The organism is Serratia sp. AS12 (genome assembly GCF_000214195.1).
Lineage (GTDB): Bacteria > Pseudomonadota > Gammaproteobacteria > Enterobacterales > Enterobacteriaceae > Serratia > Serratia plymuthica.
The window spans coordinates 1,323,764-1,381,434 of record NC_015566.1 but is presented as its reverse complement, the minus strand read 5'-3'; the positions used below and the strand labels follow the sequence as shown (position 1 = coordinate 1,381,434).

Annotated in this window: 51 protein-coding genes, 5 tRNA genes, 4 other RNA genes and 1 pseudogene (1 of these 61 cut by a window edge); 15 read left to right on the top strand and 46 right to left on the bottom strand. The window is 56.3% G+C overall.

All coding sequences use genetic code 11. The annotated features are described in order from the left end of the window. Positions 1–88: 88 nt before the first annotated feature. From SERAS12_RS06395 to zitB, 3 genes are read left to right on the top strand one after another with little or no spacing between them, the layout of a single operon-like run. Complete coding sequence (locus SERAS12_RS06395; protein WP_013811937.1) at positions 89–694, top strand: response regulator transcription factor; 606 nt, start codon at positions 89–91, stop codon at positions 692–694. After that, entirely contained in the window at positions 691–3,906 is a 3,216-nt protein-coding gene (locus tag SERAS12_RS06390) for an ATP-binding protein (RefSeq protein ID WP_013811936.1), read from the top strand. The genes SERAS12_RS06395 and SERAS12_RS06390 overlap by 4 nt, the downstream gene beginning before the upstream one ends. After that, positions 3,906–4,868, top strand: a complete 963-nt coding sequence (gene zitB / locus SERAS12_RS06385; protein ID WP_013811935.1) for a CDF family zinc transporter ZitB — start codon at positions 3,906–3,908, stop codon at positions 4,866–4,868. The genes SERAS12_RS06390 and zitB overlap by 1 nt, the downstream gene beginning before the upstream one ends. 37 nt (positions 4,869–4,905) lie before the next feature. Here zitB and pnuC read toward each other — a convergent pair whose 3' ends face one another. The 22 genes from pnuC to cydA all read right to left on the bottom strand — a co-directional run bounded on the left by pnuC (position 4,906) and on the right by cydA (position 17,326). Then, on the bottom strand, positions 4,906–5,631 hold the full coding sequence (pnuC, locus tag SERAS12_RS06380; RefSeq protein WP_013811934.1) for a nicotinamide riboside transporter PnuC: 726 nt from the start codon (positions 5,629–5,631) through the stop codon (positions 4,906–4,908). 26 nt (positions 5,632–5,657) lie between these two features. Then, a complete protein-coding gene (gene nadA / locus SERAS12_RS06375; protein ID WP_013811933.1) occupies positions 5,658–6,719 on the bottom strand; it encodes a quinolinate synthase NadA in 1,062 nt (353 codons plus the stop codon). 246 nt (positions 6,720–6,965) lie between these two features. Continuing rightward, a non-coding RNA gene (locus SERAS12_RS25405) (RtT sRNA) lies at positions 6,966–7,095 on the bottom strand. A 43-nt stretch (positions 7,096–7,138) separates the two neighbouring features. Further along, positions 7,139–7,268: non-coding RNA, RtT sRNA (locus tag SERAS12_RS25400), on the bottom strand. Positions 7,269–7,311: 43 nt separating this feature from the next. Beyond that, positions 7,312–7,387 (bottom strand) — tRNA-Lys (locus tag SERAS12_RS06370). A 58-nt stretch (positions 7,388–7,445) separates the two neighbouring features. Continuing rightward, positions 7,446–7,567: non-coding RNA, RtT sRNA (locus SERAS12_RS25395), on the bottom strand. A 13-nt stretch (positions 7,568–7,580) separates the two neighbouring features. After that, positions 7,581–7,656: transfer RNA gene (locus SERAS12_RS06365), tRNA-Lys, on the bottom strand. Between the two features lie 71 nt (positions 7,657–7,727). Continuing rightward, positions 7,728–7,849: non-coding RNA, RtT sRNA (locus tag SERAS12_RS25390), on the bottom strand. A gap of 14 nt (positions 7,850–7,863) precedes the next feature. Continuing rightward, positions 7,864–7,939 (bottom strand) — tRNA-Lys (locus SERAS12_RS06360). Positions 7,940–7,946: 7 nt separating this feature from the next. Then, positions 7,947–8,022 (bottom strand) — tRNA-Val (locus SERAS12_RS06355). Between the two features lie 32 nt (positions 8,023–8,054). Further along, a tRNA-Lys gene (locus tag SERAS12_RS06350) sits at positions 8,055–8,130 on the bottom strand. A 178-nt stretch (positions 8,131–8,308) separates the two neighbouring features. Beyond that, complete coding sequence (gene cpoB, locus SERAS12_RS06345; RefSeq protein WP_013811932.1) at positions 8,309–9,106, bottom strand: cell division protein CpoB; 798 nt, start codon at positions 9,104–9,106, stop codon at positions 8,309–8,311. 9 nt (positions 9,107–9,115) lie between these two features. Further along, the gene (gene pal / locus SERAS12_RS06340; RefSeq protein ID WP_013811931.1) at positions 9,116–9,631 is read right to left on the bottom strand and encodes a peptidoglycan-associated lipoprotein Pal; all 516 of its coding nucleotides are present in this window, start codon (positions 9,629–9,631) and stop codon (positions 9,116–9,118) included. Positions 9,632–9,675: 44 nt separating this feature from the next. Then, positions 9,676–10,968 carry a Tol-Pal system beta propeller repeat protein TolB gene (gene tolB, locus SERAS12_RS06335; RefSeq protein ID WP_004949773.1) on the bottom strand — a complete coding sequence of 431 codons (1,293 nt, stop codon included), beginning with the start codon at positions 10,966–10,968 and terminating at the stop codon, positions 9,676–9,678. 133 nt (positions 10,969–11,101) lie between these two features. Further along, positions 11,102–12,439 carry a cell envelope integrity protein TolA gene (tolA, locus tag SERAS12_RS06330; protein WP_013811930.1) on the bottom strand — a complete coding sequence of 446 codons (1,338 nt, stop codon included), beginning with the start codon at positions 12,437–12,439 and terminating at the stop codon, positions 11,102–11,104. 81 nt (positions 12,440–12,520) lie between these two features. Then, positions 12,521–12,949 carry a colicin uptake protein TolR gene (gene tolR, locus SERAS12_RS06325; RefSeq protein WP_013811929.1) on the bottom strand — a complete coding sequence of 143 codons (429 nt, stop codon included), beginning with the start codon at positions 12,947–12,949 and terminating at the stop codon, positions 12,521–12,523. Between the two features lie 12 nt (positions 12,950–12,961). After that, positions 12,962–13,645 carry a Tol-Pal system protein TolQ gene (gene tolQ, locus SERAS12_RS06320; protein WP_006324117.1) on the bottom strand — a complete coding sequence of 228 codons (684 nt, stop codon included), beginning with the start codon at positions 13,643–13,645 and terminating at the stop codon, positions 12,962–12,964. Further along, a complete protein-coding gene (gene ybgC / locus SERAS12_RS06315; RefSeq protein ID WP_013811928.1) occupies positions 13,642–14,046 on the bottom strand; it encodes a tol-pal system-associated acyl-CoA thioesterase in 405 nt (134 codons plus the stop codon). The genes tolQ and ybgC overlap by 4 nt, the downstream gene beginning before the upstream one ends. Positions 14,047–14,176: 130 nt before the next feature. Then, positions 14,177–14,473: a cyd operon protein YbgE gene (gene ybgE / locus SERAS12_RS06310; RefSeq protein WP_013811927.1), complete on the bottom strand. Its 297-nt coding sequence runs from the start codon at positions 14,471–14,473 to the stop codon at positions 14,177–14,179. Beyond that, positions 14,473–14,586 (bottom strand): cytochrome bd-I oxidase subunit CydX, encoded by a 114-nt coding sequence (gene cydX, locus SERAS12_RS25385; RefSeq protein WP_004949761.1) that lies wholly within the window; start codon positions 14,584–14,586, stop codon positions 14,473–14,475. Before cydX ends, ybgE begins: the two co-directional genes overlap by 1 nt. Positions 14,587–14,603: 17 nt before the next feature. Then, on the bottom strand, positions 14,604–15,743 hold the full coding sequence (gene cydB / locus SERAS12_RS06305) for a cytochrome d ubiquinol oxidase subunit II (protein WP_013811926.1): 1,140 nt from the start codon (positions 15,741–15,743) through the stop codon (positions 14,604–14,606). Positions 15,744–15,757: 14 nt separating this feature from the next. After that, positions 15,758–17,326 (bottom strand): cytochrome ubiquinol oxidase subunit I, encoded by a 1,569-nt coding sequence (gene cydA, locus SERAS12_RS06300; protein WP_013811925.1) that lies wholly within the window; start codon positions 17,324–17,326, stop codon positions 15,758–15,760. Positions 17,327–18,009: 683 nt separating this feature from the next. Here cydA and SERAS12_RS06295 point away from each other — a divergent pair. Further along, entirely contained in the window at positions 18,010–19,908 is a 1,899-nt protein-coding gene (locus SERAS12_RS06295) for a bifunctional UDP-sugar hydrolase/5'-nucleotidase (protein ID WP_013811924.1), read from the top strand. Positions 19,909–19,973: 65 nt separating this feature from the next. On the opposite strand, the gene sucD is transcribed toward SERAS12_RS06295, so the two are convergent. The 8 genes from sucD to sdhC form a co-directional block, all read right to left on the bottom strand. Next, the gene (sucD, locus tag SERAS12_RS06290; protein WP_004949757.1) at positions 19,974–20,846 is read right to left on the bottom strand and encodes a succinate--CoA ligase subunit alpha; all 873 of its coding nucleotides are present in this window, start codon (positions 20,844–20,846) and stop codon (positions 19,974–19,976) included. After that, on the bottom strand, positions 20,846–22,012 hold the full coding sequence (gene sucC / locus SERAS12_RS06285) for an ADP-forming succinate--CoA ligase subunit beta (protein ID WP_004949756.1): 1,167 nt from the start codon (positions 22,010–22,012) through the stop codon (positions 20,846–20,848). Before sucC ends, sucD begins: the two co-directional genes overlap by 1 nt. Positions 22,013–22,129: 117 nt before the next feature. After that, on the bottom strand, positions 22,130–23,350 hold the full coding sequence (gene odhB / locus SERAS12_RS06280) for a 2-oxoglutarate dehydrogenase complex dihydrolipoyllysine-residue succinyltransferase (protein ID WP_013811923.1): 1,221 nt from the start codon (positions 23,348–23,350) through the stop codon (positions 22,130–22,132). A gap of 18 nt (positions 23,351–23,368) precedes the next feature. After that, positions 23,369–26,176: a 2-oxoglutarate dehydrogenase E1 component gene (gene sucA / locus SERAS12_RS06275; RefSeq protein ID WP_013811922.1), complete on the bottom strand. Its 2,808-nt coding sequence runs from the start codon at positions 26,174–26,176 to the stop codon at positions 23,369–23,371. A gap of 396 nt (positions 26,177–26,572) precedes the next feature. Continuing rightward, a complete protein-coding gene (locus SERAS12_RS06270) occupies positions 26,573–27,289 on the bottom strand; it encodes a succinate dehydrogenase iron-sulfur subunit (RefSeq protein ID WP_013811921.1) in 717 nt (238 codons plus the stop codon). A 16-nt stretch (positions 27,290–27,305) separates the two neighbouring features. Beyond that, positions 27,306–29,072 carry a succinate dehydrogenase flavoprotein subunit gene (gene sdhA, locus SERAS12_RS06265; protein WP_041415963.1) on the bottom strand — a complete coding sequence of 589 codons (1,767 nt, stop codon included), beginning with the start codon at positions 29,070–29,072 and terminating at the stop codon, positions 27,306–27,308. Beyond that, the gene (sdhD, locus tag SERAS12_RS06260; RefSeq protein WP_004949748.1) at positions 29,073–29,420 is read right to left on the bottom strand and encodes a succinate dehydrogenase membrane anchor subunit; all 348 of its coding nucleotides are present in this window, start codon (positions 29,418–29,420) and stop codon (positions 29,073–29,075) included. Then, positions 29,414–29,803, bottom strand: coding sequence for a succinate dehydrogenase cytochrome b556 subunit (gene sdhC, locus SERAS12_RS06255; protein ID WP_004949747.1), 390 nt, complete (start codon positions 29,801–29,803; stop codon positions 29,414–29,416). The genes sdhD and sdhC overlap by 7 nt, the downstream gene beginning before the upstream one ends. Positions 29,804–30,538: 735 nt before the next feature. Between sdhC and SERAS12_RS06250 the strand changes: the two genes are divergently transcribed. Then, positions 30,539–31,831 (top strand): citrate synthase, encoded by a 1,293-nt coding sequence (locus SERAS12_RS06250; RefSeq protein WP_013811919.1) that lies wholly within the window; start codon positions 30,539–30,541, stop codon positions 31,829–31,831. 60 nt (positions 31,832–31,891) lie between these two features. Here SERAS12_RS06250 and nei read toward each other — a convergent pair whose 3' ends face one another. The 11 genes and pseudogenes from nei to SERAS12_RS06200 form a co-directional block, all read right to left on the bottom strand. After that, positions 31,892–32,683 carry an endonuclease VIII gene (nei, locus tag SERAS12_RS06245; RefSeq protein WP_013811918.1) on the bottom strand — a complete coding sequence of 264 codons (792 nt, stop codon included), beginning with the start codon at positions 32,681–32,683 and terminating at the stop codon, positions 31,892–31,894. A gap of 64 nt (positions 32,684–32,747) precedes the next feature. After that, complete coding sequence (gene pcp / locus SERAS12_RS06240) at positions 32,748–33,392, bottom strand: pyroglutamyl-peptidase I (RefSeq protein ID WP_013811917.1); 645 nt, start codon at positions 33,390–33,392, stop codon at positions 32,748–32,750. An 8-nt stretch (positions 33,393–33,400) separates the two neighbouring features. Continuing rightward, a pseudogene (locus SERAS12_RS25380) lies at positions 33,401–33,686 on the bottom strand (5-oxoproline transporter, DUF979 family subunit); the annotation flags it as partial. A 59-nt stretch (positions 33,687–33,745) separates the two neighbouring features. Beyond that, a complete protein-coding gene (pxpA, locus tag SERAS12_RS06235; protein WP_013811916.1) occupies positions 33,746–34,483 on the bottom strand; it encodes a 5-oxoprolinase subunit PxpA in 738 nt (245 codons plus the stop codon). Then, positions 34,473–35,405 (bottom strand): 5-oxoprolinase subunit PxpC, encoded by a 933-nt coding sequence (pxpC, locus tag SERAS12_RS06230; protein WP_013811915.1) that lies wholly within the window; start codon positions 35,403–35,405, stop codon positions 34,473–34,475. Before pxpC ends, pxpA begins: the two co-directional genes overlap by 11 nt. Beyond that, positions 35,399–36,061 (bottom strand): 5-oxoprolinase subunit PxpB, encoded by a 663-nt coding sequence (gene pxpB, locus SERAS12_RS06225; protein WP_013811914.1) that lies wholly within the window; start codon positions 36,059–36,061, stop codon positions 35,399–35,401. The genes pxpC and pxpB overlap by 7 nt, the downstream gene beginning before the upstream one ends. Positions 36,062–36,214: 153 nt before the next feature. Then, on the bottom strand, positions 36,215–36,958 hold the full coding sequence (locus SERAS12_RS06220) for a type 2 GTP cyclohydrolase I (protein ID WP_013811913.1): 744 nt from the start codon (positions 36,956–36,958) through the stop codon (positions 36,215–36,217). A gap of 17 nt (positions 36,959–36,975) precedes the next feature. After that, complete coding sequence (locus tag SERAS12_RS06215) at positions 36,976–37,956, bottom strand: MBL fold metallo-hydrolase (RefSeq protein ID WP_041415960.1); 981 nt, start codon at positions 37,954–37,956, stop codon at positions 36,976–36,978. 22 nt (positions 37,957–37,978) lie between these two features. Continuing rightward, complete coding sequence (phrB, locus tag SERAS12_RS06210; RefSeq protein WP_013811911.1) at positions 37,979–39,409, bottom strand: deoxyribodipyrimidine photo-lyase; 1,431 nt, start codon at positions 39,407–39,409, stop codon at positions 37,979–37,981. A 15-nt stretch (positions 39,410–39,424) separates the two neighbouring features. After that, positions 39,425–40,381, bottom strand: coding sequence for a DUF523 and DUF1722 domain-containing protein (locus SERAS12_RS06205; protein ID WP_013811910.1), 957 nt, complete (start codon positions 40,379–40,381; stop codon positions 39,425–39,427). Between the two features lie 142 nt (positions 40,382–40,523). Then, on the bottom strand, positions 40,524–40,730 hold the full coding sequence (locus tag SERAS12_RS06200) for a YbfA family protein (RefSeq protein ID WP_006319981.1): 207 nt from the start codon (positions 40,728–40,730) through the stop codon (positions 40,524–40,526). 443 nt (positions 40,731–41,173) lie between these two features. On the opposite strand from SERAS12_RS06200, the gene SERAS12_RS06195 reads away from it, so the two are divergent. From SERAS12_RS06195 to kdpE, 6 genes are all read left to right on the top strand, one after another. Further along, positions 41,174–41,263, top strand: a complete 90-nt coding sequence (locus SERAS12_RS06195; RefSeq protein ID WP_004949718.1) for a K(+)-transporting ATPase subunit F — start codon at positions 41,174–41,176, stop codon at positions 41,261–41,263. Next, on the top strand, positions 41,263–42,951 hold the full coding sequence (gene kdpA, locus SERAS12_RS06190; RefSeq protein ID WP_013811909.1) for a potassium-transporting ATPase subunit KdpA: 1,689 nt from the start codon (positions 41,263–41,265) through the stop codon (positions 42,949–42,951). The genes SERAS12_RS06195 and kdpA overlap by 1 nt, the downstream gene beginning before the upstream one ends. A gap of 27 nt (positions 42,952–42,978) precedes the next feature. Further along, positions 42,979–45,048, top strand: a complete 2,070-nt coding sequence (kdpB, locus tag SERAS12_RS06185; protein ID WP_013811908.1) for a potassium-transporting ATPase subunit KdpB — start codon at positions 42,979–42,981, stop codon at positions 45,046–45,048. 19 nt (positions 45,049–45,067) lie between these two features. Beyond that, positions 45,068–45,637: a potassium-transporting ATPase subunit KdpC gene (gene kdpC / locus SERAS12_RS06180; RefSeq protein WP_013811907.1), complete on the top strand. Its 570-nt coding sequence runs from the start codon at positions 45,068–45,070 to the stop codon at positions 45,635–45,637. Between the two features lie 224 nt (positions 45,638–45,861). Further along, positions 45,862–48,555, top strand: a complete 2,694-nt coding sequence (gene kdpD / locus SERAS12_RS06175; protein ID WP_013811906.1) for a two-component system sensor histidine kinase KdpD — start codon at positions 45,862–45,864, stop codon at positions 48,553–48,555. A gap of 18 nt (positions 48,556–48,573) precedes the next feature. Next, entirely contained in the window at positions 48,574–49,263 is a 690-nt protein-coding gene (gene kdpE, locus SERAS12_RS06170) for a two-component system response regulator KdpE (protein WP_004949708.1), read from the top strand. Between the two features lie 26 nt (positions 49,264–49,289). Here kdpE and SERAS12_RS06165 read toward each other — a convergent pair whose 3' ends face one another. The 4 genes from SERAS12_RS06165 to seqA form a co-directional block, all read right to left on the bottom strand. After that, positions 49,290–49,589 carry a DUF3861 domain-containing protein gene (locus SERAS12_RS06165; RefSeq protein WP_013811905.1) on the bottom strand — a complete coding sequence of 100 codons (300 nt, stop codon included), beginning with the start codon at positions 49,587–49,589 and terminating at the stop codon, positions 49,290–49,292. Continuing rightward, positions 49,589–50,239 (bottom strand): PadR family transcriptional regulator, encoded by a 651-nt coding sequence (locus tag SERAS12_RS06160; protein ID WP_004949702.1) that lies wholly within the window; start codon positions 50,237–50,239, stop codon positions 49,589–49,591. The genes SERAS12_RS06165 and SERAS12_RS06160 overlap by 1 nt, the downstream gene beginning before the upstream one ends. Before the next feature lie 186 nt (positions 50,240–50,425). Continuing rightward, on the bottom strand, positions 50,426–52,069 hold the full coding sequence (gene pgm / locus SERAS12_RS06155) for a phosphoglucomutase (alpha-D-glucose-1,6-bisphosphate-dependent) (RefSeq protein WP_006319960.1): 1,644 nt from the start codon (positions 52,067–52,069) through the stop codon (positions 50,426–50,428). A gap of 77 nt (positions 52,070–52,146) precedes the next feature. Then, a complete protein-coding gene (seqA, locus tag SERAS12_RS06150; RefSeq protein ID WP_013811904.1) occupies positions 52,147–52,686 on the bottom strand; it encodes a replication initiation negative regulator SeqA in 540 nt (179 codons plus the stop codon). Positions 52,687–52,970: 284 nt separating this feature from the next. Between seqA and ybfF the strand changes: the two genes are divergently transcribed. From ybfF to fur, 4 genes are all read left to right on the top strand, one after another. Continuing rightward, positions 52,971–53,744 (top strand): esterase, encoded by a 774-nt coding sequence (gene ybfF, locus SERAS12_RS06145; protein WP_013811902.1) that lies wholly within the window; start codon positions 52,971–52,973, stop codon positions 53,742–53,744. Positions 53,745–54,000: 256 nt separating this feature from the next. Beyond that, a complete protein-coding gene (gene ybfE / locus SERAS12_RS06140) occupies positions 54,001–54,288 on the top strand; it encodes a LexA regulated protein (protein ID WP_004949692.1) in 288 nt (95 codons plus the stop codon). A 229-nt stretch (positions 54,289–54,517) separates the two neighbouring features. Beyond that, positions 54,518–55,057 (top strand): flavodoxin FldA, encoded by a 540-nt coding sequence (gene fldA / locus SERAS12_RS06135; RefSeq protein ID WP_013811901.1) that lies wholly within the window; start codon positions 54,518–54,520, stop codon positions 55,055–55,057. A gap of 322 nt (positions 55,058–55,379) precedes the next feature. Further along, complete coding sequence (gene fur / locus SERAS12_RS06130; RefSeq protein ID WP_013811900.1) at positions 55,380–55,826, top strand: ferric iron uptake transcriptional regulator; 447 nt, start codon at positions 55,380–55,382, stop codon at positions 55,824–55,826. A 206-nt stretch (positions 55,827–56,032) separates the two neighbouring features. Here fur and SERAS12_RS06125 read toward each other — a convergent pair whose 3' ends face one another. Then, positions 56,033–57,671: the 3' portion of a glycosyltransferase gene (locus SERAS12_RS06125; RefSeq protein ID WP_013811899.1), read on the bottom strand. The gene runs 323 nt beyond the window's last position; 1,639 of the gene's 1,962 nt are visible here — the last part of the coding sequence; the start codon falls outside the window, past its right edge — the gene reads right to left on this strand; the stop codon is at positions 56,033–56,035.

Sequence of the window (57,671 nt, the reverse complement as noted above, 5' to 3'; positions counted from 1 at the left end):
TCAGTAGATTGTGCTGTTTCATCGGGAGAGCGCAGTGGCTCCTTTTTCGCTATGCTAGCGATCAGGATACCGTTACTTGAGCCAAACCATGCCTTCTCTGTTATTAGTTGATGACCACCCGGTGGTTCATGTCGCACTGGAAGCGGCGCTAATGAAGTCTTCCCGCCCTTATAGCCTGCAGGCGGTTCAGAATGATGTTCAGGCGTTGGCCCACTTGGCCGCAGCCGATTTTTCGCTGGTCATTCTGGATATCGGCCTGCCGCAGGTAGACGGCTTGCAACTGCTGAAAAAAATCCGCCGCCACTACCCGCAGCAACCGATCCTGATCTACACCGCGCAGGAAGAAGAGATCTACGCCCGCATGGCCTGGGCGGCCGGCGCTAACGGGTTTGTGCATAAAGGCAGCCGGCTTGAACAACTGGTGCAGGCAATTGAAACCGTGCTGGCCGGGGAGCCGAGTTTTCCCGCCGCCGCGATGGCGGAAGAAACGCAGCCGGCAGAGGGAGTGCTGCTGACGCCCAAAGAGCTGCAGATCCTCGGCCTGCTCAGCAAGGGGCTGTCCAATCTGCAAATTGCCGAGATGCTGAACATCAGCAACAAAACCGTCAGCACCCACAAGAAGAATATTCTGCGCAAAACCGGCGCCAGCAATCTGTTGGAACTGGTGGCGGTATTTAGAGAGCTGGCGCCATGATGCGTGGCGTTCTGTTGCTGCTGGCGATGTTGTTCAACCTCGGCAACGTCGCGTACGCGGCGCAACCGGTGTCTTATCAGTTGGTCAGTAACCTGAATATTCCGGCGGACATGCTGATCGCCAGCGAGAAAAATCCCTGGCGCGACGCAACGCTGCGCGTAGGGATCATCAGCGAGAATGCCAGCCCCTATAACATTATTGTGGATGACGATCTGTACGGGTTGAACGCCGACTACCTCGGTTATGTCCAGCAGGTCACCGGCATTCGCTTTCAGATCTACGGTTTCGCCGATCTGGCGCAGCTCGAGCAAGCGCTGCACAACGGCGCTATCGATCTGCTGTACGGCATTCCGCAGAACGAGGCGCTGGAGGATCTGAAAATCTCCCAGCCTTACTATGTCAGCAACCTGCGCGTGCTGCGCGATCGGAGCAATGACCGCCGGGTGATGCTTAACTCCGCCGATGCACGGGTGGCAATCAGTACCCTGACCGATATGCAGGCCGGCAACGCGCTGAAGGCGGTGTCTTCCCACGTTCAGCGTTATGACAACAACCTGCAGGCGGTGTACGCCTTGCTGAACGGCAGCAGCGATTACTTTATTGCCGACGAAGCCAGTGCCAGCTTTATTATTGACCAGTTGCAGCTCGGCCAGCTTTATCAGATCGAAAGCACGGTCAATCTCGGTAACCTGTCTTTCGTCTTCGCCGCCGACAACCCGGCACTGATCGACACCCTCAACGTCGCTATCGCCGATGCGCCGATGGAGTTGATGAACGCCATTCAAAGCCGCTGGAGCAAAAAGATCCCCAGCTATCTCGATACCGGCAACGCCGATCTGACGCAGATGGAAAAAAGCTGGGTAGAAAAGCACCGCACCGTTTATTACGCCGCCATAGAGAATAACTTCCCGTTCGCCTATCGCGGTTCCGACGGCCAGCCGCGCGGCTACGCGATCGACATACTCAAGATCATTGCGCAAAACACCGGGCTGCGTTTTGCTCCGCTATGGGCGCGCAACGCCGAACAGGCAGACCAGTTGGTGCTATCCGGCCAGGCCAGTTTCCGCACCGCTCTGCCGCTGGCGCGTGGCGTTAAGGCGCGTTACAGCGCCAGCATGCCGATTCACCGTTCACTGTGGGGGGTTTACGTCGGTCAGTACGCCAACGGGATTTCTACCTGGAGCGATCTGGCCGGCAAACGCATCGGCGTCTTGCAGGGCGATCTGGCGCAAGGGCTGGTGCCGCCGAACGAAGAGCTAATTCATTTTGCCGACAGCAAGGCGATGTATGACGCTCTGGCCAACGGCCAACTGGATGCGCTGGTGGATAACGTGATCTCGGCAAACTTTATCGCTCTGTCACGTTATGCCGGGGCAATAAAATTGGCGTTCGCCGCCAATAATATCGCCTATCCGGTGGCGTTCGGCGTGCGCCAAGATCAGCCGCTTCTGCTGGCTATCCTCGATAAAAACCTGATGCAGATCCCCTCGGAAACGCTGCAATCGCTGCGCGATGAGTGGATTGTCGATCGCAGCAACCTGATTGATGCGGTGAACGACAACCGCATGCAACCGCAAACTACCTGGCTGCTGGCGCTACTGGCGGCAGCGATCCTGCTGTTGCTGGCGCTGACTCTGCGCCGCTTTGTTTTGCAGCGGCGGGAAAAACGTGAGCGTGAAGTGATCGAACAAGCACGCCGCCATGCCGAAGCCGAGAACCGGATGAAAAGCAAGTTTCTGGCCACCATCAGCCATGAACTGCGCACGCCCATGCACGCCATCCTCGGCCTGCTGGAACTGGAGCTGAAACGCCAGCCGATGCCGGAGGGGCTGCCGGTCATTTACAGTTCGGCGTCATCCTTGCTCAATTTGCTCAATGACCTACAAGATTACGCCCGGCTGGAAACCGGATCGCTGACGCTGGTGCCAAAAGCCATGGCGCTGCAACCCTGGATAGCCCACATCAGCGCGCTGTATCAGCCGCTGATCGGCGAACGCCCGGTAACCTTGAGCGTTACCGCCAGCCACCAGCTTCCTGCCGCCGTTGTTATTGATGGTGAGCGTTTACTTCAGGTGGCTAACAACCTGATAAATAATGCCATTAAATTCACTCCCCGCGGCAGCATTCAGGTCAATATCGGCTGGCGCGAACAGGATAAACAACAGGGCGAACTGCTGTTGACGGTGACCGATAGCGGCTGTGGCATCGCCGCCGATGAGATAGGCAAGCTGTTCCAACCCTTCTACCGCGCACGCGGCGCACAACGCGTCTCGGTTCAGGGAACCGGGCTGGGGCTGTCTATCTGCAAGGAAATTATCGAGCAAATGGACGGCCAGATTGAGCTGCATTCACAGCCCGGCATCGGTACGCAAGTCAAGGTTTCAGTCCCGGTAACCCAGGCCGCCCCAGATGCCGCCCCCCCACGCCAGAACGACCAACCGCTCAGCCTGCCCCCTCCTACGCTGCGCGTGGCGCTGATTGACGATCACCCCACCAACCTGTTGCTGATGGAGCGGCAACTGCGTCACTTCGGCCTGCAGCCCGCGCTGTTCGAGCACGGTTACGCATTGCTGAAAGCGCACCGCAGGCAACCATTCGACCTGTTATTTATCGATTACAACATGCCGCGCCCGGACGGCCTGACATTGGCGAGACTACTACGACGCGATGAACAGCGATATCAGCGGCCGGCCTGCCAGATTATTCTCTGTTCGGCAGACGTGCAGGAATTTACCCGCATTCCACAAGGACAGGTGGCTATCGATCGCTTTTTGACCAAACCGATTTCACTGGCCGCCATTGCTCAGGCGTTACCGCAGCAACCGCAGGCGCAGGAAGGGCAGTTAGCCCTTACTGACATGCAACGGATGCTGGCCGATATGGCCGGTAACGATCGGCAGATGGCGCAACGCCTGGCGACCACGCTGCTCTCCACACTGCGACAAGACCGGCAACGGCTTGACAAAGCGGCAGAGGGCGAAGACTGGCCGAGCCTTGGGCAGTCCGCACACCGCATCAAGGGCAGCCTGCTGATGTTGCAACAGCCAGAGGCCGCAAGCCTGTGCCAATTGCTGGTGGAAAGCGGCCGTGATGGGATGTTGGCCCAGGCCGCCTATACTGAATTGAGTGCGTTAGTAGAACAGATACTGATAGAACTGGACGGTCTGGTCAGCACTGACGCGCTGTATTTCGCCCTACATAAGGATAAATAATGACGGACTCCTCACAGGCACACCTGCCAAAAGACAGTAATAGTAAACGCCTACTGACCGCTTTTTTAGTCACTGCGGTATTTATGATCGCCGAAGTGGCCGGCGGGTTGATTTCCGGTTCGCTGGCGCTGCTGGCCGACGCCGGCCATATGCTCACCGACGCTGCGGCGTTGCTGGTGGCGCTGATGGCCGTACACTTTTCGCAGCGGAAACCCAACGCGCGCCATACCTTCGGCTATTTGCGCCTGACCACGCTGGCAGCGTTCCTCAATGCCGCCGCCCTGCTGGTGATCGTGGTATTCATCCTGTGGGAGGCGATAAGGCGTTTCTTCGAGCCACAGCCGGTAATGGGTACACCGATGCTGATCATCGCCATAGCGGGGCTTCTGGCTAACCTGTTCGCCTTCTGGCTGCTGCACCGCGGTACGGAAGAGAAGAATATCAACGTGCGGGCCGCTGCATTGCACGTGTTGGGGGATTTGCTGGGCTCGGTGGGGGCGATCGTAGCCGCCATTGTGATCCTGAGCACCGGCTGGACGCCGATTGACCCGATATTGTCGGTGCTGGTGTCCTGTCTGGTGCTACGCAGCGCCTGGCGGCTGTTGAAAGAAAGCTTTCACGAGTTGCTGGAAGGCACACCGCAGGAAGTGGATATCAACAAACTGCAAAAAGACCTGTGCCTGAATATTCCTGAGGTACGCAATATTCATCACGTTCACGTCTGGCAGATTGGCGAACAGAAACTGATGACGCTGCATGCGCAAGTGATACCGCCAAATGACCACGATGGCCTGCTGCGCCGCATTCAGGCTTATCTGCTGGAACACTACCGTATCGGCCATGTCACCATTCAGATGGAATATCAGCACTGTGATACGCCGGACTGCGGGATTAACCGGGCCCCCGAGCCGAGTGACCACTCACATTCCGGCTCGCATTCACATCTGGGTCATCACCACTAAAATCACGAGGGCGCCAGTTTGGCGCCCTCTGCGTTTGTTATTGCGAGGAAGATAACGGCAGGGAATGGTTGCGACCTGCACTTTTGATCCACAACCAGGAACCGTTCAGCGCAATCAGCGTCAGGATCACGTATTCCAGCGCCATGGCGTACACGCCCTGGTAGGTGAAAATCGCCACGCTGATCACGTCAATCACCACCCACAACAGCCAGTTTTCCACGTATTTGCGCGTCATCAGGATCATCGCCACGATCGACAGCACCATCATCGCCGAATCCCAGAACGGGAAAGCATCCGGCTGCAGCTGCGGCATTTGCACGCTGAAGCCCATTCCCTGCATTACTGTCACAGCAAGCTGCGTCAGCCAGGCAAAGACGCTGTCGATATTGAAGGTCATCAGGGCAATGCCGATAACGCACACCGCTGCCCAGGCCAGCGCTTTCGGCAACGGCAGCCATCGGATTTTCAGTTCGGCCTGATTGTCCTGGGTTTGGCGGCTCCAGGCATACCAACCGTAGATATTGGCGACAAAAAAGAACAGTTGCAGCAACAGGCTGGCGTAAAGCTGGATCTGAAAGAAAATCACCGCAAACAGCGTGACGTTAATCAGACCGAACAGATAGTTGATGATTTTCTCTTTGCTGGCGTACCAGATGCACAGCAGGCCGAACAAGGTACCTATGGCTTCAATCCATGACAGATCGTAACCGCCCGCCCCCAGCGGAATGTGCACCAATATATTGCTGGTACTGAAAAAACTCATCTGTTCTTCCTTATCAAATGGTTAACTTAAGCGTTCCCTTTGACCTGCATTTTCAACTGCGCGGCAAAGTCCAGCATCCGGTTAAGCGGGATCAGCGCCTTTTCGCGCAGCGCGGCATCCACGTGGATTTCATGCAGGGCGCCGCCCTGCTCTAACCCGTCGGCAATCGCCTTAAGACCGTTCATCGCCATCCACGGGCAGTGCGCGCAACTGCGGCAGGTGGCACCTTCACCGGCGGTTGGCGCCTCGAACAGCTCTTTGTCCGGGCAGGCCTGCTGCATCTTATAAAAAATGCCGCGATCGGTGGCAACAATCAGCTGCGGGTTGGGCAGCGTTTTGGCCGCCTGAATCAGTTGGCTGGTTGAGCCGACCGCATCGGCCAGATCGACCACCGCCTGTGGGGACTCTGGATGCACCAGTATCGCCGCTTCCGGGTACAGGGCTTTCATACGCATCAGCGCCTGGGTTTTAAACTCGTCATGGACGATACAGGCCCCTTGCCAGCACAGTACGTCAGCGCCCGTCTGCTTTTGTACATAGTTGCCCAGATGGCGGTCTGGCGCCCAGATGATTTTTTCGCCCAGGCTGTCGAGGTGTTCTATCAACTCTACGGCGATGCTGGATGTTACCACCCAATCCGCACGCGCCTTTACCGCCGCCGAGGTATTAGCGTAGACCACCACGGTGCGATCCGGGTGGCTGTCGCAAAATGCATGAAACTCTTCTTCCGGGCAGCCGAGATCCAGCGAACACTCGGCGTTCAGCGTCGGCATAAGCACCTGTTTTTCCGGGCTGAGGATCTTGGCGGTTTCCCCCATAAAGCGCACGCCGGCGACCAGCAGAGTCGAGGCCGGATGATTGCTGCCAAAGCGCGCCATCTCCAGCGAATCCGCCACGCAGCCGCCGGTTTCTTCCGCCAGCGCCTGAATTTCCGGATCGGTGTAGTAATGAGCCACCATCACCGCATTGCGCTGCTTGAGCAGGGTTTTAATCTTCTCGCGATAAAACGCCTTTTCCGCTACATCCAGCGGCACCGGTTTGGGCGGGAACGGATACACCGCCGCATTGACATCAAACATTTCACTCATCGCTACAATCGTCTCTGTGCTAGGCTGGGTGTCTGCTGCCCGGGTATGCCCCTTCGCAACCGCCACTCGTTTTATATACTAAACAAAATACCTAAAAACACGCCAAAAGTCCGCTGATATTTTCATTTTTGCGATGATAATGTTTAATGGATTGAATTATGACAAAAGAAAGGCGATTTCAGTAGGTGCGGTTTATCAGGAAGTGAAAAGTGCGTGTTTATAGAAGTGGTGCACGGACTGAAAGAATGGTGGGTCGTGCGGGATTGATTCGGCCTTTGGCCTCGCCCTTCGGGCCAGCGCAAGCGCTGTCCAAAATTGACGGAGCAATTTTGTCGAACCTGAACGCAGGCTCTCACCCACACGAATCGTGCGATATATGATATTTAAGTTTGGGAGTAGTACTGGTGTATCGGAAAGAATGGTGGGTCGTGCGGGATTGATTCGGCCTTTGGCCTCGCCCTTCAGGCCAGCGCAAGCGCTGTCCAAAATTGACGGAGCAATTTTGTCGAACCTGAACGCAGGCTCTCACCCACACGAATCGTGCGATATATGATATTTAAGTTTGGGAGTAATACTGGTGTATCGGAAAGAATGGTGGGTCGTGCGGGATTCGAACCTGCGACCAATTGATTAAAAGTCAACTGCTCTACCAACTGAGCTAACGACCCACTGATGTGGTTTACTGCTGAAACGCGTAAGCAGGAGAGAGACTCGCTGCAATATTAATGGTGGGTCGTGCGGGATTATTCGGCTTTTAGCCTCACCCTTCGGGCCATCACTTCATGATGTTGTCTCGCCTGGCGAGACTCGAACCTTTACGGTTCTCACCCTTACGATTCCACGTCGTAATCACGTCTAAAATGGTGGGTCGTGCGGGATTCGAACCTGCGACCAATTGATTAAAAGTCAACTGCTCTACCAACTGAGCTAACGACCCACTGACGTGGTTTACTGCTGAACTACGAATACAAAACCGAGGATTTGTATTGCGGAAAAACAACTCTGAAATGGTGGGTCGTGCGGGATTATTCGGCTTTTAGCCTCACCCTTCAGGCCATCACTTCGTGATGTTGTCTCGCTTTGCGAGACTCGAACCTTTACGGTTCTCACCCTTACGATTCCACATCGTAATCACATCTAAAAATGGTGGGTCGTGCGGGATTCGAACCTGCGACCAATTGATTAAAAGTCAACTGCTCTACCAACTGAGCTAACGACCCACAGCAGTGGTGGGTGATGACGGGCTCGAACCGCCGACCCCCTCCGTGTAAAGGAGATGCTCTACCAACTGAGCTAATCACCCACTAGTGTGGTTACTGCTACTACTTCAGGAATTGGTGGGTCGTGCGGGATTCGAACCTGCGACCAATTGATTAAAAGTCAACTGCTCTACCAACTGAGCTAACGACCCAATTTCCTAGCTGCTTTAACATCTTGCAAGTTGTCTTGGCAACGGCGGCATATATTACTAATTTATCTTGGCAGCGCAACTTAAATTTTAAAACAAGTGGTTCAACTGCTTGTTCTTCACACGAATGAGCCCAGAAAGCGGTCAGATAGACTAATTTCTGGGCTCATTTTTTTGCTGACTAACCGGCAACGCGACTTTTCGCCTGTTTGGCCGCAGCACTGGTTGGGTATTGTTTAATCACCTGCTGGAACACGGCTTTGGCTTTATCGGCCTGCCCTTTTTCCTGCATGATGATACCCACCTTGTACATTGCGTCCGGCGCCTTAGGTGATTTTGCATAATTCTTCACCACGACGGCAAAATAGTAGGCCGCATCGTCTTTCTTACCCTTGTTGTAGAACAACTGCCCCAGCCAATAATTGGCGTTGGGCTGATAAGTAGACTTTGGGTACTGTTTTACGAAGGTCTGAAAAGCGGAGATCGCCTGATCATACTGTTTTTTTTCCAGCGCCAATGAAACAGCGGCGTTGTAGTCGCTGTTTTCATCACCCGTACTGGCCGGTGCTGCTGAGGCGCCCGCAGGCGCGCTGTCAGCGCCGTCGGTGGAGGCAGCCGCTGCTGCCCCACCTGCGGCACCCGCAGCGGCTGCGGAGCTCTGAGCGCCGCCCTGGCTGATGCTATCCATCTGTTGATAGATCTGCTTTTGGCGTTCAACAACCTGATTCAGTTGATATTGGCTTTCCTGGATTTGCCCGCGGAGAGAGTCAATATCGCGCTGGTTGTCAGAGAGTTGTTGCTGGAGTTGGTTTAAAAGCTGGCCCTGAGCATTGGAGATACGCTCAAGTGAAGTGACACGGTCTTCGACCGAGCCGGAGCCGACATTACTGATTGGCGCTTGGGCAGTAGCGGCCCATGGGACCGCTACGCCAACCAGTAACGACAGACTCAACAAGTGACGTCTGAAGTTACTGTTCATGCGATTCTCTTAGTAAACCAGAACTGCGCGACGGTTTTTAGCATAAGCTGCTTCGTCGTGGCCCAGTACTGCTGGTTTTTCTTTACCGTAAGAAACGATAGAGATCTGGTCAGCTGAAACGCCTTTGCCTTGCAGGTACATTTTAACTGCGTTAGCACGACGCTCGCCCAGAGCGATGTTGTATTCCGGCGTGCCGCGTTCGTCCGCGTGGCCTTCAACGGTCACTTTGTAAGACGGGTTGTTACGCAGGAATGCAGAGTGTGCGTCCAGCATCTGAGCGAACTCGGAGCTCACGTCATACTTGTCCAGGCCGAAGTAAACAATGTTGTTCTTCTGCAGTTCTTGCATCTGCAGACGAGCTTGTTCTTCAGAAGACAGGTTGCTGCTGCCGTTTTCTGTACCAGTGCCAGCGCCAGCGCCCAGACCAGATTGGTCGTTGTTTGCGCTTTTGTTAGAACTACAAGCCGCTACAGCCAGAACTGGCAGTGCCAGCAGAAGCCCTTTCAGCACTTTGTTCAGTTGCATTTCTTTGATCCTTTTATAGTTTGCCATACATATTTACACATGCATCACAGATACGGCGACCAGGCAGGGAATTTGACCTGTCCATCAGTTGCCGGAAGACGCGCTTTGAAACGCCCATCAGTCGATACCAGTTGCAGCACGGAGCCCATACCTTGCGTGGAGCTATAGATCACCATGGTGCCATTTGGCGCAATACTAGGCGTTTCGTCCAGGAACGTGCCGGTTAAAACTTGAACGGCTCCCGATCCAAGATCTTGTTTGGCGATATGCTGAGCGCCGCTATTGGAGCTCACCATCACCAGGAATTTACCATCAGAGCTGACTTCAGAATCCTGATTCTGAGAGCCTTCCCATGTCAGACGCTGTGACGCACCGCCACTGGCACTGACTTTATAAATCTGCGGTCGGCCGCCCTGATCGGAGGTATATGCCAGAGACTGGCCATCCGGGAACCAGGTCGGTTCGGTATTGTTGCTGCGCCCGTCGGTGATTTGCGTGATCTGGCCAGAGCCGAGATTCATCACGTACAGGTTCAGGCTGCCGCTTTTAGACAGCGCGAAGGCCAGACGGCTGCCGTCCGGTGAGAACGCCGGTGCACCGTTGTGACGCGGGAACGAAGCGATCTGACGGATAGCGCCATTAGCCAGGGTCTGTACGACCAGCGCAGAACGGCCGCTTTCAAAGGTCACGTACGCCAGTTTGCTGCCATCCGGCGACCAGGCCGGGGACATCAACGGCTCCGGTGAACGGTGCACCACAAACTGGTTGTAACCGTCGTAATCCGCTACGCGCAGCTCGTACGGGAATTTCCCGCCGTTGGTCTGCACTACGTAAGCGATGCGAGTACGGAACGCGCCCTTGATACCGGTCAGCTTCTCGAACACTTCATCACTGGCGGTGTGTGCAGAATAACGTAACCATTGTTTGGTCACTTTATACTGGTTTTGCGCCAATACGGTGCCCGGTGAACCTGAAGTGTCCACCAGCTGATAGGAGATCAGGTAGCCGCCGTCTGCACCAGGTTGCACCTGGCCGACCACGACCGCGTCAATGCCCAATGCAGTCCAGGCCGCCGGCGTCACTTCAGACGCAGAGGTCGGTTGCTGCGGCATGCGCGCCACGTCAATAGGGTTGAATTTGCCGCTATTGCGCAAATCCGCGCCGACAATCTTGCCAATGTCTTCCGGAGGCGTGCCTGGGCCTGCCCATTTAAACGGTACCACACCAATCGGACGAGCAGAGTCGACCCCTTGGGTGATTTCGATGCGAACTTCCGCATGAAGAACGGACGCCCACAGTATTAAAAAACCTAACGCTACTCGAAATGCCTGCTTCATCTCATCTCCCTTATCCAGGCGGGATGCCTGCGATAAATTAGCAGAATTTTAACAAACCAACGCAAACAAAACTACATAATCCCTGTTGGTTACCTTAGTACATCCCTGCGATATGACTCAGCTCAAACAACCATTACTGTGGTTTAAATTCAAGGATAGAACTCTTAAATTGCTGATAAACGGCATCGCTCGGCGGTTTAGGAATATTTGCCGATTTTGCTGCTGCTACCGCTGCCTGACATAAGGCAGGATCGCCGCCCGCAGCCTGAACGCTAATCAATAAACCATCAGGAGCCAAGCGGATACGCAGATCGCAGGTTTTCCCACTGTAATCCGAAGCACCGTAGAACTTGCTCTTTATAGCTGCCTGAATTTGGCTCTTATAACCGTTAATATCGGCCCCACTGGCCCCTGCGGTCTTGGCATTGCCCTGACCGGCAGGTTTACCGTCGCCCTTCGACTTAGCGCCGCCAGACTTGGCGCCGCCGCCTTTCGGCGCGTTTTTACCGTCTGCCAAACCGCCAAAGAGATCGTCAACCTCTGAGGACTGAGCTGCAGCTTCGGCAGCAGCTTTCTTCTTGGCATCCGCTGCGGCTTTCTTGGCTGCGGCCTTCTCGGCAGCAGCCGCTTTTTTCTCAGCCTCTGCGGCCGCTTTCTTCTCGGCGTCAGCAGCTGCCTTTTTCTCGGCTTTCTCGGCTTCTGCTGCAGCTTTCTTCTCAGCTTCCGCTGCGGCTTTCTTCTCGGCGTCGGCAGCCGCTTTTTTCTCTGCGGCTTCAGTCGCTTTTTGCTCAGCGGCAGCCGCTTTCTTCGCTTCTTCCGCCTGTTTCTTGGCGGCAGCGGCGGCGGCGGCTTCTTTCTTGGCTTCAGTTTCCGCTTTCTTCTGCGCGTCCGCTTGTGCCTTGGCAACTTTATCCGCTTCGGCCTTGGCCTTGGCGGCGGCCGCTTCCGCTACCTTCTGTTGTTCTTTGGCTTTCTCCGCAGCCTTCTCGACCACTTTTTGCTGTTCAGCGGCCTGCTTTTCTTGCTCGGCGGCCTGTTTCTGCTGTTCTGCCGCTTGCTTTTGCTGCTCTGCGGCCTGCTTTTGCTGTTCAGCCTGTTCTTTCGCGTCCTGCGCCGCTTTTTCTTGCGCGGTCAAACGCTCTTTCTCCAGCTCTTTCAGGCGCTGTTGTTCCGCCGCCTGCTTCTGCTGAAGTTCTTCGGCCTGTTGCTCCGCTTTTTTCTGGCGCTGCTTTTCAGCACGCTGCGCGTCGTTACTCTGCTGTTGCTGGCGGTTGTACTGCTCCACCACTGCCCCAGGATCGACCATCACTGCACCGACAACCGAACCCTCGCCGCCACCGCCGGCGCTGTCCATGTTGACGTTTTCTTGCAGCGATCCCCAAATCAGCAGGGCAATCAATATGAAGTGCAGAACGACCGAAACAATAACGGCGCGGTTCAGCTTATCGTTTTGCTCAGTTGCCTTTACCAAAATAGATTCCCAAAAACTGGTGTTGCTTATACGGGGTTCCTGCGCCTGAGCACAGGAACCGGGTTGCCTCTAACCTCAGGGTCAGATTGGCTGGGTCATCAGCCCCACGGAAGCGACGCCCGCCTGATGGAGAATATTCAATGCCTTGATAATCTCATCGTAGGGTACTTCCTTCGCCCCGCCGATCAAAAAGACCGTCTTCGGGTTAGCCGCTAAACGCGACTTGGCTTCGGCTGCAACCTGCTCCGGCGGCAACAACTCCATGCGGTTGTGATCCACCACCAGCGTATATTGACCGACACCGGAAACCTCGAGGATCACCGGCGGATTATCGTCACTGGACACCGCCTTGGAATCGGTGGCGTCCGGCAGGGAGACCTCAACGCTCTGGGTGATGATCGGCGCGGTTGCCATAAAGATCAGCAACAGCACCAGCAACACGTCGAGCAACGGCACTATGTTAATTTCGGACTTCAGCTCGCGCCGATTGCGTCCACGAACTCTCGCCATGCTACCTCCTACTTATTTGCTGTCGCTGGAGAAGGCCTGACGATGCAGAATAGCGGTGAACTCTTCCATAAAGTTGTCGTAATTCTGCTCAAGCTTGTTGACGCGCTGGTTGAGGCGGTTATAGGCCATAACGGCCGGGATAGCGGCGAACAAACCGATGGCGGTTGCGATCAGTGCTTCGGCGATACCCGGTGCTACCATTTGCAGCGTGGCCTGTTTCACCGCACCCAGTGCGATAAAGGCGTGCATAATCCCCCACACGGTGCCGAACAAACCGATATACGGACTGATCGACCCCACGGTGCCGAGGAAAGGAATGTGGTTTTCCAGCGTTTCCAGCTCGCGGTTCATCGAGATGCGCATAGCACGTGACGCGCCTTCGATCACCGATTCCGGCGCATGGTTGTTAGCGCGGTGCAAGCGAGCAAATTCTTTGAAACCAGAATGGAAAATTTGTTCGGAGCCGGTCAGGCTATCGCGACGTGCCTGGCTTTCCTGATACAGACGGGAAAGTTCAATACCGGACCAGAATTTGTCTTCAAAGGCCTCGGCGTCACGCGTGGCCGCATTAAGGATGCGGGTGCGCTGAATGATGATCGCCCAGGAGGCCACTGAGAAGCATATCAAAATCAACATGATAAGCTTAACCAGCAGGCTTGCCTTCAAGAATAAATCTAGGATGTTCATCTCATTCACTGCTTAAACTCCGCGACAATAGACTTAGGAAGCGCTATCGGCTTCATTTGGTGTGGATCAATGCATGCAATCAACACATCGGCCTGACTCAAAAGAGTTCCGTCAGAATTGACAATACGTTGAGCAAACGTGAGAGAAGCCCCGCGCATTGAGGTGATTTCACTCTGTACTTCCAGCTGTTCGTCGAGACGAGCCGGAACCAGATAATCCACCGTCATGCGCCGGACTACGAAAGCGATATGTTCACTGAGCAGCTGCTGTTGATGAAAGTTGTGGTGACGCAGCATCTCGGTGCGCGCTCTTTCAAAAAAGGCGACATAGCGGGCGTGATAGACCACACCACTGGCATCGGTATCCTCGTAGTAAACGCGAACCGGCCATCGAAACAACGTATTACTCACTCTACTTCCCAGCAATGCAATTTAACGGTGCTACTATACGCAAGACGGATCGGGTTGGGAATGGGTTACAAGAAGGGAACGAAAATAATTATGGGCCGGAACGGCCCATAACACGGGGATATAACAGAGATTATAAAGAAACGTAAAGTAATCCTGCGGCCAAGATCACAATTGCCGGAAGTGGCGCAAAAAAAGCGCGCCATAACGAACGCTGTGGCCGAAACCCAACGCCGTGAATCATGCCGGTGCACACCGCCCAAATAAGCAGCAGGCCTTCCCAAATCTCCAGCGAGCTGGTCTTCGCCGCAAAGCGGGTCGGATCCCAGAAAATACAGCCCGCCAAAATCAACGCCAATGCCAGTGAAAGGGCCCGAACCGGGCCCTTGTCAGTCACGGCGTACAGCTTGTCGGTTAATGACGAACTCATCACTTACCGTCTTGCTGTGCTTTTGAATCTTCGTGATGCTCAAGCGCCAGCGCCGTGATGATGCCGAAGGCGCAGGCAAGAAGCGTTCCGAGAATCCAGGCAAAATACCACATGGTTTAGCTCCTTATCCTTAATACAGCGAATGCTTGTTGTTCTCGATGAAGTTCTTGTCGAGACGGCCAAACATTTTGTAGTACGACCAACTGGTGTACGCCAGAACGATAGGCACGAAGATCGCCGCAACAACGGTCATCACTTCTAGCGTAAACAGGCTGGACGTCGCGTCCCACATGGTCAGGCTAACGTTAGGCACGGTGCTCGATGGCATCACGAACGGGAACATGGTTACCCCGGCAGTCAGGATCACACAGGCAATGGTCAGTGATGAAGACACGAAGGCCAACGCGTCTTTCTGCAAGCGCGAGAACAGCGCGGTGAACAACGGCAGCACTACGCCCAACGCAGGCAGCGCCCACAGCGCCGGGTACTTGTTGAAGTTAATCAACCAGGCACCCGCCTGATGCGCCACTTCTTTACGCATCGGATTAGACTCCGCCATAGTATTCAGCGCCGAGGTAATCACATACCCATCGATGCCTTTCACCAGCCATACCCCCCCCAACAGGAAGAATACCGCCATCACCAGCGTGGAGATCTGCGCCGCAGCGCGTGCGCGCAGGTGGATTTCGCCGGAGGTACGCATCTGCAGATACGTTGCCCCTTGCGTCACCAACATGGTCAGACTGACCACACCCGCCAACAAGCCAAACGGGTTCAGCAGTTGGAAGAAGTTGCCGGTGTAGAACAGACGCATGTATTCGTCCATGTGGAACGGCACGCCCTGCAACAGGTTGCCGAACGCTACGCCGAACACCACGGCCGGCACGAAGCTGCCGATGAAAATGCCCCAGTCCCACATGTTGCGCCAGCGGCTATTTTCCAGCTTCGAACGGTAGTCAAAACCGACTGGGCGGAAGAACAAGGCTGACAGCACCAGGATCATCGCGACATAGAAACCGGAGAACGCCGCCGCGTAGACCATCGGCCAGGCAGCGAACAGCGCGCCACCTGCGGTGATCAGCCACACCTGGTTACCGTCCCAGTGCGGAGCGATAGAGTTGATCATCACCCGACGCTCGGTATCGGTTTTGCCGATAATGCGCAGCAGGATGCCAACGCCCATGTCGAAACCGTCGGTGACGGCGAAACCGATCAGCAGTACGCCAATCAGAGCCCACCAGATAAATCGCAGTACTTCATAGTCAAACATACGTGGACTCCTGTTTAGCGCGCTTCCTGCACGGCGGCAGTCGGTTGTTCAAAGTGGTAGCGGCCAGTTTTCAGGCTGCTTGGACCCAGACGCGCAAATTTGAACATCAGGTACATCTCAGCCACCAGGAACAGGGTGTACAAGCCGCAAATCAGCCCCATCGAGAACAGAATGTCGCCCGCAGTCAGTGAAGAGTTGGCGACAGCCGTCGGCAGCACCTCACCGATCGCCCAAGGTTGACGACCGTATTCAGCCACAAACCAGCCGGCTTCAATCGCAATCCAGGGCAGCGGCAAGCCATACAGCGCCGCACGATGCAGCCATTTTCTCTGACCGATGCGCCCGCGAATCACGCTCCAGAACGACAGACCGATGATAAACAGCATCAGCACGCCACAGGCCACCATGATGCGGAAGGCGAAGTACAGCGGCGCCACGCGTGGGATGGAGTCTTTGGTCGCTTGCTGGATCTGCGCTTCCGTCGCGTCGGTGACGTTCGGGGTATAACGTTTCAGCAACAGACCGTAGCCCAGATCCTGTTTGGCTTTATTGAATTCGGCACGCACGGCCGGATCGGTATTGCCGCCACGCAACTCTTCGAGCAGTTGGTAGGCTTTCATGCCGTTGCGGATACGCACTTCATGCTGCGCCATCAGATCTTTCAGGCCGGTGACCTGGGTGTCCGTTGAGCGAGTCGCAATCAGCCCGAGCGCGTAAGGGATTTGAATCGCGTAGGAGTTTTCCATTTTATCCTGATTCGGGATCCCGAACAGGGTAAAGGCGGCCGGTGCCGGTTGGGTTTCCCACTCGGCTTCGATAGCGGCCAGCTTGGTTTTCTGCACGTCGCCCATTTCGTAACCGGATTCATCACCCAGCACGATAACGGACAATACGGCAGCCATACCGAAACTGGCGGCAATGGCGAAGGAGCGCTTGGCAAAGGCGACATCGCGGCCTTTCAACAGGTAGTAAGAGCTGATACCCAGAACGAACATCGCACCACAGGTGTAGCCGGCAGCCACGGTGTGCACAAACTTCACCTGAGCAACCGGGTTGAGCACCAACTCGGAGAAGCTGAGCATCTCCATGCGCATGGTTTCGAAGTTGAAGTCAGAGGCGATCGGGTTCTGCATCCAGCCGTTGGCAACCAGGATCCACAGTGCGGAGAAGTTCGAGCCCAGCGCTACAAACCAGGTTACCGCCATGTGCTGCACTTTGCTCAGACGATCCCAGCCGAAGAAGAACAGCCCGACCAGCGTCGATTCCAGGAAGAACGCCATCAGACCTTCGATGGCCAGCGGGGCCCCGAAAATATCACCGACGTAATGGGAGAAATATGACCAGTTGGTCCCGAACTGGAACTCCATGGTCAAACCGGTGGCCACACCCAGAGCAAAGTTAATTGCAAATAACTTGCCCCAGAATTTGGTCATATCTTTATAGATCTGTTTGCCAGACAGCACATATACCGTTTCCATAATTGCCAGCAAAAACGCCATGCCTAGCGTTAATGGGACAAATAAGAAATGGTACATCGCCGTTAAAGCAAACTGTAAGCGCGACAGTTCGACAATATCAAACATCTTGACTCCTTGCTCCTCGCAGGAAGACTCCGACATGCGGTTATCGGTAATACTTCTTTCGAAGACACCGGCAACGCCCCGCAGTGAATGCCCTTAAAAACAACAAATTTGATCCAGCTTCTCCGCTTTCAACCGCACACTCACCGCAAAGCCACGCGGGCCAACGTCAAGCACACCACTGAAAACTGACAACGGGTAACAAATGCAACAAGATCAACCATCCATAATCACAACATGGATGATACTCGCCCAATCCCACACAATAAATAGGTTTTTGCGTGATGTGGGTTAGACTTTTGGTTACAGGTCAAATCCTGGCCAAAAGAGGGACTTCAGGCTAATTTGATCCAAAACAATTTAAGCCTATCTCAGTATTATTTCCATATTCATCAGCACATTTCTCATAATTTTCTTAGGGTCATGTTGCGTAATGGTTTAATTGTTTTTTAATGATATTTTTGTGTTAAATAAATGTAATTTAAAAGCGGTGCCATTGTATTGTTACGCGCTTATTATGCGACATAATTAACTTTTTATTTCCAATAATCGAACACAGTGATTTCAGTCACAAAAGTAAAAAACTCTCTCCAATATTAGTCTATTTTTAGCTATTTGATCGTAAAGGTTGCATTTTTGTAGCAAAATAGAATCTTGTATAAAAAATCTTTGGCCTACAATAACTTATGAAAAAAATTCTTTTTGCCTCTGTTCTTGGACTCTCAGGGAGCGCCATCGCCGCGGAAACGGTGAATATTACGTTGCTGGGCACCTCTGACCTGCACGGTACCTTCGTGCCCTGGGACTACGCCAGCGATACCGAAAACCTGGCAGGCAGCCTGAGCCAGATCGCCACTCAGATTAAAAAGCTGCGCGCCGAGCAGCCCAACCTGATCCTGGTTGACGCTGGCGACACCATTCAGGGCAACTTTGTCGAAACCTTCAAACATGAGGCCATCAGCCCAATGATGCTGGGCTTCAACGCACTCAAGTACGACGTCTGGGTGATGGGCAACCACGAGTTTGATTTCGGTCTGCCAGTGCTGGCGACGCCACTCAAACAGTTTGAAGGCACCGCGCTGGCGGGCAATATATTCTGGGATAACGGCAAGCCGTTCCTGCCGGCGTACAAAATTATCGAACGCCAGGGCGTTAAAATCGGCATTATCGGCATGGATACGCCCATGACCGCAGAGTTTGCCAAAGGCACCGATCGCACCAAAGGGCTGAACTTTACCGACCCTGTGCAAGCGGTGAAGAACGTAATCAGCGAGATTGACGGCCAGGTCGACGCCATCGTTCTGGTGGCGCATATGGGTATCGATAACGAAAACCAGCGGCCAGGCACCGGCGTGGCCGACATTGCCAACGCCAACCCGCAGCTGGCCGCGATCGTTGCCGGGCATATGCATGTAAAAATCGACAAGGCGGTGGTCAACGGCGTCATTATTACCGAGCCGGATAAATATGGCCGCGCACTATCGCGCATCGATCTGCAGTTCGAACGGCGCGACGGCAAGTTCGCCCTGATCAATAAAGACAGTTTTACCTACCTGATTAAGGGCATCACGCCCGACAGCGGCATGCTGGCCCTCTACCAGCCGTATCACGATATCCTGCGCACCAATGCCAATCGGGTGGTAGCGACGCTGACCGGCAGCGATCTGGTGCCTATCGACGAGATCAAGGGTATTCCGCAAGTGCATATTCAGGATACCGGTATCAGCGCCCTGTTCCAGCAAGCCGCCCGTTATTACGCGCCGCAGGCGCAGGTGATCGCGCTGCAAATCGATAATGACTCCGCCAAACTCGATGTCGGTGAAATCAAGGCCAAGGACATTGCGTTTAACTATCAATACGCCGGCGGTGAAATCACCGTTTATCAGCTCAACGGCAAAGCGTTAAAACAGTATATGGAATGGTCCGCCGGTTACTTTAACCAGCTTAAGCCCGGTGATGTTACCTACAGCTTTAACCCGGCGCGTCGCTCCTCCAAATACTCCACCAACGACTTTTTCGACGGCGTCACCTACAGCATCGATCTGCGCCAACCCGCCGGTTCGCGCATTACCGATTTACGCCTGACCGATGGCACCCCGGTTACCGACAAGATGCCGATTCGTCTGGGCATGAACAGTTATCGCATGGGGCATCTGACGCAAAAAGGCGGCGCGCTGGAGGGGCAATCCTTCCCGGTTCTGTCCGACAGCAAGGCGCAATACGGCGAAGAGGAAGGCACCATCCGCAATCTCACCCTGCGTTATCTGACGGAAGTGAAAAAAGGACAATATCAAGGGCTGCCGCAACAACGCTGGAAACTGGTAGGCATGGAAGGCTATGAACCCCAACGGGCGATCGTCAAAAGTCTGTTAAATCAAGGTATCATCCGCGTCCCTACCACCGATGACGGCCGTTATACCAACGTGGCATCAATCAACGTCAAAGACGCATTATTCAGTGACGCCGCCGGCTATAACGCCGCCCTCTCCTCGCTCGAAAAGCAACGGGGAAACAGCAACGACGCAATGCAAAAACAACGTCTGCAGGATCGCATCGCGCTGATCAAGGCGCTCAACAGCTTCTGACCCCCCTTTCCATAAAAAAGGCCACCCAAAAGGGTGGCCAATCATGTCGAGAGACTATTGCCGTATCAGCGGTTCAATACCGCTTTTACCGCTTCACCGATGTCAGCCAGGCTGCGTACGGTTTTAACCCCGGCCGCTTCCAGCGCTGCGAATTTTTCATCCGCAGTGCCTTTGCCGCCGGCGATGATGGCGCCTGCGTGGCCCATACGTTTGCCTTTCGGCGCAGTAACGCCGGCAATGTAGCCAACAACCGGCTTGGTGACGTGTTCTTTGATGTAAGCTGCAGCTTCTTCTTCCGCGCTACCGCCGATCTCGCCGATCATCACAATCGCTTCAGTCTGCGGATCTTCCTGGAACATTTTCAGGATATCGATGAAGTTGGAGCCTGGGATCGGGTCGCCGCCGATGCCCACACAGGTAGACTGGCCCAGACCGGTATCGGTGGTTTGCTTAACCGCTTCATAGGTCAGGGTGCCAGAGCGGGAAACGATGCCCACTTTGCCCGGCAGGTGGATGTGGCCTGGCATGATGCCGATTTTGCACTCGCCCGGAGTGATAACGCCTGGGCAGTTCGGGCCAATCATGCGCACGCCGGCTTCATCCAGCTTCACTTTCACGGTCAGCATATCCAGCGTAGGGATGCCTTCGGTGATGGTGATGATCAGTTTGATGCCTGCATCGATAGCTTCCAGAATGGAGTCTTTGCAGAACGGCGCAGGTACGTAGATCACGGACGCAGTAGCGCCGGTAGCTTCGACCGCTTCACGCACGGTGTTGAACACCGGCAGACCCAGGTGTTGAGTGCCGCCTTTGCCCGGCGTAACGCCACCGACCATTTTAGTGCCGTAAGCGATAGCCTGCTCGGAGTGGAAGGTCCCCTGGCTACCGGTGAAGCCCTGGCAAATTACTTTGGTGTTCTTATCGATTAAAATGGACATTATTTACCCTCCACTGCCGCAACAACTTGCTGAGCCGCATCAGTCAGGCTGGTCGCAGCAATGATATTCAGACCGCTGTCCGCCAGTTTCTTGGCGCCCAGTTCGGCATTGTTCCCTTCCAGACGCACGACCACAGGGACGTTAACGCCCACTTCGGCGACTGCGCCAATGATGCCGTCGGCGATCAGATCGCAGCGTACGATACCACCGAAAATGTTAACCAGAACCGCTTTCACCTTGTCGTCAGACAGGATGATTTTGAACGCTTCAGTCACGCGCTCTTTGGTCGCGCCGCCGCCTACGTCGAGGAAGTTGGCCGGTTCGCCGCCGTGCAGTTTAACGATGTCCATGGTACCCATCGCCAGACCTGCGCCGTTAACCATGCAACCGATGTTGCCGTCGAGAGCAACGTAGTTCAGCTCCCACTGTGCAGCGCGGGATTCACGCTCATCTTCCTGAGAAGGGTCACGCATTTCACGCAGTTCAGACTGGCGGAACAGTGCGTTGCCGTCGGCACCCAGTTTGCCGTCCAGGCAGATCAGATCGCCCTGCTTGGTGACTACCAGCGGGTTGATCTCAACCATCGCCAGGTCGCGCTCCAGGAACAAGGTCGCCAAACCCATGAAGATCTTGGCGAACTGACCGACTTGCTTGCCGGTCAGACCCAGTTTGAAGGCCAACTCACGGCCCTGGTAAGGCTGTGGGCCTGCCAGTGGGTCGATGGTCATTTTGTGGATCAGTTCCGGGGTTTCTTCCGCAACTTTTTCAATCTCAACGCCACCTTCGGTGGATGCCATAAACACCACGCGACGGCTTGCACGGTCAACTACCGCACCCAGATACAGTTCTTTATCGATGTCGGTCGCCGCTTCTACCAGGATCTGGTGGACCGGTTGGCCCAGCGCGTCAGTCTGGTAGGTCACCAGACGCTTGCCCAGCCAGGCTTCAGCGAAAGCACGGATGTCTTCTTTGCTGTTAACCACTTTAACGCCGCCAGCTTTACCGCGACCGCCAGCATGAACCTGACATTTTACCACCCACGGGCCGGAGCCGATTTTGGATGCGGCTTCTTCTGCTTCACGCGGTGTGGTACAGGCGTAACCGGTTGGTGCCGGCATGCCATACCGAGCAAACAGCTGTTTTGCCTGATATTCGTGTAAATTCATGATGTTCTATCCATTCAGTTCTGAAGGTTTTAGCCGAGCCATTTTGGCGGAAAACCGCATGACTTTTGTCGGCCACATAGCACAGAGTGTGGGCGCGGCGTACCGCGCCCATCAGGGTTATACGTCCAGCAGCAGACGAGCCGGATCTTCCAGCATCTCTTTCACCGTCACCAGGTAACCAACGGACTCTTTGCCGTCGATCAAGCGGTGATCGTAAGAAAGTGCCAGATACATCATTGGCTGGATCACAACCTGGCCATTCACCGCCATTGGGCGATCTTTAATGGCGTGCATGCCCAGGATCGCGCTCTGCGGTGGGTTGATGATCGGGGTAGACATCAGTGAACCGAATACGCCGCCGTTGGTAATGGTGAAGTTACCGCCGGTCAGTTCTTCCACGGTCAATTTGCCGTCACGGCCTTTGACCGCCAGCTCTTTGATTTTCTTCTCGATGTCCGCCATGCTCATGCTGTCTACATCGCGCAGTACCGGGGTCACCAGGCCGCGTGGGGTAGATACCGCAATGCTGATATCGAAATAGTTGTGGTAGACCACATCAGTACCATCAATGGAAGCGTTCACTTCCGGGAAGCGTTTCAGCGCTTCAACCACCGCCTTGATGTAGAAGGACATGAAGCCCAGACGTACACCGTGGCGTTTTTCGAAAGCTTCACCGTACTGCTTGCGCAGGTCCATGATCGGCTGCATGTTGATTTCATTGAAGGTAGTCAGCATCGCAGTGCTGTTCTTCGCTTCCAACAAACGCTCTGCCACGCGCTTGCGCAGACGGGTCATCGGCACGCGTTTTTCGCTGCGGTTGCTCAGGGCAGGCTGCGGTGCGGCTTCAACTGCAGCTGCGGCCGGCTTGTCGGCTTTCTTGCCGTTAGCCAGATGCGCTTCCACGTCTTCGCGAGTGATGCGGCCACCCACGCCGCTGCCTTTGATGGCTGCAGCATCGAGATCGTGTTCGGCAATCAGACGGCGGATCGCCGGGCTGAGTGCATCGTTGCTCTCTTCTTCCAGGCTGGCGGTTGCGCGCTGTGCCGGAGTGGCTTCTTTAGCCTGGCTTTTCTCTTCGGTCGGCTTGCCAGAGCTATCGCCCGGGCGAATACGGCCGAGGATCTGGCGAGAAAGCACGGTTGCGCCCTCTTCTTCCACGATCGCATCAAGAATACCTGCTTCGCTGGCCGGCACTTCCAACACAACTTTGTCAGTTTCGATTTCAACCAGAACTTCGTCACGCTGGACGCTGTCGCCTGGTTTCTTGTGCCAGGTGGCTACGGTCGCATCGGCAACCGATTCAGGAAGGTCAGGAACCAGAATATCTACGCTACTCATTTAGCTTTCCCTTAATCTTTATTCAATATTCAGCGCGTCATTAACCAGAGCCTGTTGCTGCTTCTGGTGTACGGACATATAACCGACCGCCGGAGAGGCGGAGGCTGGACGTCCGGCGTAACGTAAAGAAGCCCCGAACGGCACGACTTCACGGAAATTGTGTTGGCTGCAGTACCAGGCGCCCTGGTTCAGCGGCTCTTCCTGACACCAGACGAAATCATGCACGTGAGCATACTTCTCCAGCACGGCCTGAACGGCCTGGTGCGGGAACGGATACAGCTGCTCGATACGTACGATAGCCACGTCTTTCTGGTCATTCTTGCGGCGCTGTTCCAGCAAGTCGTAATAGACCTTACCGGAACACATCACCACGCGTTTGACCGCTTTCGGATCCAGCTCGTCGATCTCGCCGATAGCCGGCAGGAAGGTGCCGTTAGCCAGTTCTTCCAGAGAAGAAATCGCCAACGGGTGGCGCAGCAGGGATTTCGGTGACATCACCACCAACGGACGGCGCATACCGCGCAGCGCCTGACGACGCAGCATATGGTAAACCTGTGCCGGGGTGGACGGGATGCACACCTGCATATTCTGTTCTGCACACAGCTGCAGGTAACGCTCCAGACGCGCGGAGGAGTGCTCCGGACCCTGGCCTTCGTAACCGTGCGGCAGCAGCATCACCAGGCCACACATACGGCCCCATTTCTGCTCGCCGGAGCTGATGAACTGGTCGATCACGACCTGAGCGCCGTTGGCGAAGTCACCGAACTGCGCTTCCCAGATGGTCAGGGTGCGCGGTTCCGCAGTGGCGTAGCCGTATTCGAACGCCAGCACCGCTTCTTCAGACAGCACGGAGTCCCAGACTTTAAACTCGCCCTGCCCACTGTGCACATTCGCCAGCGGAACGTAGACCGAACCGTTTTTCTGGTTATGCACCACAGCATGACGGTGGAAGAAGGTCCCGCGCCCGGCATCTTCACCGGAAATGCGAATCGGGATGCCTTCATCGACCATAGTGGCGTAGGCCAGCGTTTCAGCCGCACCCCAGTCGAACGCTTTGTTGCCTGCGGCCATCTCTGCACGGTCACCGTAGATTTTCGCTACGCGCGACTGCATTTCGATCGCTTCCGGTACGGTGCTGATGCGACGAGCCAGTTCCTGCAGACGCTTCATCTCAACCTTGCTTGGGTACTCTTCGTCCCACTCATGGTTCAGGTACGGCGACCAGGTAAAGGAATGCAGATTCATCGGACGCCATTCTTCAACCACGCAATCGCCACGATCGAGCGCATCGCGATACAGGTTGACCATTTCCGTGGCATCTTCCAGGCTCGCGACTTTCTGTTCGGTAAGAACGTCAGCATAAAGCTTGCGCGGCGTCGGGTGTTTTTTGATCTTCTGATACATCACCGGCTGGGTTGCACTTGGCTCGTCGGCCTCGTTATGCCCATGACGACGGTAGCAGACCAGATCGATCATCACATCGCGTTTGAAGGTGTTGCGGAAATCCAACGCCAGACGGGTAACAAACGCCACCGCTTCCGGATCGTCAGCATTGACGTGGAAGATCGGTGACTGCACCATTTTGGCGATATCGGTACAGTATTGGGTCGAGCGTGCATCCAGCGGGTTGGAGGTGGTGAAACCAACCTGGTTGTTGATGACGATACGCACCGTGCCGCCCACTTCGTAACCGCGAGCCTGCGACATGTTCAGGGTTTCCTGAACCACGCCCTGGCCGGTAATGGCGGCGTCACCGTGGATGGTGATTGGCAGCACCATGTTGCTGCGCGCTTCGTCCAGACGATCGCGGCGGGCACGTACGGAGCCCATAACCACCGGGCTGACGATCTCCAGGTGCGACGGGTTGAACGCCAGCGCCAGGTGAACCATGCCGCCTTCGGTTTCGACGTCGGAGGAGAAGCCCTGGTGATATTTTACGTCACCGGTACCGAGGTGTTCTTTATGCTTGCCGGCAAACTCGTCGAACAGGTCGGCGGGCTTTTTACCCAGCACGTTGATCAACACGTTCAGACGGCCTCGGTGGGCCATACCCAGCACCACTTCGCGCGTGCCGTTCTTGCCGGCATGGCGAACCATCTCTTTCAGCATTGGCACCAGCGCATCGCCGCCTTCCAGAGAGAAGCGTTTCGCTCCCGGGAATTTAGCGCCGAGATAGCGTTCCAGACCTTCCGCTGCGGTCAGCTCGTTCAGGAAACGGCGTTTCTCTTCGTTAGTAAAGCTGGCGCGCCCCGCTACCGATTCGATGCGCTGTTGGATCCAGCGTTTCTCTTCGGTATTGGTGATATGCATGTATTCCGCACCGATCGAACCGCAGTAAGTCTGCTTCAGCGCAGCATACAGGTCGCCCAACTTCATGGTTTCTTTGCCGATGGCAAAAGAACCCACGTTGAAGGTTTCCTGGAAGTCGGCGTCGGTCAGATTGTGGTAAGCGGGATCGAGGTCAGCAACGGTCTCCTGCTGCCACAGGCCGAGCGGATCGAGGTTGGCATGCTGATGTCCGCGGAAACGGAAGGCGTTGATCAGCTGCAGTACCTTGACCTGTTTGGCGTCGGTGTCTGGATCGTTGATGGTGGTATTGTAACGCGCGGAGTCTTTCGCCAGGCGGCGGAAGTAGTCACGCGTTTGAGAGTGAAGCTGATCGGGTTTAACACCCGCGGTTGGTAGCTGTTGAAAAATGGAACGCCAGCTATCTTCAACGGAGCCCGGATCGGTTAAGAAGTCTTCATAGAGCTGTTCTATGTAAGACTGGTTCGCGCCCGCCAGATAGGAGGAATCCAGCCAGGCCTTCATTGCGCCGTTCTGCATCATGATCCCTTAAGCTTTGAAGCTTTAGTTTTCGCCGTGGTTAACATAATTACCGTGATGGATACGGTTTGCCGTAGAAACGGTTCACTCGACGTACTTAATACCCGTCGCCTTTCAAGCCGCAGCGTTGTTGCCTGCGTTCGCTCCCCCCAGTTACTTACTGAAGTAAGCGCCTGGGGACTCACGAACTGGTCGCCTAGCTGCAACTCGAAAGTCATAGGGTATGCCATTATGGCCTGATACGTTTTGTTATGGACCTTGCGGTCCCTTACAAGGAACCTCTAAAAACCGGCGGACGAACCAGGCTGCATAGCGCCGCAGCCGCGGGTCAGTTTTTAGAGGCTCCCTCCTTTGCGATGTGCGCCGGAACCTGCCCGGCGCAGCATCTCATTGCGCTTATGCGCCGCGTTGCAGCAGCATAGACTTGATATGACCGATCGCACGCGTCGGGTTCAAGCCTTTAGGGCATACACTGACACAATTCATAATGCTATGGCAGCGGAAAACACTGAAAGCGTCGTCCAGATCGTCTAAACGTTCTTGTGTTTCCGTGTCACGGCTGTCGATCAGGAAGCGGTACGCCGCCAACAGGCCAGCAGGCCCTACGAACTTGTCAGGATTCCACCAGAATGACGGGCAAGAGGTCGAACAACAAGCGCATAAAATGCACTCGTACAGACCATCCAACTTGGCACGCTCTTCCGGTGATTGCAGGTGCTCACGCGCCGGCGGGTTCTTGCCGTCGTTCTGCAGGAAAGGCTTGATCTTTTCATACTGGGTATAGAACTGGCCCATATCAACCACCAGATCCCGCACCACCGGCAACCCCGGCAGCGGGCGGATCACAATCTTGTTTTTGCCTTTGCGCAACGCCGAGATTGGGGTGATGCATGCCAGGCCGTTCTTGCCGTTCATGTTCAGGCCATCGGAACCGCACACGCCTTCACGGCACGAACGGCGGAACGACAGGGTCGGATCTTTCTCTTTCAACTGGATTAACGCATCCAGCAGCATCATGTCCCGGCCTTCTTCCGCTTCCAGGCTGTAATCCTGCATATGCGGAGCATCATCGACATCCGGGTTATAGCGATATATTGAGAATTCGAGTTTCATCAATCGATCTCCGCGATCAGTAGGAACGCACTTTCGGTGGGAATGCCGGGCGCAGCTTCGGTTGCATGTTCACTTCACGACGCGTCATGCTTTCCGATTGCGGCTGATACAGCGAATGGCACAGCCAGTTGGCGTCATCGCGTTCCGGGAAATCGAAGCGGCTGTGCGCTCCACGGCTCTCGGTACGGAAGTTGGCCGACACGGCGGTGGAAAACGCAGTCTCCATCAGGTTATCCAACTCCAGGCATTCGATGCGCTGGGTGTTGAATTCGCTGGAGGTATCGTCCAGGCGCGCGTTCTTCAGACGTTCACGGATCTCTTTCAACTCTTCCAGCCCTTTCGCCATGGCATCACCTTCACGGAATACCGAGAAGTTGTGCTGCATACAGGCTTGCAGCGCCTTGCGAATTTCGACCGGATCCTCACCCGAACGGGTGTTGTTCCAGCGGTTCAGTCGCTCCAGCGACGCATCCACATCCGATTCGCTGGCATCACGGCTCTCGCCCTGCTCCGCCAGAGATTCCTGTAAATGCATACCGGCTGCACGACCGAATACCACCAGATCCAGCAGCGAGTTGCCGCCCAGACGGTTGGCGCCGTGTACCGATACGCAAGCGATTTCGCCCACGGCAAACAGGCCCGGGATCACCACATCTTCGCCTTTCTCGTTCACGGTCAGTGCCTGGCCGGTCACCTTGGTCGGAATGCCGCCCATCATGTAGTGGCAGGTCGGGATCACCGGGATCGGCTCTTTCACCGGATCGACGTGTGCGAAAGTGCGCGACAGTTCCAGAATGCCCGGCAGGCGGGATTCCAGTACGTCTTTACCCAGGTGATCCAGCTTCAGCTTGACGTGTGGACCCCACGGACCGTCACAGCCGCGGCCTTCACGGATTTCAATCATGATCGAACGGGCGACCACATCACGGCCCGCCAGATCTTTGGCGTTCGGCGCGTAGCGCTCCATGAAACGCTCGCCGTGTTTGTTCAGCAGGTAACCGCCTTCACCACGACAACCTTCAGTCACCAATACCCCAGCGCCGGCGATGCCGGTCGGGTGGAACTGCCACATTTCCATGTCCTGCACCGGCACGCCGGCACGCAGCGCCATGCCGACACCGTCACCGGTGTTGATGTGTGCGTTGGTGGTGGACTGGTAAATACGGCCTGCACCGCCGGTCGCCAGCACGGTAGCTTTGGCTTTGAAGTACACGACTTCACCGGTTTCGATACAGATAGCCGTGGTGCCCACCACCGCGCCATCCTGGTTTTTCACCAGATCCAGCGCATACCACTCGGAGAAAATGGTGGTATGGTTTTTCAGATTCTGTTGATACAGGGTGTGCAACAGGGCGTGACCGGTACGGTCGGCCGCCGCCGCAGTGCGTGCCGCCTGCTCGCCACCAAAGTTCAGCGACTGGCCGCCGAACGGGCGCTGATAGATGCGGCCTTCATCCGTACGGGAGAACGGCAGCCCCATGTGCTCCAGCTCCAGAACCGCTTCCGGGCCGGTTTTACACATATATTCGATGGCGTCCTGGTCACCGATATAATCGGAGCCTTTCACCGTGTCATACATATGCCATTCCCAGTTATCTTCGTGGTTATTACCCAGGGCTACGGTAATGCCGCCCTGCGCAGACACGGTATGGGAACGGGTCGGAAATACTTTGGATATCAGGGCGCATGTGGACCCCGCTTGAGAAATCTGCAGTGCCGCGCGCATACCTGCGCCGCCAGCACCGATAACTACAGCATCAAACTCTCTGACCGGCAGTTTCATTTACACACCCCACACTACGATTGTTCCGTACAGTAAATAGACCAGCAACACGACAACGATCGCCAGTTGCAACACCAGACGCACTGCCAGCGGTTTGACGTAGTCCGTCAGCACCTGCCACAAACCGACCCAGGCGTGAACCAGAATCGACAGCAGCGTCAGCAGCGTGAACACTTTCGTAATAGAGGTGGCGAAGAAGCCGCGCCAGATTTCATAGGTGAGATCCGGAGCCGTAACGAAGAAGCCCAGGATATACAGCACGTACAGGGTGATGACGATAGCGGAAGCACGCAGTAACAACCAGTCGTGTACGCCGTTGCGCCCTAATGCAGAAACATTGTTTACCATACGAGAACTCCAGCCAGAACTGACAGCACGACGGTCAGACCGATCGCCACCTGGGCGGAACGGGTACCGGCGGCTAAACTCTCTTCGATATAGCCAAAATCCATTAACAAGTGACGGATGCCACCGCAAATGTGATAGGCCAACGCCGTGAGGATGCCCCAGAATATGAATTTGACAACGAAGCTATTCATGATGGCAGCAGCCTGCATGAAACCCTCTTGGGAAGAGAGAGACAGGCCCAGCAGCCAGAGGAGGATACCCACGGCAACGAAGGTAATTACGCCAGAGACTCGGTGTAAGATGGACGCTATCGCAGTTACGGGAAACTGAATCGTTTGCAGATCCAGGTTGACAGGTCTTTGTTTTTTCACGTTTTTGCCCACACAGCTCTTATTATTTTCCTTCCTCCGGGCCTGGGCGGGGATCAGACAGCGTTAAGAGTCAAAACCCTTACGCGTCACACGCTTAAACCTCAACATCCTCTGAGCTTAAACGGTGCGCATTTATAACGCTGGGTGCTCCTACTTCAGGGTAATCCGGAGACCTGGCGGCAGTATAGGAGGATCACATTCTGATTACAATTCCCATACAATCTGTTTGGTAACATTTCCCCCGAACAGTGATTTACATCACGGATTTCACAATTAGCACAAAATTAATTATCTGATTTGACAAGGGATCAACATTTCCATTACATATAGGGGCACAAACGGCCCTATGATGCGCTATAGGTCAGCGGATACACTTCCCCCAGTGTTCAAGATATGCAACAGTGTATTTGGCAGAACCTATCCCAATAGCCGTTTTTGCCGGTCATGCTTGCAACAAATCACCGCAGGTAAAAGCAAATAAGGCAGATAAAACAGCTTATTGGGATAGGTTCATAAAACCCCCGAACACGTCGTAGGTACGATTAACAGAATATAACGAATTCCGATGAATCGTTAACAACTGGTCACCCGCCTCGTTCGCCTGGTTAGCACTCTGTACCCTACCCGCGCAATTGCGCAGTCGCTCACAGAGTTAGCGTCCGCTCCATTTTTTGCGGGCAACCTGCGGAGAATTAAGGTATTTCAGTTGTTAGAGGTTTTTAAAATAAGGCGCTAAGGAGACAGTAAATGACTGATAAGAAAGCGATGCTAACCATTAACGATGGTGAAGCTCCGATCGAACTGGGCGTATTATCCCCGACACTGGGCCCCGATGTCCTTGATGTCCGCGCTCTGGGCTCCAAAGGTTATTTCACATTTGATCCCGGCTTTACTTCTACCGCTTCCTGCGAATCCAAAATCACCTTTATCGACGGTGACAAAGGCGTGCTGCTGCACCGCGGTTTCCCGATCGAACAGCTGGCAAAAGAGTCTTCCTACCTGGAAGTGTGCTACATCCTGCTGTACGGCGAGACCCCGACCGCAGAAGAATTCGAAACCTTCAAAACCACCGTAACCCGTCACACCATGATCCACGACCAGATTACCCATCTGTTCCGTGGCTTCCGTCGCGACTCGCACCCTATGGCTGTGCTGTGCGGCGTGACCGGTGCGCTGGCGGCGTTCTACCACGACGCGCTGGATGTGAACAACGAGCGCCACCGCGAGATCACCGCGTTCCGCCTGTTGTCAAAAATGCCTACCGTGGCGGCGATGTGTTACAAATATTCCCTGGGCCAGCCGTTCGTTTACCCACGTAACGATCTGTCCTACGCCGGCAACTTCCTGCACATGATGTTCGCTACCCCGTGTGAAGAATACGTGGTGAACCCAGTGCTGGAACGCGCAATGGATCGCATCCTGATCCTGCACGCCGACCACGAGCAAAACGCCTCCACTTCTACAGTACGTACCGCAGGTTCTTCAGGCGCTAACCCGTTTGCCTGTATTGCGGCCGGTATCGCCTCCCTGTGGGGGCCGGCGCACGGCGGTGCCAACGAAGCCGCACTGAAGATGCTCGAAGAGATCAAAACCGTTGAGCACATCCCAGAGTTCATCAAGCGCGCGAAAGACAAGAACGATTCGTTCCGTCTGATGGGCTTCGGCCACCGCGTGTACAAGAACTACGATCCGCGCGCTACCGTGATGCGTGAAACCTGTCACGAAGTGCTGAAAGAACTGAACAAGAAGGACGACAACCTGTTGGAAGTGGCGATGGAGCTGGAACACATCGCGCTGAACGACCCGTACTTCATCGAGAAGAAACTGTACCCGAACGTCGACTTCTACTCAGGCATCATCCTGAAAGCGATGGGTATCCCTTCTTCCATGTTCACCGTTATTTTTGCCATCGCCCGTACCATCGGCTGGATTGCACACTGGAACGAAATGCATGACGAAGGCATCAAAATTGCCCGTCCGCGTCAGCTGTATACCGGCTATGCCGAACGTGATTTCAAATCCCAGCTGAAAAACAAATAACGCCGCTTTACCCTACATAAAGCCGCACAGCGCCGCCCGATTGGGCGGCGTTTTTTTTTGCTACTTTTGGCAACCGGGGCACCAATAAAACGGCCGTGACGACAGTTGGGTTCTGACAATCATCGCGCCGCAGCGCTCACAAGGCTCACCGCTGCGGTGGAAAACCTTAAAGCTGAACAATGCGCCATGATGACGATTCTCATCCACCTGCCCGCGCGTCTGGTAAGACAGGCGAGGCACCGCCAGCAAAGCCTGAGCCAGCCGCTGCAGCGTTTCCGGCGCCAAATCCTGCGGCCGGTGCTGTGGTGCCAGTTCCGCCTGCCAGAGAATTTCAGCGCGCAGGTAGTTGCCCAACCCGGCAAGAAACCCCTGGTCGAGCAGCATGCCACCCAATTGTCGACGGCGAAACGCCGGCGACAGCAGCCGTTGTGCCACCATTGCCACCGTCAGCGACATATCCAGCACATCGGGACCAATGCGTTGCAAGAACGGGTGCAGCTCAATCTCTTCGCGCGGGCCCAGGGTGATCTCCGAGGCGCTGTACAATAAAATCGCCTGCTGCGCCGTTTCCAGCCGCACGCGCAAGTCGCGCTTGGTATCCGGCGCTTCTCCCGCTTTTACCACTTTCCACACACCATACAGCTGGTTGTGGCTGTACATCGTCAGCCCGTTAGAAAAGTGGGTCAGCAGCGCCTTGCCGCGTGGCTCGATAGCAATGATACGTTCACCGATTAACCGATCGCGGTAATGTTTAAGCTGGGGAAAAGCAAACGCGACCTCGGTCAGCGGTTGATCGATCACCGCTGTAGCCAGCGCATCCGCCGCCCGGCGAATTTCCGGTCCTTCCGGCATATTGCAACTCCTGAATTAACCGGGCTGCCGCAGCGGACGCCCCGGTGAAAAACATCTGTTTCTGTTAATGCGTCGCACCGCCCACCACTTTCAGATCATGCTCCATCTGCAATGCGACAGAGATCGCCAACTCCAGAGCGAACAGCACCGTCTGGGACGCCATGCTGGGCGCACCAGGATGCGCCGCCGCCTGCTCCGGCAAGTACGGGATATGGATAAACCCGCCCTTCACCTCAGGCTGGCCGCTCAAACGGTGCAGCAGGCCATACATCACGTGGTTGCAGACGTAGGTCCCGGCGGTTTGCGATACCGAAGCGGGTATGCCGGCTTCACGCATCGAATTAGCCATCGCCTTTATCGGCAAGGTGCTGAAATAGGCTGCCGGCCCGGTTTCAAGGATCGGTTCGTCGATCGGCTGCCGACCCTGATTATCAGGAATGCGCGCATCATCAACGTTGATCGCTACCCGCTCTATAGTGATATCGGTGCGTCCTCCGGCCTGGCCGATGGCCAGTACCATCACCGGTTTCACCTCATCAATCGCCGCGTTCAGCACCTCAAGCGCTACGCCAAATACACAGGGCAGCTGGCGCGCAATAATACGCGTGCCAACAAACTCCCTGTCGTTCAATTGCTTTACCACTTCCCACGAAGGATTAACTCGTTCTCCGCCAAAGGGCTCAAAGCCCGTAATCAATACCTTTTGCATGAGTTCTCCTACAGGAACATCAGGAAATAAAGCAGGAACACGTTCACCAACAGCAACAGCACCCCGGTCGGCACCTCGCCTTGATCACCGCATTCTTGTCCGGCAATGCCAGCAATGCCGCCGGTACAATAGTAAAGTTAGCAGCCATTGGCGTCGTCAGCGTGCCGCAATAACCGGAAAACATGCCGATTGCCGCCATGAGCCATGTTATGGCACCAGGTTCGGGATACCGATACTGACGGTGACGAGCAGAAAGGCGGAGAAAACATTCCCCATCGCCATGGTCAGCACTGCCCGATACACCTGGCTGAGGCTCGGAATCCATTGGGAAAGGCTATGTATTTGAATGATTTTTACCCGGCGCTGACGCTAATGCCCTCTACGGCGAAACGTTCGCGCAGCGTGCGGGCGAAGCTAAGCGCATGTTCACCGTCACCGTGCAAACAGACGGTTTCCGCCTGCACCGCCGCCCAGGTACCTGCCTGGGTTCGAACCCGATGATGACGCACCATTTCAAGCGTTTGCGCCAGCGCCTGTTCGTCGCTGGTGATCAGCGCACCCGGCTGACCGCGAGGAACCAGCGTGCCGTCGGCCTGATAACCGCGATCGGCGAACACCTCCTGCCGCGTCGCCAACCCCAGTTTCTCTCCGGCGCGGATAAGCTCGCTGCCCGCCAACCCCACCAACCGCAGAGCAGGATCGACCGCTTTCACCGCCCGGGCGATGGCCTCTGCCAAAGCCGGCTCAACCGCTGCCTGGTTGTACAGCATGCCGTGCGGCTTCACGTGCACCATCACCCCACCTTCTGCGCGGGCCATCGCCGCCACCGCGCCCAGTTGATACACCACCTGTGCATACACCGTTTCCGGCGGCAGTTGCATACGGGTACGGCCAAAATTCTCGCGATCGGGGAAACTGGGATGCGCGCCTATAGCCACACCATAATGCAGCGCCCAACGGACCGACTGACGCAGGGTTTGTGCATCGCCGGCGTGAAAACCGCAGGCGATATTGGCCGAACTGACCAGTTGCAGCAGCGCCTCGTCGTTGGCACAGCCTTCGCCGAGATCGGCGTTCAGATCAACGAGCATCTAACCCCCAGGCAATTTGTTGGATAAAGTGATCCTGCTCGGCCTTGGCACGTTGCGCCCCCGCCAGGGTACAGGGAACAAAGTGGATAGCCTCGCCCAGACGGATCTGCGCCAAATGGTAGAGATCGGCCTCGATCACGCAGGCAATGCGCGGGTAACCGCCCGTAGTTTGCGCATCGGCCATCAGCACGATCGGCTGGCCGTTGTGCGGCACCTGCACCACGCCCGGCAACAGGCCGTGCGATAGCATTTCGCGGTCGGTGGTGCGGCCCAGCGCATTGCTGCCGTGCAGGCGATATCCCATGCGGTTGCTCTGCGGGCTGAGCTGCCAGGCGGTGCGCCAGAAAGCCTCCTGCGCCTCGGGACTGAACTCGGCATATTCCGGTCCCGGTAAGGCGCGGATACGGTTATTGAACAGCAGCTGCTTAACGCCACAGCTGTTTTGCCGCAGGGGACCCGGCTTGCCCAACGGCAGGCTGTCGCCGTCTTTCAGGTTGCGCCCTTCCAGCCCGCCAAAAAAGGCTTTGATATCCGTGCTGCGCGAGCCAAGCATTTCGGGCACGGCGATCCCCCCGGAAAGCGCCAAATAGCTGCGCATGCCGCGTTTAGGCATGTTCATGATCAGTTGCTGGCCTGCTTTAACCGGGTAACGCCAGCCGGTCCACAGCGGTTTTTCGTCCAGTTTTGCATCGCAACCGGCCCCGGTCAGAGCGATCCACCCTGACTGGGTGAATTCGGCGCTGAATTGACCAAGGGTGATTTCCAGCCCGGCATCATCCGGTGAGTTACCCACCAGCAGGTTGGCGATTTTCAACGCCGGCAAGTCAAGCGCACCGCCCTGGCTAACGCCCAGATGGCGGAATCCGTGACGGCCCGCGTCCTGTACCGTGGTGTAAATGCCCGCACGCAGGATCTTCAACATACGCCCTCCTTCTGCGGCACAAAGCGCACATTATCGCCGGGACGCAGCAGCGTCGGCGGCATGTCATAAGGGTTGAATAACGACAGCGGCGTGCGGCCAATCAACTGCCAGCCCCCTGGGGTGACCAGCGGATAAATGCCGGTCTGGCTACCGCCGATGCCAATGGAGCCTGCTGCCACCGCCAGACGCGGTTCGGCGCGGCGCGGCGTCGCCAATTTTTCCGGCATGCCGCCCATATAAGAAAAGCCCGGCTGAAAGCCAAGGAAATAAACTACATAGGCCGCCGAAGAATGGCATTCCACCACCTGCTGTGGCGTCATGCCGGTGTGGTGCGCCACCTCGTCCAGATCAGGCCCATATTCGCCGCCGTAGATCACCGGAATATCCACTTGGCGCGATGGCGGCATCAGGCTTTCCTCGCTGTCCCAGCCCTGCTGCAGCTGCGCCAACATCGCTTCGGCGTCGGCCTGTGGCGTATTGAGCAACAGCGTAAGATTGTTCATTCCCGGCACCACTTCAAGCACATCGGGATGATGATTAAATATTTCGGCCAGCGCCCAGATCCGCTGCTGGCTCGGCAGCGTCATCGGCGGCGACAGTTCAAGCACTACGGCTCTTTCACCCAACAGGTAATAACGTGCTCGTTGTCGTTGCACCCTGATTCTCCTTAATTACCGCGATGAAAAACACACCAGTTATGCGTGACGCAGCTCCGGCTGTCAATAGAACGCAACCATTGAAAAAATAAGGAATTAAGGCGAAAAAAGGATCCAGCCGGCGCGCAGGCCTGGCCAGATCCTGAGGAAAAATCAGGCAGGGTTCGGGATATCGATAAAAGTCACGTTGAAACCATGATGCTGTGCCAGCCATTCACCCAGCGCCTTCACGCCGCCGCGCTCGGTGGCGTGATGACCGGCAGCGAAGAAGTGAACGCCCATTTCCCGTGCGGTGTGAATGGTTTGTTCCGACACCTCGCCGCTGATAAAGGCGTCCACACCGAAACGCGCCGCGCTATCGATGAAACCCTGGCCGCCGCCGGTACACCAGGCCACACGGCGAATGTGCGCCGGCGCGTTATCGCCACAGTGCAGCACAGCACGGCCCAGGCGGCTCTCAATACGCTGCTGCAGATCAGCGCCGGTCAGCGGTTGTTCAAACTCACCGTGCGGCACCAGCGGTTCCACTTCACCAATCACGCGAATGCCAAGCAAATGCGCCAGTTGCGCATTGTTGCCCAGCACCGGGTGGGCATCCAGCGGCAGATGATAACCGTACAGGTTGATGTCATTGGTCAGCAGCGTTTTCAGGCGATTGCGTTTCATGCCGCGCACCGCCGGCGCTTCGTTTTTCCAGAAATACCCGTGATGCACCAGAATAGCGTCCGCCTGCTGCTCCACCGCCGCATCCAGCAGCGCCTGACAGGCGGTCACGCCGGTAACGATGCGTTTCACATGCGGCCGCCCTTCTACCTGCAGGCCATTCGGCGCATAGTCCTGAAACGCGGCAGTGTTCAGTTCGCTGTTGATCAGATTTTCCAGATCGAGGTTACGCATAGTCTTCTCTCTTCAATTCAAAATGTTTGCCGGTCGCCCTGTGCCATCAGGATAAACTTCACGCCCAGATCGTTGCCCTGATCCAACTGCTGTTTGATGGTAGCGCGCACGTCTTCGCCCTGCTTCAGGCTGGGTTTGATGTGGCTGATCACGACCGGAAAATCCTTCAGCGAGCCTTCTCCGCCGCTGTACTGAGCCAGACTTTTCAGCTCTTTCAGCAGCCACGCCGGCGTCAGGTGGCCGTACAGGTTTTTATCTTCAACGCCATTGGGGTAAGAGGTTTCAATAATCATTCCCTTCAGCTTTTTCTGTTCAATTAACGGCCCCAGCGCGCGCCAGGCGGTATCCAGATTGCGTGACTGCTCGAGCGCATCCGGCCCGGTGTCGCCGAAATAGGCAAAGGATCCGCTGCGATCGGACACCAGCAGCATCGAAGAGGAATAACGATCGTGGCTAAGCGGATACATCACGCCGCTCAGGCCGGTGACGCCCAGGGTAAAGCGCTGCTGTGGCCGTACCGTTTGCAACCGATAGGTGCCCAGCCGCGACCCGTTACCGGCGTCGGTGAAGTTAGGCCAAGCCTTCCAGTTAAAGTAATGATTGCGCAAGGTCAGGATGGTATCGGCCTGGGCATAAATATTTTTCTTGCTGTCCTCCGGCGAAGCGATAATCAGCCCGGCCACGTGGTCCAGATGGCCGTGGCTGATAAAGTAACCGCCGATCAGTTGCCGGAACACATAACCCTGAGGGGTATAAGGCGCCGCCAGTTCAGGGGTCACCTGCGGGAAACTGCCTTTTTCCAGCCCCTTGGCAATGCCCGGCAACAGTGAGCCGGCATCGAGCGCCAGGTACTGCGGCTGGTTGTCGCTGCGGATTAGATAGGATGTCAGATTGCCGTCGCTGACGCCGCCGTCAACGCCAAGTGCTACCTCGTCAAAGCCGGCCAGCGCCAGGGCTGAATAGCCGCTCAGGCACAGGGCCAGCACCTTGTTCATCATTCTTTCGCTCCTTGCTGTTGCCTTAATATTCCCCCCGCCTGGCCGCTTCAAAGGCCGCCAGCGTCTCCAGCCGGGCCTGCTTGTGATCGACAATCGGCAAAGGATAATCCAGCGTGCGTTGCTGTTTTTCCGCCCAGCGATGGGGTTGATGAAGAGCATTGTCCGGTACATCCGCCAGCTCAGGCAACCATTTACGGATGAAAGTGCCTTGCGGATCAAAACGTTCGCCCTGGGTGGTCGGGTTAAAGATGCGGAAATACGGCGCGGCGTCGGTGCCGGTTGAGGCCGCCCACTGCCAGCCACCGTTATTCGCCGCCAGATCGCCGTCCAACAGTTGCGACATGAAATAACGTTCGCCTGCTCGCCAGTCGATCAGCAGATCTTTCACCAAAAAGCTGGCGCTGATCATGCGTAACCTATTGTGCATCCAGCCGGTTTCATTCAACTGACGCATGGCGGCATCGACGATCGGGTAACCTGTCGCACCTTGCTGCCAGGCCAGCAACAGTACGTCGTTATCCTGCCAGCGTACCTTATCCGTCCACTCGATAAAGGGACGGTGCCTGCATAACGCAGGATAGGCCACCATCAGATGCCGATAAAATTCGCGCCAGATCAATTCGTTCAGCCAGCCAAAAGCGCCGCTGTCGCTGTTTTCCAGCACCTGCGGGCATTCAGCCCGCAGGCGGTTAAAACACTGGCGCGGCGACAGTACGCCAATCGCCAGATACGGCGACAGGCTGCTGGTGCCGGCAATAGCGGGAAAGTCGCGTTGTTGCAGGTAATCCTGCACTTGCTCACGGCAGAAAGCGCGCAGCCGTTGCAGCGCCGCGTCTTCACCAGCGGGAAAATCTACGCCCACCTCAGCCTGCGGGTAATCGAACGCCGCCGGCACAGCTGACACCGGCAACACGCCGCCTTCACGAAGTTTGGGCGCCGGCAAAGAACGGACGTCGGATTCGGTCAGCCGTTGGATAAAAGCCTTACGGAACGGCGTATAAATTTTGTACATTTCACCGCCGCCGGTTTGTACGCTGCCCGGCGGCAACAGCAGGCTGTCATCGAAGCTTTGGCAAATCACCTGCCCGGATAAACGCCGTTGCGCCTGTTGGTCACGCTTTAGTTCATTGAACTCGTACTGGCGGTTATAAAACAGCGCATCCACCCGCTCTTGCGCGCAATACGCCACCAACCAGTCAACAGCGGCGGAAAAATCATCGCACTGATGGCAGACCAGCGGGATACCGCGATCCGCCAGCGCCTGCTGAACCTGCAGCAGGTTGGCATGAATGAATGCCGCCTGACGCGGTGCCATCTCATGCTGTCGCCATTGCCCAGGGGTAGCGATAAACACCGCCAGCACGCGGGCAGCGGGATCGCAACAGGCGGCGTGCAACGCTTTATTGTCGGTTATACGCAGATCGTTACGTAACCAGACCAGATGCGTGGTCATAAAACTCCTTGTCGGTTAGTGGCCGTAACGCAGGCGCAACGCTTCAGGATAGGGTTCGAAATAACGTTGATCAGCCAGATAGCGATCCGGATATTCGGCCATGTAATGTTTGAGCAGGGTGATCGGTGCCAACAGCGGCTGCATTCCCTGGCGATAACGGTCAATCAGCTGCGCCAACTCCTGCCGCTGAGCCGAACTGAGCTGGCGGCGGAAATAACCCTGCACGTGCATCAGCACATTGGTGTGATTGCGGCGCGTAGCCTTGTGCGCCAGTAGCCTCATCAGGCGGCTGCGGTATTCAATGGCGAATGCCTCGAGCGACTCCCACTTTTCGATATCGGCGACAAAACGGCCCAGCTCGCGGTATTCCGGCTGCGAATGCGCCAGCAGCGAAAGCTTATAGCGGCTGTGGAAAGCGATCAGCCCGCCACGGGTCAGCCCCTTGCGCCACAGCATATTCAGTTCATACAGCGCGTAAACCCGCTCGACAAAGTTTTCCCGCAGGGTGGCATCATTCAGTCGCCCGTCTTCTTCTACCGGTAGCCACGGCATCTGGCGCAGCAGTTCGGCAGTGAATAGCCCGACGCCGTTTTTGCGCGACTCTTTTCCGTTTTCGCTGTAAACCCGCACTCGCTCCATGCCGCAGCTCGGGGACTTGGCGCAAACGATATAGCCGCACAGATGCCCCAGTTCCGCGACGCGTTGCTCGGAGAACCGCTGCATTTTGTCGGTCACGTCGACGCTGTCGTCGTTGCTGTAGCGCATCGCCGGCGACGGATGTTGTTGTTTGCTCAACCGCAGTGCCGGGCGTGGGGTGGGCAAACCGATCGCCATTTCCGGGCACACCGACTCAAAGCGTACATAGGGCGCCAGTTGCTCCACCGCAAAGGCCAGGCGTTTATGGCCGCCATCAAAGCGCACCGCGTCGCCCAACAGGCAGGCGCTGATCCCGACCGGAATTTTGTCACTCATGATTTGCTCCCACAGTCCTTGACGATGCTAAAAGTGTAGAGGAATTCACGAGGGGAAACGACAGTTAGCTGCGCAATGAGCGGGTTGCGCGCATAAAAAACCCCCGCTGCGAGGCGAGGGTTTCAGGGGACGCTGGCGGCGATCAGTAGAAATCGCAGGACGCCAGTTCTGCCTGTTGCAACCAGACTGGTTTATCGCTGGTTTTAGACCAGACGCGGTGCAGATAGCTGTAAAAACGTGCCCGGTCGCTGCGGAACAGCATAACCGGTAAAGCCAAAGTCCCTGCCAGGATCACTGCGCTGCGGCGCAGGAGAATCCGATGCAATGAATAAGCGTGATAAATAGACATGCGAACCTCCTCAAAACGCCCGACCGTTGATTTTCTGGAAACAGCGCTGGCGTAGACAATGTAAATGCGACAATTTGGTAACTGAACAAAATTTTAGCGCAACTGATGAAAGTTTACTACTCATCCGACCACTAAATTGCACAAAAAATCGCAAATAAAGACGCCATTCCGTAATTTTGTTTCAACAAGGTTAATGAATAACTAACCATTGGTTATATTATGGTTATTTACAACCTGTTTACGCCCACCGCTTCCCCAGGCAGGGCAGAACACAGGCTGAAACGCGCCACCCGCTCACAAAACCGCCGTTAAAAAGCCATTTTTTGCTGTAATTTCAGCCATTTTTATACTTTTTTTACACCGGCTCGCGCTATTTTTTCATCTTCTTTTTATTGCCCTCCCTACACTCGCAGTATCAAAAACTACACCTCTGGAGGTGTCCTGTGAGTATCAGCGTTATTGGTGGTGCGCTGTTGGTTCTGCTGCTGTTGGGCTACCTGGTTTATGCCCTGTTCAACGCGGAGGATTTCTGATGGCAGCTTCAGCCTTTTTACTGATCGCCAGCTTCCTGCTGGTGCTTCTGCTGCTGGCCCGGCCTTTGGGCAGCTTTTTGGCACGCCTGATCGAAGGCGAACCGCTGCCCGCTCTGCGCCAGGTGGAAGCCACCGTCTGGCGCTGCTGTGGCAATGACACCGCCGAGATGAACTGGTGGCAATACGCGCTGGCGATCCTGTGGTTCAACCTGCTTGGCCTGGCACTGCTGTTCGCACTGCTGATGGGCCAGGGCTCGCTGCCGCTTAACCCGCAGGGTTTCCCTGGGTTGTCGTGGGATCTGGCGTTCAATACCGCCGTCAGCTTTGTCACCAATACCAACTGGCAGGCTTACAGCGGCGAAAGCGCCCTCAGTTACCTCAGCCAGATGGCCGGGCTGGCAGTGCAAAACTTTTTGTCCGCCGCCACCGGCATCGCAGTGGCCTTTGCGCTGATCCGTGCTTTCACTCGCCGTTCCAGCGCCACCATAGGTAACGCCTGGATCGACATTTTCCGCGTGACGCTGTACGTACTGCTGCCGATTTCACTGCTGATCGCGCTGTTCTTCGTCAGCCAAGGCACGCTGCAAAACTTCCTGCCTTATCTGCACACCACTACGCTGGAAGGCGCGCAGCAGACTCTGCCGATGGGGCCGGTAGCCTCGCAGGAAGCGATCAAGATGCTCGGCACCAACGGCGGCGGCTTCTTTGGCGCCAACTCTGCGCATCCGTTCGAGAACCCGACCGTCCTGACCAACTTTGTACAGATGCTGGCGATCTTCCTGATCCCGTGCGCACTGTGCTTTGCCTTCGGTCAGGTTGCCGGTGAGAACCGTCAGGGGCACGCACTGATCTGGGCGATGGCGCTGATCTTCGTGGTGGCGGTGGTCGTGGTGATGTTCGCCGAACTGGCCGGTAACCCGCATCTGAGCGCGCTGGGCGCCGACAGCAACATCAATATGGAAGGTAAGGAGTCTCGCTTTGGCATTCTCGCCACCAGCCTGTTCTCGGTGGTGACCACCGCAGCCTCCTGCGGTGCGGTCAATGCGATGCATGACTCCTTCACCGCGTTGGGCGGCATGGTGCCGATGTGGTTGATGCAGATTGGCGAGGTGGTGTTCGGCGGCGTTGGCTCCGGCCTGTACGGCATGCTGCTGTTCGTGCTGCTGACGGTGTTTATCGCCGGGCTGATGATCGGCCGCACGCCGGAGTACCTGGGCAAAAAGATCGACGTCTATGACATGAAAATGACCGCGCTGGCGATCCTGGTCACGCCGACCCTGGTGTTGCTGGGCACGGCGCTGGCCATCGCCACCGACGCAGGCCGTGCCGGTATCCTTAACCCAGGCGCGCATGGCTTCAGCGAAGTGCTGTATGCCTTGTCTTCCGCCGCCAACAACAACGGCAGCGCCTTTGCCGGCTTGGGCGTCAACACGCCGTTCTACAACCTGCTGCTGGCATGCGCCATGTTCGTCGGCCGCTTCGGGGTCATCTTGCCGGTGCTGGCCATTGCCGGTTCGCTGTGCGCGAAAAAACGTCAGCCTGCGGGCAACGGCACCCTGCCAACCTACGGGCCGCTGTTTATCGGCCTGCTGATCGGCACCGTGCTGCTGGTGGGCGCATTAACCTTCGTACCGGCGTTGGCGCTGGGACCGGTGGCCGAGCACCTGCAGCTCTGGTTGGCAAACTAACAGACGTCATAGAGAGAGAATAAAGAAATGACTCGCAAACAACGCGCACTGTTTGAACCGGCATTGGTCCGTACCGCGCTGATCGATGCGGTGAAAAAATTGGATCCGCGCACCCAATGGCGTAACCCGGTGATGTTCGTGGTGTATATCGGCAGCATTTTGACTACCGTCATCTGGCTGGCGATCCTGGCCAAACAAACCGATGGCAGCGCCGCCTTTACCGGCAGTATCGCCCTGTGGCTGTGGTTCACCGTGCTGTTCGCCAACGTTGCCGAAGCGCTGGCCGAGGGGCGCAGCAAGGCGCAGGCAGAAAGCCTGAGGGGCACCAAGAAAACCAGTTGGGCGAAGAAATTGGCCGCGCCGCGCCGTGACGGTGCCACCGAGAAAGTGTCAGCCGAGAGCCTGCGCAAGGGCGACGTGGTGCTGGTGGAAGCCGGCGATACCATCCCTTGCGACGGTGAGGTGCTGGAAGGCGGCGCGTCAGTAGATGAAAGCGCCATTACCGGTGAGTCTGCGCCGGTGATACGCGAATCCGGCGGCGACTTCTCGTCAGTGACCGGCGGCACCCGCGTACTGTCCGACTGGCTGGTGGTACAGTGCAGCGTCAACCCCGGCGAAACCTTCCTCGATCGGATGATCGCTATGGTGGAAGGCGCCAAGCGGCGTAAAACTCCGAACGAGGTGGCGCTGACCATTCTGCTGGTGGCGCTGACCATCGTGTTCGTGCTGGCGACCGCTACGCTGTTCCCGTTCTCGCAATACAGCGTGGATGCCGCCAAGGGCGGGTCAGTCGTCAGCATCACCGTGCTGGTGGCGCTGCTGGTCTGCCTGATCCCAACGACTATCGGTGGCCTGCTGTCTGCCATCGGCGTGGCGGGGATGAGCCGGATGCTGGGTGCCAACGTGATCGCCACCAGCGGCCGTGCGGTAGAAGCGGCTGGCGACGTTGACGTGCTGCTGCTGGACAAAACCGGCACCATCACGCTGGGTAACCGTCAGGCCTCCGAGTTTCTGCCTGCACCTGGCGTGAAGGAACAGGATCTGGCCGATGCGGCGCAGTTGTCCTCACTGGCCGATGAAACGCCGGAAGGCCGCAGCATTGTGGTGCTGGCCAAGCAGCGCTTTAACCTGCGCGAACGCGACCTGCAGGCACTGAACGCCACTTTCGTGCCCTTCTCCGCCCAGACGCGCATGAGCGGCGTCAACGTGCAGGACCGCATGATCCGCAAAGGAGCAGTGGATGCCATTCGCCGCCATGTGGAATCCAATCAGGGCCACTTCCCGCAGGCGGTGGACGATCTGGTGGCTAGCGTAGCGCGCACCGGCGGTACGCCGCTGGTGGTGGCCGAAGGGCCGCGGGTGTTGGGCGTGGTAGCGCTGAAAGATATCGTCAAGGGCGGCATTAAAGAGCGTTTCGCCGAGCTGCGTAAAATGGGCATCAAAACGGTGATGATCACCGGCGATAACCCCTTGACCGCAGCGGCGATCGCCGCCGAAGCCGGCGTGGATGACTTCCTGTCGGAAGCCACGCCGGAAGCCAAACTGGCGCTGATCCGTCAGTACCAGGCGGAAGGTCGGCTGGTGGCGATGACCGGCGACGGCACCAACGATGCCCCGGCACTGGCGCAGGCCGACGTGGCGGTAGCGATGAACTCGGGCACCCAGGCCGCCAAAGAGGCGGGCAACATGGTCGATCTGGACTCCAACCCGACCAAGCTGATTGAAGTGGTGCATATCGGTAAACAGATGCTGATGACGCGCGGTTCTCTGACCACCTTCAGTATCGCCAACGACGTGGCGAAGTATTTCGCCATTATCCCGGCGGCGTTCGCGGCAACCTATCCGCAGTTGAACGCGCTGAATGTAATGCACCTGCACTCCCCCGCTTCCGCCATTATGTCGGCGGTCATTTTCAACGCCCTGGTGATCGTGTTCCTGATCCCGCTGGCGCTGAAAGGGGTGAGCTATAAGCCCATGAGCGCCGCAGCGCTGCTGCGCCGCAACCTGTGGATGTACGGTGTGGGTGGCCTACTGGTGCCCTTTGTCGGCATCAAGCTGATCGATCTGGTCCTGGTCGCCTTGCATATCGCCGGTTAAGAATTAAGAGGAAATGAACATGTCTTATTTACGTCCTTCGCTGGTGATGCTGATTCTGCTGACGTTGATTACCGGCATTGCCTATCCGCTGCTGACCACCGGGCTGTCGCAGTTGCTGTTTTCCGGCGAGGCCAACGGCTCGCTGTTGTATCAGGGCGACAAGGTAGTGGGGTCGGCACTGATCGGCCAAAACTTTACCAAACCGGAGTATTTCTGGGGTCGCCCTTCAGCCACCGGTGATTCCGCCTATAATGGCATGGCGTCCGCCGGCAGCAATCTGGCCGCCACCAACCCGGCACTGGATAAAGCCATCGCCGAACGTGCGGCGCAGTTGCGTCAGGCCAATCCGGCGGCGAAAGGCCCGATCCCGGTCGATCTGCTGACCGCCTCCGGCAGTGGGCTGGATCCGCAGATTTCCATCGCTGCCGCGCAATATCAACTGGCCAGGGTTGCCGCAGCGCGCCAACTGCCGCAGGAGCAGATTGCCAAGCTGATTAACGAAAACACCGATCAGGCAACCCCCAACTTTATGGGCGAATCGGTGGTTAACGTGCTGAAACTGAACCTGGCGCTCGACGCATTGCGGTAATACGCCGCATTCAGCATAGTGAGAGGGTTCGGCGTGCCGAACCCAGAGGTTGATGACAAAGTTGCCTTTGAGCCCAAGATACTCGGGCCTAGCGCACCGAGGGGCGCTCCGGCGGCAAGCCGCTACGACCCCTTCGGCACGCTCTCCCTAATAATGGGCTTTGTCAGCAGTCTGAGGGTTCGGCGTGCCGAACCCATTTTTGCTTTGTTACGCAAGGAATTGTAATGGTCGAAGAAGAACAGCAGCGCCCCGATCCTGACAGCCTGCTGGCGGTAGCCAATGAAAAACCGCGCGGCCGGCTGAAGGTGTTCTTCGGCGCCTGCGCCGGAGTGGGCAAAACTTACGCCATGCTGCAAGAAGCACAGCGCCTGCGCGGCCAGGGGCTGGACGTGCTGGTCGGCGTAGTCGAAACCCACGGACGCTCCGAAACCGCTGCGCTGCTGACCGGCCTGGACGTGCTGGCGAAAAAACGCATCCAGTATCGCGGCCGGCTGGTACAGGAGTTTGATCTCGATGCCGCGCTGGCGCGCCATCCTGCGCTGGTGCTGATGGACGAACTGGCGCACAGCAATGCCCAAGGCTCGCGTCACCCGAAACGCTGGCAGGATGTAGAAGAGTTGCTGGACGCCGGTATCGACGTGCTCACCACCGTGAACGTGCAGCATCTGGAGAGCCTGAACGACGTGGTCGGCGGCGTAACCGGCGTGCGGGTACGCGAGACCGTGCCCGATCACGTCTTCGACGAAGCGACCGAAGTGGTGCTGGTCGATCTGCCGCCGGACGATCTGCGCCAACGGCTAAATGAAGGCAAGGTGTATATCCCCGGCCAGGCCGAACGCGCCATCGAGCACTTCTTCCGCAAAGGCAACCTGATCGCCCTGCGCGAGCTGGCTCTGCGCCGCACCGCCGATCGGGTCGATGATCAAATGCGCGCCTTTCGCGATACCCAGGGCCGAGAAAAAGTGTGGCACACCCGCGACAGCATTTTGCTGTGCGTCGGCCACAACAGCGGCAACGAAAAGCTGGTGCGCATCGCCGCCCGGCTGGCGGCTCGTCTGGGCTGCCACTGGCATGCGGTGTATGTGGAAACGCCGAAGCTGCACCGGCTGCCGGAAAACCAACGCAGGGCGATCCTGCGGGCATTGCGTCTGGCACAGGAGCTAGGTGCCGAAACCGCCACCCTGTCCGACCCTTCCGAAGAACGTGCGGTGCTGCGCTACGCCCGCGAGCATAACCTGGGCAAAATCATTATCGGCCGGCGTGGCGAGCAGCGTTGGAAACTGCGCGGCAGCTTTGCCGATCGTCTTGGCCGCTTGGGGCCGGATCTCGATTTGGTGATCGTCGCACTGGAAAACGACAGCTTCGCGCAGCCCGGTAAAGAGCATGACGGTCGTAATTTTTCCGAGAAATGGCGCATGCAATTGCGCGGCTGCGCCGTCGCCGTGGCGCTGTGCGCCCTGATCACCCTGCTCTCCCAGTGGCTGTTGCCGGGATTTGACCAAGCTAACCTGGTGATGGTGTATCTGCTCGGCGTGGCGATCGTCGCGCTGTTCTTCGGCCGCTGGCCGTCGGTGCTGGCCGCGGTAATCAACGTCGCCAGTTTTGATCTGTTTTTCGTCCAGCCCGAATGGTCGTTTGCCGTCAGCGATATGCAGTATCTGCTGACCTTCGGCGTCATGTTGATCGTCGGCATCACCATCGGCAACCTGACCGCCGGGGTACGCTATCAGGCTCGCGTCGCCCGCTACCGCGAACAGCGGGCCCGCCACCTGTATGAGATTTCACGCGGCCTGAGCCAGGCGCTGACCCCCGAAGATATCGCCAAAACCAGCCGCCATTTCCTCTCCAGCAGCTTCCAGGCAAAAACCGTGCTGCTGTTGCCACAAGAGGACGGCAAGCTGCACCAGATGGTCGGCGAGGCCGGTGGCTTGTTGTCGGTAGATGAAGCCATTGCCCGCTGGAGCTTTGACAAGGGGATGCCGGCCGGCGCCGGCACCGATACACTGCCTGGCGTGCCTTATCAACTGCTGCCGTTAACCGCCTCGAAGCAGACCTTCGGCCTGTTGGCTATCGAACCCGGTAACCTGCGCCAGTTGATGGTACCTGAGCAACAGCGGCTGCTGCAGACCTTTGCGGTGCTGATCGCCAGCGCGCTGGAGCGACTGCACCTGGCGCGCAGCGCCGAGGAAGCCAAGCTGGACGCCGAGCGTGAACAGCTGCGCAACTCTCTGCTGGCAGCGCTGTCCCACGATTTGCGCACCCCGCTGACGGTGCTGTTCGGCCAGGCGGAAATTTTGACGCTCGATCTGGCGGCCGAAGGCTCCAGTCACGCACCGCAGGCCAGCCAGATCCGCCAGCAGGTACTGAGCACCACCCGGCTGGTGAATAACCTGCTGGATATGGCGCGCATTCAGTCCGGCGGCTTTAACCTGCGTAAAGAGTGGCAATCGCTGGAAGAGATCGTCGGCGCATCGCTGCATATGCTGGAGCCGCTGCTGACCCAACACCAGATCAAGGTCGAGTTGCCGCCTGAGCTGGTGCTGGTCAATTGCGACGGCAGCCTGTTGGAACGCGTCTTCACTAACCTGTTGGAAAACGCCAATAAATACGCCGGCATCGATGCTATTATCGGCATTCGCGCCCATACTCTGCCGGAGTGGCTGGAAGTCGAAGTCTGGGACAATGGCCCCGGCATTCCCGAAGGGAAAAAACAGCTGATTTTCGATAAATTCGCCCGCGGCAATAAAGAGTCGGCAATCCCCGGCGTGGGGTTGGGGTTAGCGATTTGCCGTGCCATTATTGAAGTGCACGGCGGCCGCATCTGGGCGGAAAACGGCGCCAACGGCGGTGCCAGTTTCCGTTTTGTTCTTCCGCTGGAGAAACCGCCCGAAATTGACGGCGAATCCTTTGATCTGTAATCAACCCCAGGGAGCACTGTGAGCAGCACGCCAACCAACATTCTGATTGTCGAAGATGAAAAAGAGATCCGGCGTTTCGTGCGCATCGCATTGGAAAGCGAAGGTCTGCGGGTGTTTGAAAGCGAGACGCTACAGCGCGGACTGATTGAAGCCGGCACGCGTAAACCGGATCTGATTATTCTCGATTTAGGGTTGCCGGACGGCGACGGGTTGAGCTATATCCGCGATCTGCGGCAGTGGAGCGCCATTCCGGTGATCGTCCTCTCGGCGCGCAATGCCGAAGAGGACAAAATCGCCGCACTGGACGCCGGAGCGGACGATTATCTCAGCAAGCCCTTTGGCATCGGCGAATTGCTGGCACGGGTGCGGGTTGCCTTGCGCCGCCACTCCGGCAGCCAACAAGAAAGCCCGCTGGTCAGTTTTTCCGAAATCACCGTTGATCTGATCAACCGCCGGGTGCTGCGCAATGGCGAAGATCTGCACCTGACGCCAATAGAGTTTCGACTACTGGCCGAATTGCTGGCCAACTCCGGCAAAGTGATCACCCAACGTCAGTTACTGAGCCACGTCTGGGGGCCGAACTACGTCGAACACAGCCACTATCTGCGCATTTATATGGGGCACCTGCGGCAAAAGCTAGAGGCAGACCCGGCGCGGCCGAAACACCTGCTGACCGAGACCGGCGTCGGGTACCGGTTTATGCCTTAAGATTGACGGGTGCCGCATGCGGCCCCCTACTGTTGTGGGCCCTTCTTCAACCCCACCATAAACTCCTTGAACGCCTCGCGCAGCGGTGCGAACACCGGATGCTTGCGGTTCTCGATCATCACCTCCGAAAACAGCTTTAGGCCGACGGCGAAGGCCGCACTTTTATCTTCGCCAAAATTCAGATCTTCACGCGATTTGATTCGCTCGACGATGCCGAGAATATCGTCGTGATTTTCCACTTCAAAACTCAACGGCGCTTTATCGACCGGATCGCCTTTGCGATCGTTAAGGGCTTCAACGGTGATACGGAAACGGTGGCCTGGCATCAGTCGTTCTCCTGCGTTGTCGTGTTAATGTTCATTTCACTTTCGATCGCCGTTACTGCAGTGAGCAACGCCTGATTGATACGTTCAACCTGCTGCGGCGAGAGATCGGCGCGCATTACGTTGCCGCGCAGCAAACTGCGCAGGCGGTTCATGGCTTCTGAGATACCTTCCGCCAGGTTACCGTGATGATGATGGCTGCGGCCGGCCCCGGCCAAACGGGCAAGAATAAGATCGACGGCGGCCTGATGCTTTTGCAGTTCACTCTGGCCCAGCGCGGTGATTTGGTAGCTTTTGCGGCCGTTACCGGTAGTTATCGGCTCGAGGAAGTCCTGCTCTTCCAACAGCGTCAAGGTCGGATAAATAACGCCTGGACTTGGCACGTACAAACCGGAGGAAGCCTCGTCGATCGCCTTGATCAGCTCATAGCCGTGGCTCGGCTTGCGTGCCACCAGCGCCAGCAGCACCAACCGCAAATCGCCATGTTCAAACATGCGGTGACGCCCACCACGGCCGCCGCGCCCACCGCGTCCGTGTTCTTCGCCATGCTCGCCGCCAAAATGGTGGCGCCCGCCACGACGACGATGTTCGTGCCCTTCTTCGCCGTCATGGTGGCAACCGTGCCGGCGGTGTAAACCTAATCGATGGAACATAGGGTTTTACCTCTCAATGAATAGTCAGTTGACGAGGTGATTTAGATATATCTAACTCACTTCGATATATCTAATCTAGATCGATATATCGAAATGCGCAAAGGATCTTTGTAAATAGATATATCTAAATTGCAGGCATAAAAAAAGCGCTGTAAAAACAGCGCTTTTTATCAGGCAGAAAAGAGATTATTTGGCGGAAGCCAGCACTTCGCTGACGATCTCTACCGCTTCATGCTCGATCTTTTCGCGGTGCTCGGCACCCAGGAAGCTTTCACAGTAGATTTTGTAGGCTTCTTCGGTACCTGAAGGACGCGCTGCAAACCAGCCGTTGTCGGTCATCACTTTCAGGCCGCCGATGGAGGCACCGTTGCCCGGAGCCGCCGTCAGACGAGCGGTGATCGGGTCACCCGCTAACGTGTTGGCCTTGACCATTTCCGGCGACAGCTTGGCCAATGCAGCTTTCTGCGCATGGGTAGCCGGTGCCTGAATGCGGTTATAGCTCGGTGCGCCGAAACGCTTGGCCAGGTCCTCGTAATGATTCTGCGGGTTTTCGCCAGTCACTGCGGTGATTTCCGCCGCCAGCAGGCACATGATGATGCCGTCTTTGTCGGTCGACCACGGGGTGCCATTGAAACGCAGGAACGAAGCCCCGGCGCTCTCTTCACCGCCAAAGCCGAAGCTGCCGTCGAACAGACCGTCAACAAACCATTTGAAACCTACCGGCACTTCCACCAGTTTACGGCCCAGATCGGCCACTACGCGGTCAATCATCGCGCTGGAAACCAGCGTTTTACCTACGGCCACATCCGCGCCCCACTGCGGGCGATGCTGGAACAGGTAGTTGATGGCAACGGCCAGATAGTGGTTCGGGTTCATCAGGCCTTTAGGCGTCACGATGCCGTGGCGATCGTAGTCCGGGTCATTGGCGAACGCCAAATCGAACTTGTCGCGCAACGCCAACAGGCCGGCCATCGCAGATTCCGACGAGCAGTCCATGCGGATAATGCCGTCGTGGTCCAGGTGCATAAAGCGGAAGGTCTGATCGATAGAGTCGTTGACCAGCGTCAGATCCAGCTTGTAGTGCTCGGCAATGCGCTGCCAGTAGGCAATGCCGGAGCCGCCCAGCGGATCAACGCCCAGCTTCAGGCCGGCACGCTGAATGGCGGGCATGTCAACCACGTCTACCAGCCCTTCCACATAAGGTTGTACCAAATCCTGCGCGTGCAGATGACCGCTGTTCCAGGCTTTGTCCAGCGACTGGCGCTGAACGCCTTTCAGCTGTTGCGCCAGCAGCTCGTTGGCGCGCTTTTCAATCACCGAGGTCAGGTTGGTGTCGGCCGGGCCGCCGTTGGTCGGGTTATACTTGATGCCGCCGTCTTCAGGCGGGTTGTGCGAAGGGGTAATGACGATGCCGTCGGCTTGCGCCCCGCCGTTGCGGTTGTGGCACAAAATGGCATGGGATACCGCAGGAGTTGGCGTAAAGCCGTTATTTTCCTGCACGATCACATCTACGCCGTTGGCGGTCAGGACTTCCAGCACAGAAATAAAGGCCGGCTCCGACAGCGCGTGGGTGTCTTTACCGACGTAGCAAGGGCCGGTAACCCCTTGCTGGCGACGCACTTCGGCAATCGCCTGGGCGATAGCGAGGATATGGGCTTCATTGAAGCTGTGGCGCAGAGCGCTGCCACGATGCCCTGAAGTACCGAACTTCACCGCGTGTGCGGCGTTGCCCGCTTCCGGCTGCAGTACATAGTACTGCGACGTCAGCTGGGCCACGTTGATCAAATCGCTTTGCTGAGCCGGCTGCCCGGCACGTGGGTTATTCGCCATCGACATATCTCCCTAATCCCTGTCCGGCAACCGGGCAATATGTCGCTCACGGCCACCATGACGGGCTGTTCGCTAAATTAGATAGTGCCGCAAACTTTATCTGTCAGTTCCGCAGGGAACTGCATAGCCTGCATGATGTGTTCAACCATGCTGCGTTTACGACCGGTGTTGGTATTGGTGATCACCCAGTAAGGCGTACCCGGAACGTGCTTTGGCTTGGTATGCGTTCCGTTCGCCAGCAGGGTTTGTTGATCGCCGGCAAAATAGGTGCGGGTACGGCCATGCAAAGCATCGGTAGCTGCGGCAAAGCCCGCCGCATCGAGGGTATACAGGGTCGAAAGAACCAGCATGAAACGATTCACAGCTCTGCTCTGCTCGGCATATTCGTCCGACAGCAGCAGCTCGCGTACCGCGCGCACACGATCGCGAGGACGCTGCGCGGCGACGACTTTTTCCTGCTCGGCGCTCTGAGCACTGGCGGCAGGCACGGCACGCAATGGCTGGCCTGCGGTAAATTTCAACATACGGCGCAAAATATCGGACGCGCTCTCACCAATATGTTGCGTGTGGCTGGCAATATAACGGTAAAGCTCTTCGTCGACTTCAATAGTTTTCATCTTTATCCAGTACTGTTTTTTTCTACTTAGAACCTGAAGCCAGATCCTGCATTCAAGCCATGGGATTATAAGGTTAAAAGCGCAAGGGCGAACACAACTATGTGCCTGCGGGCGGAAAAAGCAGACTAATACCTATAGCCGGCGCTGCCAAGCCCGAAACGAGAAAAATCCGGGTTATACCCTATGGATTTCAAGTTTCCGCTAACCACGCTGCTGCCTGAAAGGCGACGGGTATATTCGTCGTGTGTTTTAATCATGATACCCTAATCTGAATCTCTCTCAGTATGAACTTCGCCATGAAATTACATTATCAACTGCTGGCCACCGACTCCGCCGCCCTGCCGGTCGTGCTGATCCACGGGCTGTTCGGCAATCTGGACAATCTTGGCGTGCTGGCGCGCGATCTGAATCAACAGCACAGCGTGATTAAAGTCGATCTGCGTAACCACGGCCTTTCGCCGCGTTCTGCGGTAATGACCTATCCGGAAATGGCGCAGGACCTGCTGGCGCTGCTCGATGAGTTGCAGTTGGAGAAGGCGATTGTGATCGGCCACTCCATGGGCGGCAAAGCGGCAATGGCGCTGACGGCGATCGCCCCAGAACGGGTTGAAAAGCTCATTGTTATCGATGTGGCGCCGGTGGATTACCGCACGCGTCGCCATGACGAGATTTTCGCCGCCTTAAAAGCGGTGAGTGCGGCCGGTATCACCCAACGCCAGCAGGCCGCGGAGTTGATGCGCAGCTACCTGCAAGAAGAAGGCGTGATCCAGTTCCTGTTGAAGTCTTTTCATCAGGGCGAGTGGCGCTTTAATCTGCCGGCACTGATCGACCAATACGAAAACGTCACCGGCTGGCAGGACGTCCCCGCATGGCCGCACCCGACGCTGTTTATCCGCGGCGGCCTGTCGCCCTATGTGCAGGACAGCTACCGTGAAGATATCGCGCGTCAGTTCCCGCAGGCGCGAGCGCATGTGGTTGCCGGCACTGGCCACTGGGTTCACGCGGAAAAACCGGAGGCGGTACTGCGCGCCATTCACCGTTTTCTCGACGAAGCCTGAATAAAAACCACCCTCTGGCGAAAAAACGCGCTAAAGATAACGGCTTAGCGCGTTTTCGGCTCAGTTAAACATTGTCGTTGCTCTATCTGCTGGGGTAATATGGCGCGCTATAATTTTGCCGCCCTGCTCAGCGTGTTCAGTAACGTCAGGCTGGGGGTAAATTTGGGTTAGGGTTTATTGGCCCGAAGTGTGTTAACCGAACCGTCCGGAAGCGTATACGCTTTTTGATGCAAACTCCCTTGCAGTACCGCTACCTATGGCAAAAGAACAAACGGATCGCACGACGCTGGATCTGTTCGCAGATGAACGCCGTCCGGGGCGCCCGAAAACCAACCCGCTATCCCGAGATGAACAGCTTAGAATCAATAAGCGTAATCAGCTTCGACGCGATAAAGTCCGTGGCTTACGGCGTGTGGAACTGAAAATCAACGCGGATGCGGTGGACGCCCTGAACAAACTGGCGGAACAGCGTAATATCAGCCGCAGCGAGCTTATTGAGCAAATGCTGCTGGCACAACTGGCGGATGAACAGCCGGAACATTGATCTTTGCAGCCGCACATGCGGCGCGGTGTTATGGATGACACCGATCAACACCGTTTTATTCCTCCCGGCATCGCATAAACGCGATAAAACCCCGGGGTAAATCTCTGGCATGATACGCACTTACCGGTAAGAGGCAGATTCTTGCCATGTCATCATTTTAATCGGTGTTATCGCGTTCAACGCTAACATCGTGCAATGCAATTAATTGAATTTAAAGGTTATACGCGATATGGCTAATGTAGGCATTTTCTTTGGCAGCGACACTGGCAATACCGAAAACATTGCCAAGATGGTCCAGAAAATTCTTCAGCAGCAGTTTGGCAAAGAGGTGTCGGAAATCCGCGACATCGCCAAAAGCAGCAAAGAGGATCTGGAAGCTTTCGACATCCTGCTGTTGGGTATTCCTACCTGGTACTACGGCGAAGCCCAGTGCGATTGGGATGACTTCTTCCCGACGTTGGAAGAAATCGATTTCAACGGCAAGCTGGTTGCGCTGTTCGGCTGTGGCGACCAGGAAGACTATGCGGAATATTTCTGTGATGCAATGGGCACCATCCGCGACATCATTGAGCCACGCGGCGCCGCGATTGTCGGCCACTGGCCGACCAAGGGTTACCATTTCGAAGCATCGAAAGGTTTGGCGGATGACAATTTCTTCATCGGCCTGGCGATTGACGAAGATCGTCAACCGGAATTGACCAACGATCGCGTCGCGGCCTGGGTGAAGCAGATCAGCGAAGAACTGAGCCTGGCCGATATCGTCGGCTAACCCTCAAAGGTTGAACAAAAGCCCTGCAAAGTGCATAGTGTTGCCAGCAGGGCCGTTCATCGGCAGCACGGATTTCTGCAATAGAAGCTACATGTTTGTAACTTCCCACATCGTCAAGGTAGACTGAGATATCGGTTTATCCCATCCATCAAGACGTTGCGTGTGTAACATGCAATTGTGCCATGATATCTTTGTTAACAACCGGCGGTTTCCATTTAGGGCAACCGGTTCTATAATGACACGCAATTAACTCTTTGTGCCGACCGATGCCACAGGCAAGAATGCCTCAACTTGATTAGCATAGTAACAGGACTGAATCCGCATGACTGACAACAACACCGCATTGAAGAAGGCCGGCCTAAAAGTCACGCTTCCGCGACTCAAAATCCTGGAAGTACTGCAAAATCCGGAATGCCATCACGTCAGTGCGGAAGATTTGTACAAAAAACTGATCGACATGGGCGAAGAAATTGGCCTGGCGACGGTTTACCGCGTACTGAACCAGTTTGATGATGCCGGGATTGTGACCCGTCACAACTTCGAAGGCGGCAAGTCCGTGTTCGAATTGACCCAACAGCATCACCACGATCACCTGATTTGCCTGGACTGCGGCAAAGTGATCGAATTCAGCGATGAGTCTATCGAAGTGCGTCAGCGTGATATCGCCAAGCAGCATGGCATCAAGCTCACCAACCACAGCCTCTACCTGTATGGTCACTGTGAAATCGGTGATTGCCGCGAAAACGACACCCTGCACGACAAAAAATAATGCCCTCAACCGGCATTGAGAACCGCCTTAACGGCGGTTTTTTTATGCCTCCAGGTGAGAGCAAAAAAATCCCCGGACAGGCCCGGGGAAAATCACATCTGAAAGACAACAATTGCAGCGGCACTTCTCCACGGTACTTCTCTCACTTCCCACTTACGCTCACGTCACCGTCAACTCACCCGCCGACACGCGGATGGGTAAACTCGTCACAATGCATATTCAAGAAACAGCAGCCGATCGAAGAAAATCGGCCAGGCATAGTCGAAAACGCCGCGAACGCGGAACCCTTGGTTCAGGTAGATTTGGCAGGCATCGCTGCGTTGCCATACGCACAGCACGATATGTGTCGCCCGGCGCTGCTGCGCCTGCTGCTTAATCAGGGCAAACATTGGGTTAAAATAGCCCTGTCCGCGGAATCGGCTCTCGATGGCCAGGCTACAGACAAAGTAATCGTCCGCACCGCACTGGCTGTGCACAAAATCGTCGTAGGCCTCATCAAGCGGCTTCATTTCATCGCGATATAGATAGCTCGCCTTAACGCCATATAACTCGTCGAGACTCGCCGCAGTGAAAAAACCGATAAATGCCCCGCACCGATCGTAAGCCAGGGTAATCAGGTCCAGATAGGGGTCGATATTTTGCGCCTGCTGCAGCGACACCAGATCCATCCCGGCCGGGTTGCCGGCAGAGCAGTATTCCAGGTAGCTGGTGGCAAAAAGCAGTTTCGCCATGCGGATCCTGTCCGCTTCGCCAGCTTGCCGCCCCGGCAGAAAATGTAACCCACCCTGCGCTAGCGGCAATGCCGCATCGCCCGTTCCGACGGTTAACCGCCAGTAATTGCCTTCGTCGATCTGCCGCCGGTTATCCGCTATCAAATACTCGCCAAAAAGCTGGTTCACCCGATCCAGCGCGCGGTCATGGGACAGCACCGAATAGTAATGATAGTGATCGATATCAGACCTTATCTGCGCCGGGTAGGCCATGCGCGGCACTTCATCGACGGTAAATATTTCCGCATAGCGGGCCAGATCCGTCGGTTGCTCAAGCTGCCAATCCACCAGCTCCAGCCGGCTTATACACTGCCGATAGCTGCGCAGTTCCTCCTCCCCGAGCGGCAACGTCTCATTGGTGAGCACATCCTCCAACAGGCGCATGCCGCGGATACCACAGGTCACCGCCTGTGGAACAGCGTCATAATGAACCCCATGATCCTTGCAAAAACTATCGTGGCTGAGGACAGTCCTGCCGATGTGGCGGCACCACAACAGATAAAACGCGTCGAACAGCCTTCTTTCATAAAGGGGGCTTTTATCTGGCACGTCACCGGTTTGCGCCGCATAGATCTGATCCAGGCCCGCCAATATTTTGCACAACGACCTATCACCGCTGCGACCAATGATCATGCCGGTTTCATCCAAAAACAAATTCAACCCGCTGACGTGGCTGACTTCGCCATCGGGCAGGAGCTGAAGGTAATCCGGCACTTCCGGCTTCAGCAGGAAAAACGTCGCCGAACGGTGCGGAAGGGTGTCGATATCCATATACATTCCGCCCATTTCAATCAGGATCAAAAAGCGAAAGTAGTCAGAAAGCGTGGCGTAATAGCGCTTATCATGGAGCGCGTGGATAAAATCCAGGTTACCGCCGACCCTTTTTTGCGCCAACTCGCTCAGCGAATGCACCTGCAACCGGTGGTTGCCGGCATCGAACTCCCCCAGCAGACCGCCTTTCACTTCCGAAGCTGGGGAAAAGTACGCCTCGTTTTTGAGTTGCCGCGCATCCCATACCCACAACATCCCGACCCATTCGTCGGCGGTTGTGCTGCAAACAGCCTGCTGCGCATCT

Bases quoted from the DNA above. Each gene is read 5' to 3' on its own strand.
- SERAS12_RS06395 (WP_013811937.1), top strand. From the start codon at position 89: ATGCCTTCTCTGTTATTAGTTGATGACCACCCGGTGGTTCATGTCGCA.
- SERAS12_RS06390 (WP_013811936.1), top strand. From the start codon at position 691: ATGATGCGTGGCGTTCTGTTGCTGCTGGCGATGTTGTTCAACCTCGGC.
- zitB (WP_013811935.1), top strand. From the start codon at position 3,906: ATGACGGACTCCTCACAGGCACACCTGCCAAAAGACAGTAATAGTAAA.
- pnuC (WP_013811934.1), bottom strand. From the start codon at position 5,631: ATGAGTTTTTTCAGTACCAGCAATATATTGGTGCACATTCCGCTGGGG.
- nadA (WP_013811933.1), bottom strand. From the start codon at position 6,719: ATGAGTGAAATGTTTGATGTCAATGCGGCGGTGTATCCGTTCCCGCCC.
- cpoB (WP_013811932.1), bottom strand. From the start codon at position 9,106: ATGAACAGTAACTTCAGACGTCACTTGTTGAGTCTGTCGTTACTGGTT.
- pal (WP_013811931.1), bottom strand. From the start codon at position 9,631: ATGCAACTGAACAAAGTGCTGAAAGGGCTTCTGCTGGCACTGCCAGTT.
- tolB (WP_004949773.1), bottom strand. From the start codon at position 10,968: ATGAAGCAGGCATTTCGAGTAGCGTTAGGTTTTTTAATACTGTGGGCG.
- tolR (WP_013811929.1), bottom strand. From the start codon at position 12,949: ATGGCGAGAGTTCGTGGACGCAATCGGCGCGAGCTGAAGTCCGAAATT.
- ybgE (WP_013811927.1), bottom strand. From the start codon at position 14,473: ATGAGTTCGTCATTAACCGACAAGCTGTACGCCGTGACTGACAAGGGC.
- cydX (WP_004949761.1), bottom strand. From the start codon at position 14,586: ATGTGGTATTTTGCCTGGATTCTCGGAACGCTTCTTGCCTGCGCCTTC.
- cydB (WP_013811926.1), bottom strand. From the start codon at position 15,743: ATGTTTGACTATGAAGTACTGCGATTTATCTGGTGGGCTCTGATTGGC.
- cydA (WP_013811925.1), bottom strand. From the start codon at position 17,326: ATGTTTGATATTGTCGAACTGTCGCGCTTACAGTTTGCTTTAACGGCG.
- SERAS12_RS06295 (WP_013811924.1), top strand. From the start codon at position 18,010: ATGAAAAAAATTCTTTTTGCCTCTGTTCTTGGACTCTCAGGGAGCGCC.
- sucD (WP_004949757.1), bottom strand. From the start codon at position 20,846: ATGTCCATTTTAATCGATAAGAACACCAAAGTAATTTGCCAGGGCTTC.
- sucC (WP_004949756.1), bottom strand. From the start codon at position 22,012: ATGAATTTACACGAATATCAGGCAAAACAGCTGTTTGCTCGGTATGGC.
- odhB (WP_013811923.1), bottom strand. From the start codon at position 23,350: ATGAGTAGCGTAGATATTCTGGTTCCTGACCTTCCTGAATCGGTTGCC.
- sucA (WP_013811922.1), bottom strand. From the start codon at position 26,176: ATGCAGAACGGCGCAATGAAGGCCTGGCTGGATTCCTCCTATCTGGCG.
- SERAS12_RS06270 (WP_013811921.1), bottom strand. From the start codon at position 27,289: ATGAAACTCGAATTCTCAATATATCGCTATAACCCGGATGTCGATGAT.
- sdhA (WP_041415963.1), bottom strand. From the start codon at position 29,072: ATGAAACTGCCGGTCAGAGAGTTTGATGCTGTAGTTATCGGTGCTGGC.
- sdhD (WP_004949748.1), bottom strand. From the start codon at position 29,420: ATGGTAAACAATGTTTCTGCATTAGGGCGCAACGGCGTACACGACTGG.
- SERAS12_RS06250 (WP_013811919.1), top strand. From the start codon at position 30,539: ATGACTGATAAGAAAGCGATGCTAACCATTAACGATGGTGAAGCTCCG.
- nei (WP_013811918.1), bottom strand. From the start codon at position 32,683: ATGCCGGAAGGACCGGAAATTCGCCGGGCGGCGGATGCGCTGGCTACA.
- pcp (WP_013811917.1), bottom strand. From the start codon at position 33,392: ATGCAAAAGGTATTGATTACGGGCTTTGAGCCCTTTGGCGGAGAACGA.
- pxpA (WP_013811916.1), bottom strand. From the start codon at position 34,483: ATGCTCGTTGATCTGAACGCCGATCTCGGCGAAGGCTGTGCCAACGAC.
- pxpC (WP_013811915.1), bottom strand. From the start codon at position 35,405: ATGTTGAAGATCCTGCGTGCGGGCATTTACACCACGGTACAGGACGCG.
- SERAS12_RS06220 (WP_013811913.1), bottom strand. From the start codon at position 36,958: ATGCGTAACCTCGATCTGGAAAATCTGATCAACAGCGAACTGAACACT.
- SERAS12_RS06215 (WP_041415960.1), bottom strand. From the start codon at position 37,956: ATGATGAACAAGGTGCTGGCCCTGTGCCTGAGCGGCTATTCAGCCCTG.
- phrB (WP_013811911.1), bottom strand. From the start codon at position 39,409: ATGACCACGCATCTGGTCTGGTTACGTAACGATCTGCGTATAACCGAC.
- SERAS12_RS06205 (WP_013811910.1), bottom strand. From the start codon at position 40,381: ATGAGTGACAAAATTCCGGTCGGGATCAGCGCCTGCCTGTTGGGCGAC.
- SERAS12_RS06200 (WP_006319981.1), bottom strand. From the start codon at position 40,730: ATGTCTATTTATCACGCTTATTCATTGCATCGGATTCTCCTGCGCCGC.
- kdpA (WP_013811909.1), top strand. From the start codon at position 41,263: ATGGCAGCTTCAGCCTTTTTACTGATCGCCAGCTTCCTGCTGGTGCTT.
- kdpB (WP_013811908.1), top strand. From the start codon at position 42,979: ATGACTCGCAAACAACGCGCACTGTTTGAACCGGCATTGGTCCGTACC.
- kdpC (WP_013811907.1), top strand. From the start codon at position 45,068: ATGTCTTATTTACGTCCTTCGCTGGTGATGCTGATTCTGCTGACGTTG.
- kdpD (WP_013811906.1), top strand. From the start codon at position 45,862: ATGGTCGAAGAAGAACAGCAGCGCCCCGATCCTGACAGCCTGCTGGCG.
- SERAS12_RS06165 (WP_013811905.1), bottom strand. From the start codon at position 49,589: ATGCCAGGCCACCGTTTCCGTATCACCGTTGAAGCCCTTAACGATCGC.
- SERAS12_RS06160 (WP_004949702.1), bottom strand. From the start codon at position 50,239: ATGTTCCATCGATTAGGTTTACACCGCCGGCACGGTTGCCACCATGAC.
- pgm (WP_006319960.1), bottom strand. From the start codon at position 52,069: ATGGCGAATAACCCACGTGCCGGGCAGCCGGCTCAGCAAAGCGATTTG.
- seqA (WP_013811904.1), bottom strand. From the start codon at position 52,686: ATGAAAACTATTGAAGTCGACGAAGAGCTTTACCGTTATATTGCCAGC.
- ybfF (WP_013811902.1), top strand. From the start codon at position 52,971: ATGAACTTCGCCATGAAATTACATTATCAACTGCTGGCCACCGACTCC.
- ybfE (WP_004949692.1), top strand. From the start codon at position 54,001: ATGGCAAAAGAACAAACGGATCGCACGACGCTGGATCTGTTCGCAGAT.
- fldA (WP_013811901.1), top strand. From the start codon at position 54,518: ATGGCTAATGTAGGCATTTTCTTTGGCAGCGACACTGGCAATACCGAA.
- fur (WP_013811900.1), top strand. From the start codon at position 55,380: ATGACTGACAACAACACCGCATTGAAGAAGGCCGGCCTAAAAGTCACG.